The following is a 57,671-nucleotide window of genomic DNA, read 5'->3' as shown; positions in this document are numbered from 1 at the left end:
ATCGTTCAGGCCCTGGTTGCGAACGGGGAACCCGTCACTCACGCCGGTGCGGGGGATGCAGTCCAGGTGGTGCTTGAGGCAACACCGTTCTATGGCGAAGGGGGTGGTCAGGTCGGCGATCGGGGTGTGCTCACCGGCAGTGATGTGATTGTTTCGATCGAGTCGGTGAGTCGTCACCGCGACGTGTTCGTTCACACCGGCCGGATTGAGCGCGGTCAGCTGGCGATCGGTGACAGCATCACCGCCCAGGTGGATCGAAGGTCTCGTCGCTTGGCTGAGGCCCATCACACGGCAACGCATCTCCTGCAGGCGGCGTTGAAGCAGGTGGTGGATCCCGACATCGGCCAGGCTGGATCACTGGTTGATGTTCAACGCCTTCGCTTCGATTTCCACTGCCCCCGTGCCGTGACCACGGAGGAGCTGGAACGGGTCGAGAGCCTGATCAATGACTGGATCGCTGAGGCCCATCCGCTCAGGGTTGCCGAGATGGAGATCGAGAAGGCCAAGGCAGCTGGAGCCGTTGCCATGTTCGGTGAGAAATACGCCGATGTTGTGCGGGTTGTCGATGTTCCGGGCGTGTCGATGGAGCTCTGCGGCGGCACCCATGTGGTCAACACCGCTGAGATCGGATTGTTCAAGATCGTCGCCGAAAGCGGTGTTGCCGCCGGCATTCGCCGGATTGAAGCCGTTGCCGGTCCTGCAGTGCTGTCCTATCTGAATGAGCGGGACGCTGTGGTGAAGCAGCTGAGTTCCCGTTTCAAGGTGCAGCCACCGGAGATCGTCGATCGGGTGGCGGCGCTTCAGGACGAACTCAAGAACACGGCCAAGGCCCTGGCAGCAGCGCAGGGGGAGTTGGCGGTGGCGAAAGCGGCTGCTCTGGCTGAACGCGCGATCAAGGTGAGCGGATTCACGCTGTTGGTCACACGTCTCGATGGGGTCGATGGAGCTGGTCTGCAGAGTGCTGCACAAACTCTGGTTGGGCGGTTGGGTGACATGGCCGCGGTTGTGTTGGGGGGGCTGCCGGACCCATCTGATACGGGAAAAGTGATTCTGGTGGCTGCCTTCGGGAAGGATGTGATCGGCTCAGGTCTCCAGGCGGGCAAGTTCATCGGCGGCATCGCCAAGCTCTGCGGCGGCGGCGGTGGCGGTCGTCCGAATCTGGCCCAAGCTGGGGGGAGGGACGGTGCTGCTTTAAGCGAGGCCCTTCAGAGTGCCAACCAGGACTTGATCGTCGCGCTGTCCTCCTCCTGATCGGAATCGTGCCATGACGCCTCTGACGCCCGATGAACTTGTTCAGGCTCCTTTGTTCGCTCCGTTGGAGCAGGACCAGCTGCGGCAGCTTCTCGATCGTCATCGAGAGACCCAGCACGCCGTTGATCAGATTCTCGTGATGGAGCAGGACTGGGGCGAGTCCGTGTTTTTGATGCTGTCCGGCCTGGCCAAGGTCCGCACCTACACCGCTGATGGTGAAGAAGTGGTGATGTCTCTTTTGGGTGCGGGAGATGTTTTCGGTGAACTGGTGGCCGTGGATGGATCGGTTCGATCTGCTGATGTGGTCACGTTGACCTCTGTTCGGTTGGTGAAGCTGCGGATCCAACCGTTCTCGACGTTGCTGCGTCAGAGCGCTTTGTTCGCTCTGGCCCTGGCCACACTCGAAACCACCAGGCTGCGGGATCTGAATCGACGGTTTGCTCTCCAGACGGCAGACGCCACATCGCGACTTCTTGATGCGATGGCCTACCTGGCGCGAAAGAGTTCGAAGGAGAATGATCCACTCGCCCTGATTCCTCCGTTGCCACAGAAAGAAATCGCTCTGTTGGCCGGGCTGGCACGCGAAACGGCTTCCCGGACGCTCAGCAAGCTTCGCAGTCGGGGGACCGTGGAGGAAAAGCAGGGTTCTCTGCAGATCGTCGATCCTCAGCCTCTGATCAAACGTGGCCTGATCGACTGAGAACCGGGATCGTCGGACCTGATCGGGGGAGCCACGGGGAACGGAGCCATGCTGTGGAGACAACGTCGACTGCGTCGGCAGCTCATTGACGTGCTCAGGAGGGCTTGAGTTTTGCTGGAGAGGTTGTTCCTGCCTAGGCTCGTTATTGATCCGAGGTCATAAGCATGGGGTATGAATGCCTTTGATGTTGAGCTCTTTTCAGCAACCTTTGGATCTTCTGATCATTCTGATTCTTGGGCATTTTGTTGCAGATTATCCATTGCAGGGAGACAGGATGGCCATTGAAAAATGTCCTGGTAGTGATGTCACGATGGATTGGAAATGGTGGCTCACCGCGCATACGGCAACCCATGGATTTTTTGTGGCGTTATTGACTGGTGTTCCACTGCTGGGCCTTGCAGAAATGGTCTCACACTTCTGTATTGATTTTGGTAAGTGCAGAATAGGATATTCACTGCTCGTTGATCAGTTCTTGCATTGTTTTTGCAAAGTTCTATGGGTCATTGTCATCATGGCAATGGTTTGATCATGTCCTGCCTTGTTCGCCAGTACTGACATGACTGTTGCGTTGCTGGCCGCCCTCTGGGTGCTCACCTTTGTACTCGGTCGCATTCGACAGTTGCAGCTCTTGAGATTCAGCAGGCTGATCCCCAGCATGGTGTTTTTCAGGGTCTCGATCACGGCCGCTCTGATAAGTCGATTCCTTGTGGCTGCTGGCATTCAGGGTGACGTTGTTGATTGGATCCGTCTGGTTGCCAAAACCGCTGTTTATGTCGCTGTCGTTGAGATCATTCTGGATTTGATCTGGGCACTTTCCGCTCGCCTGAGTTCGCGTGGGATGGCGCCACCACGCATTCTCAAGGACTTTTCCCTTGTTGCCGCATCAGCCATTGTTGTGACGGCTGAACTGAGGAGTCAGGGTTTGTTGACCACGGTCGGTTCAGCGGCCATTCTTGGCGGCCTGGCGTTCATTGTTGGCCCAGGATCCGCCTCACAGATCAGCAACATATCGTCGGCTTTGACGGTTCAGGTGGAGCGTCAGTTCGCCGTGGGCGACTGGGTTGAAATAGACGACAAACAAGGACGCGTTGATAATGTGACCTGGAACAGCACTTATCTCTACGATGATATCAATGATCGAATGATTGTGTTTCCAAACTCATTCATTGATAGCGGGAAAGTAATCAATTTTTCAAGACCTACCGACTCCCGGTATCGGCTCACCGTTGAGATTGGTCTTTCATACGACATGCCTCCAGGAGAAGCGATTGCTCTGCTCAGGCGCGTCCTCGACCGTCAGGAAGGAGTCGTCGAGCAATCGCATAATGTAGTTGCCATTCGCTCGTTCGATGATTCGTGTATTTCATATGTGTTGAAATTTTTTGTTGAGGATTTCGGGGCTCGCCATAAGATAAAAACCGAAATTTACTCTTGTGTGTGGTATGAGCTGGAGCGCTCCGGCTATTCTGTTCCCTATCCTGTGATTGACCTTCATACTCACCATTCGGCTCGGCGCTTGCATTCGGAAAGGCAGCAGTTCATTCAGTCACAAAGTTTTGAACTGTTGCGATCCATCGATCTTTTCGAATCTCTGTCTGATAAAGAGATTCATGGCATTGTCTGTCAGGATAAGGCGCTTGCATTTGGACCTGGCGAAATCATCGTTGTCAGTGGTCAGATCGGCGGATCGATGTATGTGCTGTTGGAGGGTGTTTGCTCTGTTTTGATCGCTGATCCCTCCGGAGGGGAGCATTTTGTGGAAATCTCTAAGCTGAAGCGGGGCATGATCTTCGGTGAAATTGCTGCACTGACCAATGCGTCCCGCACGGCGTCTGTCAAAGCAATTGGTCATGTTCTGCTTCAGGAAATCAGTCAGCAGCGGATTGAGGATGTTTTCCTCAAGAATGAGACAGCGATGGAAGCTTTCGCCAAGGTGATGACCTGCCGAGAGGCAGCTCATCGCAGTTTTACACCTGATCAGCAAAAATCATTTGAACTCAGTCTGATGGATCGAATGACACAGACCTTCAACAAGTTCTTCTCCAAATAATTGAGATGGTCTGCTTTCCGCCTCCCTCCGATGTCGTCAGCATTGAGCTGCTGAGCTCTTGTCGCTCTTGAAACCTTCATTCGTTCAGCTCCAGTCAGTCCGGTTTCGCGGCTGCGGCGTGGCCCTGGTGATTGCAGGGTTGATTAGTTGCAGCCTGGGTCTCAGCCCCCATGGCCTAACCGATCCCCGCAGTCGTTTCCCCGGTCGTCGGGTTGGGGGGGGCACACGTGGTGAATGTTCCAGTCGCCTGGTGGCGCATCTCGTGCCGGACACCAGTGTCTATGGATTGCCGCCGTCGGGAGATCTCGCTGTTCTGCTGGGTCCCACGGCGACGCCGGTGCCCCTCAGCATTCACCTGAAGCCGGATTCCGGAGCTCCGCGTCCGTCCCGAATCGTCCCTTCGGCACCAGCTGGAATCCTTGTTTTCCGCGTCGCTCCGGTCACGCAGCCCACGGTGTGGGAATCCTTTTTCCAGTGTGGGTCTGAGGCTGGTGAATCAGAGGACCCGCTCGCTTTCGTCTCGACGTCGTTTCCGCCGGCTGTCAGCCTGCTTTTGCCCAGTCGGAGTCCGGAGGATTCCGCCGTCGACAGGGCGATCGGAGGTCTGCGTCGCAGCTGTGGAACGTCTGTGCCCACCGAGGCGACGCTGTCGACGTTTGGCCTGGCCGATGTGATCAGTGCTGGCTGGCCGGCCAGTCTGCCGGTGCTGTGTCCATCCTGAGTTCGTGCACCGAGATGGCCGCTTCGCGACCGCGCACCTGAATCGGCCCCCAGTGATCCAGGGGCAGGCGATCTCGAAATTCAGCATCCAGCAGATTCAAGGTGCTGTCAGACACAAGAACACGCAGTGCGCCCTCATGACGGGTCTTCTCCAGACTCTCCAGTCGGGACGCACAGTTCACAGAATCCCCGATCACGGCGTATTCGATCCGCTCTGAGCTGCCCATCGATCCCACCAGGGCCACTCCTGAACTGATGCCGGCGCGCATCCGCATCTGCGGCGCCTGCTGTCGCAGGAATTCCTCATTCAGCTGTAGGAGTCCGGTGTTGATCTCGATGGCAGCTTCGATGGCGGCTGCGGCTTCGGCTGCGGGATCAGAGCGAATGGGTACTCCGAACACAGCCAGCATTCCATCGCCCGTGAATTTGTTGACCATTCCACCCCGACGGGTGACAGCGGGAATGCAGACCGCCATGCCTCGGTTTAGCCAATCCATCAGCTCCCCAGGTTCCAGCTGTTCAGAGACCGAAGTGAAATCGGCTGTGTCGATGAACAGCACGGTGACAGGCAGCTGCTGACCCTTGAAGCGTCCGTCTCGCAGCAGGTCCTCCCGTTGATTCCACAATTGCTGAGCCACGGCCGGTGAGGTGGTCTGCCCCAGCAGCCGACGGATCTGTTGCGAATGCTGCTGGCTGATGGCTCCGCGTCGCACCCAGGCGGCACCGCTCATGCCGAGAAGTGCACTGACGGGCATCACCACACCAATCCAGACGTGCAGTTGGGACAGCAGCAGCAACAGCCCTCCGCCGAGACTGGCTGCGGCCGCTGAGGTCACCATCTCACTGCGCTGCAGTTTCTGGATGCGTTCGCCCAGCAGCACCCCACCGATGCCGCTGATCAGCACGAGCAAGAGATTGCCCCAACCGGGCATGATCCAGCCGACCGGCATTGTTTGGCTGCGTTGGTCCAGCAGGGCGGCGATGCGATTGGCATGGATTTCCAGGCCTGCAATCTGGAACAGCTCGCTTCCCTGATGGAAGCGGCTGTGGGGTACTTCGAAGAGATCGCGCAAGGATGGAGCCGTACTGCCGATCAGCACAATCCTGTCCCGGATCGACTCCTGAGGAATCTCACCATCGAGGAGTTGGCCGAGGTTGTACTGGCGGTAGCTGCCGGGCTCCCGGAACAGCAGCAGACTCTGAACGCCGAGGTCGGCTTCCGCCTCGTTGTGGTAGCCCCCGGAGTTGGCACCGACCCAGGCGCCATGGTGGGTCCCAGCTTCGATCGCCCTGCGCAGGCTGCTGTCTCCCGTGGCGACCTCCATCACCCGCATGGGAAAGGCCACCATGGATTCATCCTGGCCGGTGACGTGCACAAGATCACGGCGTAGCACACCATCGGCGTCCACCGTCATGTCGTTGTAGGACTGCCGCTTCGCCGGCGTCCCGGGGACTGGACCGATGCCGGCGGCCACGTTGGAGATCGAGATCAAAGTCGGGTTCGTCCTGAACCGATCCCGCAGACATTGCTGCTGTGGACCCACGCCGACGTCCCGGTAGAGATCAAAGCCGATGGCAATCGCTCCGTTGCCATGGAGAGTGTCAATGGCACGGCACAGCAAGGCATCGTCCACCGGCCATTGGAAGCGCCTGAGATCGCTCTCCTCGATCCCGATCAGGGTGATGTCCGTCGTCTGGCCGGACTCGGCCGGTCGTCGGTGGATCACCAGGTCGTACAGCACAAGATCAATGGTCTGTGCCAGTCCGGTGGTGCGCAGCAGCACAAGCGCAACGAAGGCTCCCAGGTAGGGGGCGATCCGCCGGGCCAGCTGGGCGGGAGAGGTCATTCCTCCAGATAGGTGGTCTGTCCCAGGCTGAGGCGGAGGTGATCCATAAGGCGGCGGGAGTCGCTGATGTCGAGATCTCCACGTTGGATGGCCGCCTCGGAACCCTGCCGCAGGCGTTCCAGAAGAAGTTCGGGATCGTGCTGCATCACCTCCAGCACATCGGCATTGGTATCTCCCCGCAGAACATGGTCCAGCACATACCCGGCTCCACCGGGATTCAGGCGCACATGGACGGCGTTGGTGCTTCCGAACAGGTTGTGCAGGTTTCCCATCACCTCCTGATAAGCCCCGCCAAGGAACATGCCGACGCGGTAAGGCTCACCATCCCTCAGCTTGTGAAGCTCAAGCAGCGATTTGGTCTGGCCGGAATCAATGAATTTCGCCAGCTTTCCGTCCGAGTCGCAGGTCAGATCGGCGAAATGTCCCAGTTCCGTTGGTTGTTCATTCAGTCGGTGGACCGGCATGACAGGAAAGAGTTGATCGATGGCCCAGGTGTCCGGCGCTGATCGAAACACGGACAGGTTGGCGTAGTAGGTGCACGAGAGGGCCCGTTGCAGACCACGCAGGTCTTCATGGATGGGTTGATCCTTCGGCAGCCGCTGACTGATCTCCCTGGCACAGGTCCAGGTGAGTTGCTCCGCCTTGGCGCGCTGATTCAGTCGGATGTACCCCAGCCGAAAAGCGGCCATGGCGTCATCCCGGAATTTGATGGCATCGTTCCAGGCCTCCTGCAGCAGGGCAGTGTCGTGTTCACTCAGGCTGCGGATCTGGCCAAGCGTGTCACGGAGGTTGCGGACTGGGAGAGGTTCTTCCGGCTCCAGTGGCGGCTCCTCCTCCGGTGTGTGACTGCAGCCCAGAACATTGAAGACCAGGACCGAAAAGTGGCTGGCGATGGCCCGGCCGCTTTCACTCACCAAGGTCGGTACGGGGATTCCATGGGGTTGGCAGCACTCCCGAACCGTGGCGACCACATCGTTGGCGTAGTTCTGCAGGGAATAATTGGTCGAGGCTGAAGAGGCGGTCCGACTGCCGTCGTAGTCGATCCCAAGCCCGCCGCCGACATCCAGAAATCCCATCGGAGCGCCGAGACGGGTCAGCTCGACATAGATCTGACCGGCTTCCTGAAGGGCATCTTTGAGAACGGCGATGTCATTGATCTGGCTGCCGATGTGAAAGTGCAGCAAGCGAAGGTCCTTGAGAAGCCCAGCCTTCTCAAGGGCTTGCACGGTCTGGAGCATTTCGGCGAGGTCGAGGCCGAACTTGGCCCGTGCTCCGACGGAGCTTCCCCAGCGGCCGGTACTGCGGCTTGACAGTTTCGCGCGGATGCCGATGAACGGCGAGGCTCCCAGGTCGTGACTGGCGGCAATGATCCGCTCGACTTCGTCCGTCTGTTCGATCACCACCACCGGCTGGTGCCCGAGTCGACGAGCCAGGATTGCCGTCTCGATGTAACGGCGATCCTTGTAGCCATTGCAGATCAGCAGGGCGTCGGGGTTGCGGGTCAGTGAGAGCGCGATCAGCAGTTCAGCTTTGCTGCCGGCTTCCAACCCGAAATTCCAGCGGTCGCCAGCCTCCACCAGATGTTCAACAACATGCCGCTGCTGGTTGCACTTGATCGGGAACACACCCTGATAGCGCCCGCTGTAGTCGTAGTGAGCGATGGCGCGCTCAAAGGCGGCATGGAGCCGTTCAAGCCGATCCTCAAGGATGTCGTCGAAACGGATCAGCAACGGTGTCTGCAGATCGCGCGCTTCAAGTCCCCTGAGCAGCTCCATCAGGTCGAGGCTGCCGCCCCGATCCCCACGGGGCTGGACCACCACGTTGCCCTTGGCGTTGATCGAGAAATAGGGATCTCCCCAGCGATCCAAGCCATAGAGCTCAGCGCTGCGCGCCACAGACCAGGACTGCTTCGTTCCGGTCAGCACCATGGCGAGCCGCTGGAAAACCTTCGAAAGATAGAGGCATTAGCCCACCCTGCGCTTGCCAAGTGGCAGGGTCGCCGTTGACGATGGCTCGGCATCACTTGCTTTTTTCATGGGCGCCGAACGTTCTTTCGTCGCGATCAAGCCGGACGGCGTGCAGCGTGGTCTCGTTGGCGAGATCGTTGGTCGCTTCGAGCGCAAAGGCTTCAAATTGGTTGGCCTGAAGCAGATCACCCCCAGCCGTGAGCTTGCAGAGCAGCACTACGGAGTGCATAAGGAGCGCCCGTTCTTCGCCGGTTTGGTGGAGTTCATCACCTCCGGCCCTGTGGTGGCCATGGTCTGGGAAGGCGATGGCGTCATCGCCAGCGCACGCAAGCTGATCGGTGCCACAAAGCCGCTGGAGGCGGAGCCGGGCACGATTCGTGGAGACCTCGCGGTGAACATCGGACGGAATGTGATTCACGGGTCCGATGCACCGGAGACGGCGGCCTTTGAAATTGGTCTCTGGTTCTCCGCTGAGGAGCTGAACGACTGGACACCATCCGATCAAACCTGGCGCGTCGAATCCTGAGGACTAGCTGATGAACTGACGGCACTTCCAGGTCTGCATACCCTCGGGTCACTGGCCTGAGGTTTGTGTTTTGAAAGCCGAATCGCTGCTTCTCCTGCAGGCCCTCGAAGGTGCAGTCGACAAGGCATTCGCCGATGTCGAGCCCTGCACCTTCGCGTCGGGGGATTGTTTGATTCAGGAAGGCCAGGTTTCAGATGATCTGATCCTGCTCACGTCGGGTGTGGTCAAAGCTTGTTGGCAGGGCTTCCAGGGGAACCAGGCCCCACGTCTGGGACCGGGAAGCGTTCTTGGAGATATTTCCTATCTGCTGGGGGGGACAGCTCGGGCCAGTGTGTTTGCCCTCGAGCCTGTCGAGGCCCTTCGGTTGTCCCGGTCTGGTCTGGAGACCGTGATGGAACGGGATCCTGCCCAGGGACAGCGCTTGTTCAAGGCTCTGGCAGCGATCAATGCCCAGCGGTTGCTGACCCAGACCCACCAGCAGGTGCGTGACGGAGTCACTGGCCGCGGCGCGTCGTCCGTCATGCCTGAGCCTTTGCTGCTGGCTGTGCAGAGGTTCAAGCAATGCGCAGCAGCAGTGGAGGTTGATCTGCGACGCAGCGAACCAGATGCCGTGTTGCGGCGTGATCTGGCCGCAGCCTTTGACAACCTGGTGCGTCTGACCGGGAGTCTCTTTCCCCCGCTCTCCGGGGACAAGCCAGCTGCCGAGACTCCGGCCCTCCAGGCTTTGCGTCTGGAGCTGTTGCCTTATTTGCTGCTGACCCGTTCCGCGGAGCGGATGTATCGCAAGCCGAGGGGTTATGCGGGGGATTTCCTCACGATTGCCTGGATGTATGCGGATGAGCCAGGAGGTGCTGGTGAGTTGGGCAGCCTCCTTGATCGTTGCTTTCTGGATCAACCCGCTGCGAAGGCGGTACGCAATCGCCGTGGGCTGTTGCGAGGGGAACTGCAGCGGGCCCTGACGCTCACAGATCAACGCCCGGTAAGGGTGACCAGCTTGGCCTGTGGTCCCGCTGCAGAGGTTTTTGACATCCTTCTTCAGGATTCAGAGCTGGCCGCGCAGGTGAGCTTCACCCTTGTGGATGTCGACGAGCAGGCTCTCCAGTACGTGCGAGAACGTCTGATCGGGGAGGGGCTTGAGTCGCAGGTGCGGCTGGAGCGACGCAATCTCTTGCATCTCTGCATTGGCCGACAGACGTTGGAGCTGGAACCTCAGCATCTGATCTATTCGATCGGCCTGATTGATTACTTCGACGATCGCATTGTGACGCGATTGCAGGCTTGGATTCACGCCAGCTTGGCTCCTGGCGGGCGTTCGATTCTCGGCAACTTTCATACAAGTAACCCCACCCGCGGCTTGATGGATCACCTGCTGGATTGGCGCTTGATTCATCGGGATGAAGCCGACATGCTGCGCCTGGCACAGGCGGCCGGATTCGCTCAGGATGCAACCCAGTGCTGTTTCGAACCTGCAGGAGTCAACCTGTTTTCGGTGTCGCAGCGTTAAGGGTGCTCAAGACAGAACAAGTGCCGTTGCCATATCGCCTTGGGTGTCGTCCAGATGAGACAGGCGTTTCGAGCCAGTTCCCAGGAAGACGATCGACGGCGATTAGGGCCCGAGCATCTCACTAGAAGCTGTAGCGGACCTTGGTGTACAAGCCGTTGCCAAGAACCCATTCATTCCAGATGCCGGCATCATCGTCACTGCTGAACGTGTCGACCCAGCCGAGCTCCACCTCAAAGCGTCCGCGGCGATAGCGACCCATCAGGCCTCCGGATCCGATGGTGTTGTGAAAGCGGTCTCCCTCGCTCTGGACGCCTCCCATGCCGATGAATGGAATGAGCTCAACGCTCTGATCCGCCTGACGCCACGCGGTCCAGACCAGGTCAGCGGTGCCCAGCCAACCGTTGCCTCCGCTGATCACAGTCCCTGGCAGGCCCTTCAAGCCAACATCACTGCCCAGGACAAAGGTCATGCTCCCTGGCAGGGGGTTGAGAGCGACCTGTCCAGCGGCGCGAAGGTTGAGGTTTGTGCTTGGAGACAAACTCCAGGACACGTCCCCGAGGCCTCCCACGGCGCGAGCCTTCCCCGGTTCAATGCCCATGGCGGCCATGTTGTTGAGGTGCTGATTGGGGCTGAGACCAGCGAGGCCTTGCATGGCGTAGATGTTGGTCGTCCAGAAGGCGTTCCCTGCGATCCCGCTGAGAGTCGTTCCAACTCTGAGATATCCGCTTCGACTCCAGCTGTCCCAGTCGCCATCTCCCAAATCGAAGAGATTGGCGCCGCCGGCGATCAGAGGAATGCTGGGTTTTCCACCGGATTCGAAGCTGTCATTGCGGTTGGCGCTGATCCCGGCGAATGCCGTCCAGCTGAAGCTCTTGCTCTGTTGCAGGAGCGTTTCAACCTGCAGCAGTCCCTGCAAGGTGCGGAAACTGAAGTTGTAGAACGGCTTGTCGAATTCAACGAAACGTCGGTAGCTGCTGCCGAAAGATCCTGTAAGCGACCAGGTGTCGCTCAATGGCCAGGTGTATGTGGCCGACACCAAGCCCGTGCCGAGCTCGAGTTCTCCATCGGCGTTCAATTCGAGGAACAGCAGGGCTGAATCCCCCCGGCGTATCAGATCGTTCTGCAGGAGAGTCGCCATGGCGCGCCATTCGCCACTGCCGGCATTACCGGTGTTACTGACACTCAGATCCCCCTGGAGCGGGGTGGGTGGAGCGGGCTCCACCGCAAGATTGATGACGGCCTGTGTGGGGTCACTGCCCAGGCGGCCCATGTTGCCTTGAATCGATCCCACGCCACGACGACGCATATCGACCAGGGCTTCTTCCAGCGTCGGCAGATGCAAAACAGAGCCGACGAGGGGGGCGAGCTGCTTCTCGACCTGCTCCTTGAGAGCGTCGTCATCACTGCTGATGCGCAGTTCTGCGATCACGCCAAGCACCACCTCCAGGACCCCAGGGGCTGGGGTTGGTTGCGCATACACACGGCTGTTGATGTAGCCGTCAGCCACGAGTCGTGCCGTGAGTGCTGCGGCACAGGCGTTCAATCGTTTCGAGGCATCAGCTGAGCTGCAGGCTTTGAAGATGTAACTGAGTTCAGCTGAGTTGTAGGGAACTCGACCCTGAAGACCAGGACCCCAGGCCGAGGGCTGTTCCCTTGGATCTGCTTGCTCAACAGGAGGTTCAGCAGATGGTGCTGACTCCGGCTGCAGCACGTGGGGGGGGAGGCGCCTGTTCCTGACGCTCGCGTTCCTGAACAGGGCGGTTCGGGATGCGAACAGGACCCGGCTGAAGCGGAGGCTCAATCAGCTGGGCCAGAAAAAGCACGGAATGAAGGCGTCACGGACGTTGTGAGTGATTAAAAGCGAGGCCTGCTCCAACAAGGGTTTGTTGATAACAGCCAAAACGTTGCGATGCTGAAAAGAACATCGTCGAATGAGTCTCATGAGTCTATTTAGGCGTTGATTTGTGCCGCCTACGATTGACTTGAAAGTGTTGTGCGATTGATTTTGTGAGCAACGCATCCCGCCCTATCTCGCTTGCGCTGATTGGGATTGGAGTGTTGTTTGGGTTGGCCATCTCAGAGCCAAGGCCGATTTCTGCTGAGGTTCGCGCGTCGAAGGGGCGTAAAGGTCTTTCCACCAAAGTGAATGGTCGTCAGGGTGGACGTTGTCGATCTGGTGTCTGCACAATCAGTGGCGGAACCGATGTTGGTCGCAATAAATTTCACCGGTTCAGCGATTTCGATACGCGTGGAAAAATCAAGCGGATTGAGTTTGATCCAGGTCGGCAAAGCAACCTGATCATCGGTGTGACGTCACCCAGCGGGACGTTCCTGAACAAGGTGGTGTCGTTATCTCGAAAGTCCAATGTGTTCTGGTTATCTCCTGGAGGCATTCATCTCGGGCGTGGTGCCGGTTTCGTTCATGTCCCTCGTCTGACCCTGAGCACGGCACGCTCCTTGCGTTTCCCCGGCGGTGTTTTTGACGTCATCAACAGTTCTGCATCCGATTTGTCAGGTCTCCTGGGGGACCCTCTGCGTGGAGCGGCGGGATTGGAAGGCCGGCAACCGATGGACGATGGTTTGCAGGCTCCAGCTCCTGGGATCTATCTCGATGGGGTCGAGATCAGCATTGACCAGGACCTGCTTTTGGATGCACCAGGGGGATCGGTGGAGCTGGTGGACAGCCGTTTATCCGTGAGTTCTCTTGATGCAACCGGGGGGAGCCTCACCTTGATGGGTGAGGCCATTGCTGTTGATGGAGAGTCTCAACTCCTTGCAACCGGAGAGACGGGTGGAGGCTTGATTCAGGTGGGGGGAAGCTGGCAGAACAGTGACCCTTCAGTGCGTCAATCCGTCACAACGCGTCTGATGCCCGGGGCGCTGCTGGATGCCTCGGCAGCCCTTGATGGTGATGGTGGTGAAATTGTGGTTTGGAGCAATATTCAAGCGTCTGAATCAGTCACAGAAGTCGCTGGTTCGTTGTTGGCTTCGGGCGGCCAGCAAGGTGGTGATGGCGGGCGCATTGAAACTTCAGGAGCAACATTATCTCTTTCGCCTGATCTCAGGATTGAAGCGTCTGCTTCTGACGGTGAACCAGGGCTCTGGCTTCAGGATCCATACAATTACACCATCAATTCGCCGGAAGTCGGCATCATTGAGACGACGCTTGATAGTGGCACAAATGTCACCATCAGCACAGCAAATAATGAAACTTCCTTGGGATCGTCAGGTAATAATTCTGATGCTGGAAATATCACATTGGAGATGCCCATCAGTAAATCGTCAGGTGGGGCTGCAACGTTAACGTTTGAAGCAGATAACGATGTGGTTCTCAATCAAGGTATTTCCTCGACCAACGGAGCTCTTAACGTTGTCGCCAAGGCTGCGGCATCGATTGTTCTTGAAGATGGCAAATCAATTGAAACCAATGGTGGCGATATCGTGTTTTGGTCAAACACAGATAACAAGCAGTCTGGGTCTGGGAGGCATTACATACGCTTGAATGAAGGTTCATCATTGATTTCATCTGGTGGGAATATCGTTCTCGCTGGTGGTTTGGATACTGATTCAGATGGCTTCCCCGATGGTTATGCCTACATCGGAACTGAGTTTGTTCCGCCAGGATCTATTTTTTCAGGTAACCCTCAACAGCCCGGTGTCAGCATCGGAAGCGTACGGAATCAGACCGGCAATCTGATTACCATCCGATCCGGCGGAGGTGATGTTGTCATGCGCGGCCGCTCAGGCGTGGCCAACAGCGGGGCGGGTGGTTTTGGGTCGCAACGCGAAATCCTGATCGATTCCGGTGCGGGCACGATTCATCTTGAAGGTGATCAGGTGTCCAGTTCAGGAGGATATGGCCTGAGATTTGGAGGTGTCTCCTATAACCCTAAAATGTCGATCAGTAGCGCCAGCACATCCAGTCCCGCAATCAATATTGTCGGCACATCTTTGAATGATTCAGGGATCAGATTAGGTGACAGCAGTGAAACGTACTTTACGGGCAACGTTTTGATTCAGAGCTCCGCTACATCCGGTGGAGGTATCAGTATCGAGGGTTCGTCATCGCAGTCATCGTCCGGAACGCGTGGTCTTGTGCTTCATGGACTAAACGGTTCTTCCGGCTATCAATTTTTGTCCGCATCTGGACCGATTCAGCTCTGGAGCAAACGAGATTCCACAAGTTCAGAAATTGAGATTGCTTCCGGGTCGTCGCTCTACCTCGGGCAACGAAAGGACGCGAGTTCCGTACAGGGCGTCACCCCGATCGAGGGATCAAGCTCCGTGGCAACCACCTTTGCGGCCGATACGGCTGTCTACTTCTCAGGCTCAATTCACGGCACTGGCACGATGCAGGTGTATCCCTACACGTCTGGTCAGTCGATCGGTATCGATACGTCGTCGGACTTCCGGGTTGAAGACGTGGGTCAACTGCCCAGCACGTTTTCTCTGATCACCATTGGAGATTCCACGAATACAAACGGAATCGAATCCAGCGCTGCTTTTTCAGTGGAGAGTCCGATTGCCTTCAACTCCGGCAGCTCCAATCTTGCCTTCACCCAAACGGTGACGACGAGTAATGACAACGTCACATTGACCGTCGCAGGTGATTCTTCGGTCGCAGCACTGAATCTCGGGACGGGTGAGCTGATCAAGTCTGGATCGGGAACTCTCAACCTGACATCAGCGAACACCTACTCCGGTGACACCACAGTCAACGAGGGGACATTGCAATTGTCAGATGTCAACGCCATCGGCAGCAGCAGCACCATTCATATCAATGGAGGGGCATTGCGTTTCTCCGGAACCATCAGTGATGTTTCTCCAGGGTTTGTGATCGGTTCCTCCGGCGCCACTCTCGAAGTGGACAGTGGTGAACGTGCGACCATTTCCGGAGTGATCAGTGGTACGGGTCCGGTCACCAAGGCTGGTACCGGAACCCTCACCATGTCGGGTCCGAACACCTACTCGGGATCCACGACCGTGCGGGCGGGCACCCTGACTGTGGAGAGCAGCATCCCTGCCACAGCCACATGCCTGTCCGGCGCTTCATCCAACCGTTGTTCCGGGTCCTCGGGCGGTAATGCCGGTTCCTCGTCCACAACCACACCTGAGCCGTCGGTGACCTTGCCGACTCCGACCCCAGAGCCGACGGAAGCGCCACAGCCCGAGGAAGAACCAGAGCCCTCGGCAACGTCAGGGACCCGCGAGGTCACGGAAACGCCTGAGCCCACGGAGACACCTGAGCCCACACAGACGCCTCAACCAACGGAAACTCCTGAGCCCACACAGACGCCTCAACCAACGGAAACTCCTGAGCCCACGCAGACGCCCCAACCCACAGAGACGCCCCAACCCACCGAAACGCCTGGTGTCCGCGAGCTCACCTCAGATAGCACCGCCCCTGACGAGACACCTGGCGCATCCTCCGATCAGCAGCCCTCTCCGATGACAGAACTCCTGGAGGACGATGAAGGAGAGCAGGTTGTCGAGGCTGTTGCTGTCGTTGAAAGCTCAGCCACGCTCAATGCCGGTCCATCAGTCGCTACCAAGGCATCGCCGACTGCAGTGCCTTCCTCTGCAGCGTCGTCCTCATCAGATGTGTCCGGTCTTGCTGTGGAGGAGGCTGCAACAGCTTCAACTCCCTCCTCTCTTTCAGGTGATGGCGTGGACGTTGAGTTGAGTTTGGAGTCTGGTTTCCAGGTTGTTGGAGCTGCCGATCCAACCGTTACGGATCCTGGAATCTTGACCGGGTCGACATCATCGGCAACGACGACCCAACCCCAATCCATCTCGACCGACGACTCCAACATGTCGTCCTCGGATGCCGATTCCACGGCTGAATCGGAGGCTTCATCCGACGTTGAAAACAGGTCTGAGGCGTCACCGAATTCAGTTGAATCCTCATCAAGAGCGTCGTCTCCAATCGTCAAAGTGACGCCTGTTGAGGCGAAGCAAGCAGGTCAACGCGTTGTGATCGCTGATGAAGTTGCCACGCAACAGCTCACGGAAACCCTCAATCTTCCTGACCTCTCTGGTGTGAAAACGCCCAACACCAACGAGATCGCTAACTATCTGCAGCAAACCATGCAAAAGATTCGTTCCGGTGGGTTGCCATGAGTCGCAGCAATCGTTCTCTCCGGACCAGCGCGCTGGTTTGTTGCCTGGGCTGCACATCCTGGTTGTCGCTGACGTCTCTCGCTCTGCCGTTTAAGGGCATGGCTCAGCTCATGCAGCACGAGATCGTCTCGTCGCAGCTGCCTCGCTTTCAACGCGATGCCTACAACCCGGCAGTGCTTCATGTTCGCGTCACGGAAGCTGCCCCACGGGAAACGTCCACGGACTCGGACGCTTTTCTGGATCTCACCCTGATCCTGGCGTCGGGTGAGGTGGAGGGCATCCGCATCGATCTGTCGCTCAAGGCCTTCAGGGATCAACTCCGCAAGCTCTACACCCAGCTGTCGCGTCTTGAGCCACTGAATGAGACCGATCCCGCATCACCATCAAGACAACTCCACGCTGTTTTGATTTCGGAATTAATGCCTGTTCTCCTGAAAGAGAACGTCACCACATTGCTGATTTCGGCTGATCGTGGATTGCAGGCTGTGCCTTTTGCAGCTCTCAGCGATGGAGAGCAATTCTTCGGTGATCGCTTTGCCTTCTCCATCACGCCGTCGTTGGCACTGACCGCCTTTGCAACAGCCGATGAGCCGGCCAGGAGACTGTTGGCCTTTGGTGCCTCTCAATTTGATGGGCTGGCTGCTCTCCCTCTGGTTCCCCAGGAGCTGGAGCGGATCGGCAGTGGCGATGGAAAGGACCAATTCCTCAACAAAGACTTCACGCCATCCGCTCTTCTCGAGAAAGCAGGGTCAGCGGATTACAACCAGTTGCATGTGGCCACCCATGCGGAGTTCAAGCCCGGTGGTCCGAAAGCCTCTCAATTGCATTCCGGCACGGGGCCGATCTCGATGGAGCAGCTCACCGCTCTTCGAAAGAGCCGTCGAGGCGTTCCCCTCGACCTTGTGGTGTTCAGTGCCTGCCGCACGGCTCTCGGGGACGCCGATGCCGAACTGGGCTTCAGTGGCTTGGCTCTTCAGGCCGGGGCACGCAGTGCCGTCGGTACGCTCTGGTATGTCGACGATGTGGTGACATCCGCCTATTTCGTTCAGATGTACCGCTACCTCGGTCAGGGAGTTCCCAAAGCGGAAGCGATGCAACTGACCCGGCAGGCTTTCATCCGAGGCCTGATTCGTCTGGTGGATGATCAGGTGGTCGGAGCTGACGGCACACCTCTTCTGACCGACCTCACGCCATCCCAACGACGACGCGTGGTCGATGGGGTTAAGAATCCTTTTTTCTGGGCAGGCATTGAGCTGATGGGTGCTCCCTGGTGAAGCGATCCCAGCGGAATGCCTCCAGAAGGTTGTTGTTCTGATCCTCGTCCACGAGCGCCCGCGACATCAGCTGGGCTGTGATCGCTGCCAGCAACACGCCATTTCTGTGGTGTCCTGTTGCCAACCACAACCCAGCCACAGGTCCTGGTCCGAGCAGCGGGCCCTCATCGGGGGTGCAGGGGCGGAAGCCCCACCAGCGTTCCATCGATGGCCAGTTGGCTGCCACCGGCAGAAGCGACTGCAATCCGGCCTCGAGCTGCTTCTGTCCGTCGGGCGTGAGCCCCTCCTGAAATCCTGCCTCCCGTTCACTGGTGGCACCCACCACCACAAGACCATCCTCTCGGGGAACCAGATAGGTTCCGGGCCCGAAGATCACGCGTTTGAGTGCAGCGCGGGGAGCCTGCAGCGACAACATCTGCCCCTTGACGGGAAAGACCGGTAACTCCGGCAGCAGCCGTCGACTCCAGGCACCGCAGCAGAGCACCGCTTGTGACCCCGGCCACTCCTGCTCATCTCCGATCGCACTGCGCAGGCGGATGCCTGCCAGTGCCCCGGAACCATCCAGGCGCAGGTCCAGCACTTCCGTCCCCTCCATGAACCTCACGCCAAGGGAGGTGCAGGCACGTTCCAGCCCTCGCATCAGCTGCCGGCGGTTGTCGATCTGACCGTCCTGTTCAAACAGCAGCCCGGCCTGCCAATCCGGACCGATGCCCGGCAGTTCCCGTTCCAGTTGCAGACGGTCGAGCAATGCTCCGGAGCCTGCGGTGGGGTATCGGTCACGTTCCTCTGCGGAGCGAAAGGGAACGACGATGCCGCTGGCCCTCAGGCCGCAGGCCAGACCGCCATCCAGTTCGATCTGTGCGACCCAACGCGGGATGCGTTCAAGGCTGGCTTCCCCGAGTTCAAGCAACGGCCCTGTCAGGCCTTCGGCATGGGGTGCCAGCATTCCGGCAGCCACGAAACCGGCGGCTTCACTGCGGCGCCGACTGATCACCAGAACCTGGCGACCCTGTCGCGCCAGTTGATGCGCGATGGACAGTCCCATCAACCCTCCACCGAGGACAAGAACCGCTTCGTCGCTGCGCTTCGTCATGTCGCCCGTCTGATCAGGTTCCGGCCGTGTCTGTGATCATGCTGATCACGAATGGCTTGATTCCATAGGATCCCGGCATCAGCTTCAGGCTTGAGTCATGGCGGCAGCAACCCAACCGGCCTGGGAGGCCGTGATCGGTCTCGAGACCCATGTGCAGCTCGGAACGGACAGCAAGATCTTCACAGCGGCCTCAACGGCATTCGGCGATGACCCCAACACCCATATCGATCCTGTTGTCTGTGGGTTGCCGGGGACATTGCCCGTGCTGAATCAACGGGTGCTGGAATACGCCGTCAAGGCGGCGATGGCGCTCAACCTCAACATCGCTGAGCACAGCAAGTTCGATCGCAAGCAGTACTTCTATCCAGACCTGCCGAAGAATTATCAGATCTCCCAGTACGACGAGCCCATCGCCGAGGAGGGCTGGATTGAGGTCGAAGTGGCTGAGAAGGGAAAGGACACCTACCTCAAGACGATTGGAATCGAGCGGCTGCACATGGAGGAGGACGCCGGCAAGCTCGTGCATGCCGGCAGCGACCGCCTGGCCGGTTCAACCCATTCCCTGGTGGATTACAACCGGGCCGGTGTGGCCCTCGCTGAGATCGTGAGCAAGCCGGATCTGCGCACGGGCCGGGAGGCTGCCGAATACGCCTCCGAGATCCGCCGGATCATGCGTTATCTCGGGGTCAGCGACGGAAACATGCAAGAGGGTTCCCTGCGCTGTGATGTGAACATCTCGGTGCGTCGGGGGCCGGATGCGCCCTTCGGCACCAAGGTCGAGATCAAGAACATGAACTCGTTCTCGGCCATTCAAAAGGCCTGTGAGTACGAGATCAAGCGTCAGATCAAGGCCTACGAGACCGGCGAGCCGATCGTTCAGGAGACCCGCCTCTGGGATGAGGGCAAGCAGCTCACCAAGAGCATGCGCAGCAAGGAGGGGGCCAGTGATTACCGCTACTTCCCGGATCCCGACCTCGGCCCGATCGAGGTGAGTGCGGATCAGCGGGAGTCGTGGCGCGCTGAATTGCCGGAGCTGCCGGCGGCCAAGCGGCATCGCTACGCCGATGTACTGGGCCTCTCCCAGTACGACGCCAGGGTGCTCACCGATGAGCGGCCGATGGCGGATTACTTCGAGGCCGTGGTGAGCGCCGGTGCCGACGCCAAGCTGGCGGCGAACTGGATCACGGGCGATATCGCCGCCCACGTAAACAGCAACCGGCTCAGCTATGCCGAACTGCCGTTCCGACCGGAGCAGCTGGCGGAGATGGTTCAGTTGATCGAAGCCGGCAAGATCAGCGGCAAAATCGCCAAGGAGATTCTCCCCGAGCTGCTGGAGAAGGGCGGTTCACCCAAGGCGATCGTCGACGAGCGTGGCCTCGGCATGATCAGCGATCCTGCGGCGATCGAAGCGATCGTGGATGAGCTGCTGGCAGCCCATCCCGCCGAAGTGGAGGCGTTCCGTGGTGGCAAGACCAAGCTGCAGGGTTTCTTTGTCGGGCAGCTGATGAAGAAGACCGGAGGCAAGGCGGATCCCAAGCTGGCCAACAAAATCCTGAGTTCAAAGCTCAAGGCTTGATGGCCGACGCAGCAGCCATTCCGGAGACCTGGAGGGATTGGTTGCTCCACAACCGTGATCGCGGTTGTAACCGTGATGGCCTGATCGAGCGTGCGATGCAGCAGGGGTTCGATCGTCAGGAGATCGAGGCGGTGCTCGCCTCGTCTCAGCCTTCGTCCTTTCCTCGTGATGCATCAACGATTGACGCACCCTCGTGGCTGCAGTGGTTTCAGGCGCCCCTGACGCGTCCTGAGCATCAACCGCGCGCCTGGCGTTTGGACACGCCATTAGCCCAGCTGTACGACATTCCTGATCTGCTGTCTCCGGCGGAGTGCCTGGACGTCATCGAGGCGATCAACGACTCCTTGCAGCCTTCCACCGTGACCCGCGGCAGTCGCGATTACCGCACGAGTCGCACCTGTCATCTTCGCCAGAACAGCCCTGATCTGGCTGCCCGCCTGGATCAACGCTTCGCCGATCTGGTGGGGGTGGATCCCCGGCTCTCTGAACCGATTCAGGGTCAGCGGTACGACCCCGGCGAATACTTCAAGGAGCACACCGACTGGTTCAGCCCGGGCACGAAGGAATTCACCGAGCACACCCAACAGGGAGGCCAGAGAACCTGGACGGTGATGATCTACCTCAACGCCGTCGAGCGCGGTGGCGAAACCTGCTTCAAGCGTCTGGACCGCTGTTTCACCCCGATCGCCGGCATGGGGTTGGCCTGGAACAACCTCCAGGCGGATGGAACGCCGAATCCCTTCACGCTGCACGAGGCGATGCCGGTGGAGCAGGGTCACAAATGGGTGATCACCAAGTGGTTCCGTTCCCAGCTTGGTCGCAACGGTTAGGCGTCTTGGCCTGGACGGCTCGGATGAATCATCCGGCGGGGATCAACGATGCGATCGAAGTCGTCTTCACTCACCAGCTCGAGCTCAAGCGCCGCTTGCTTCAAGGTCAGATCATGGGCATGGGCATGGTGAGCGATGGCCGATGCGTTTTCGTAGCCGATCACGGGACTTAGGGCGGTGACCAACATCAGTGACCGTTCCACATAGCGATTGATCTGTTCGACGTTGGCGTCCATGCCATCGACGAGGAACTGTCGGAAATTGTTGCCACCGTCCGTGAGCAGTTTGATCGATTTCAGGATGTTGAAGATGATCAGGGGTTTGCTGGCATTCATCTGCAGATGTCCACCGGCATTGCCCATCTGAACCGCATGGTCGTTGGCGATCACCTGCATCGCCACCATAGCGATGGCCTCGCACTGCGTTGGGTTCACCTTCCCGGGCATGATCGATGATCCGGGTTCATTGGCTGGCAGTTGTAGTTCGTTGAGTCCAGCACGGGGACCGCAGGACAGCAGGCGGATGTCGTTGGCGATCTTGAGAACTGAACCAGCCAGATTGGCCAAGCCGGCGCTGAGCCAGGCCAGGTCGTCATGGGCTCCCTGCAGAGCGAATTTGTTGGTGGCTGAGCAGAAGGGTTGTCCCGTCATCTCGGCGATCTCTGTCGCAACGGCTTCGGCGAAACCCTGGTCGGTATTGATGCCGGTCCCCACAGCCGTGCCACCGATGCAGAGACGCATCACTCCGGTCAGAGATGACTCCAGGCGGTTGATGTTGTCCGTCAGCATGTCGATGTAACCCGAGATTTCCTGGCCCAGGGTCAGCGGGGTGGCATCCTGCAGATGGGTGCGCCCGATCTTGATCAGGTCGGCCCATTGATCGGCTTTGCGTTGCAGAGACTCCCTGAGTTTCAGGAAGCTCGGCAGCAATGATTCACGGACGCCCAACGCAGCTGCGATGTGCATCGCCGTTGGGAAGCTGTCGTTGGTCGATTGACCCATGTTGACGTGATCATTCGGATGCACCGGTTGCTTGCTACCGAGTGCTGTCCCGGAGAGCTGACAACAGCGGTTCGAGATCACCTCGTTCACATTCATGTTGAACTGCGTGCCGCTGCCGGTCATCCACACGAAGAGTGGGAAATCCTGCTGATGTCTCCCGTCCAGCAATTCATCGCAGGCCCTGACGATCAGTTCAGCCTGGCGGTGCTCGAGGCGCCCGGAGCGTTCGTTGGTGATGGCGGCAGCTTTCTTGACCAGGGCGTAAGCCCGGATCATCTCCTTCGGCATCCGGTCCTCTCCAATGCTGAAGAAGCGCAGCGACCGCTGGGTCTGAGCCCCCCACAGCCGTTCACCGGGAACCTGAACCGGTCCCAGACTGTCGCGCTCTTCCCGGAACGTCTCTTTCATCCTGCCGTCAGCAGAGCATGGACTGTTTCATTCAACGCTGTGTCCGGTCCACGGTTGTCGATGATCCGATCCGCAAGGGGACGCTTCCGGCTCAGGGGCCATTGAGCCCTGAGCCGCAGCTGAGCCTCCTGCTCTGAAAGCCCATCCCGCTGCATCAGCCGCTCCAGTTGCTGCTGTTCCTCGCAATCCACCAGCCATACCTCACTGCAAAGGTCGGTCTGACCGGTTTCGAACAGAAGCGGAATCATCAGCACCACACAGGGTGCATCCGACAGACCCTGAAGCTCCTGCTCAAAGCGTTGACGAACCACAGGGTGCACCAGTTGTTCCAGCCAGCGTCTGGCGTTGCTCTCTGAAAACACGATCCGTCCCAGCGCGCCCCGGTTGAGGCCGAGCGGTTCATCGACCGCCCGCACGGCATCTCCCCAGCGCTTCAGCACCTGACGTGTGGCGTCGCTGCCAACGGCCAGGGCTTCCCTGGCGTAGCGGTCCGCATCGAGCACAGGCCAGCCGTGCGCTTCCAGCAGGCGGCCCACACGGCTCTTGCCGCTGGCGATGCCGCCGGTGAGCCCGATGCGGCGTTGCATGGTCCGGAGAGAGGATGACGCCAGTCTCATGCCCCGCCGTGGTTGCAGAGGTCGACTCTTCCTGGAAACGCTGTACGGGTGGCGTCACGGCACCGAGGGGATTTCAGGCCGGCGGAATCTCCGCGGGTCTCAAGGCGTCCGGCAGGCCTGATCTCGCTGTTGTCGTGGCTCCGGAAGCAGCGGTCTGTGCCGGCTGCTTCACAACATCCTGTGTGCGTGCCGCCTGCGTGGATCTCTGCAGCGAACGACTGCAAAAAAGCTCAGGCCAGGCCAGGGCCGTGCTGATCAATTCAGGCCAGGCCAATGCCTGCACCGGTGATCGGGGGCTGATGGACAGCCTCAGAATCACCCAGGTGCTGGCTGAGCAACTCGGTTGTTCCGAGGAGCTCGTTCTGATCTGTTCAACCGGGGTGATCGGTGTGCCGATTCCGATGCCCACCCTGCTTGCTGGGATGCAGCCACTGCTGGCCGATCTCACGGAAGACGGAGGCGATCGCGCGGCGGCTGCCATTCTCACAACCGATCTGGTGGACAAGCAGATCGCCCTGGCAGCGCAGCTCGGCGATCGGACCGTTCGAATCGGCGGGATGGCCAAGGGTTCGGGAATGATTCACCCGGACATGGCCACGATGCTCGCCTTCCTCACATGCGATGCCGCCGTGGAGCCGGCGCTTTGGCAGTCGATGGTGCGCCGTGCCGTCAATCGTTCCTTCAACGCCATCACCGTGGATGGCGACACCAGCACCAACGACACCGTGCTCGCCTTCTCCTCGGGTGACCCTCTGGCGGAGCCTGATCACGCCCAGCTGGAGATTGGGCTGACGCAGGCGATGCAGGAGCTGGCCTGCGCGATTGCCCGGGACGGAGAAGGGGCGACCTGTCTGATCGAGGTGCGCGTGGAAGGAGCAGCAGATGAACCATCGGCGTTGCGGATCGCCCGCACGATCTGCAGTTCCTCGCTGGTGAAGACCGCCGTGCATGGTCGCGATCCCAACTGGGGCAGGATCGTGGCCGCGGCCGGGCGCTCCGGGGTCCGTTTCAACCCGGAGGCTGTGGCGCTGTGGATCGGTGAGCATCAGTTGATGGCAGCCGGTCAGCCCTTGCCCTTCGACCGCCAGGCAGCCAGTGAGGTGCTGCGCGGCAGGGACGTGCTGATCCGGTTGCGGCTGATGGAGGGCTCGGCCGCTGCCAGTGCCTGGGGATGTGATCTCTCCGATCAGTACGTGCGCATCAACGCCGACTACACGACCTGATTCTGTTGTTTGCTGCCAGGATCAAAGGCCGCTGAGTTCTTGCTGTGGAATCCACCGGTCACAACGAACCCAAACCGGTGAAACGCCCCCGCTTCTGGGTGGGTCCGTTTGTTACCGGGTGCTGTTTTGCCCTCGGGTACTGCATCACGCACCGGCTGGTCTCCCTTCAGAGCAATCCGGAGACACCGACACCCGAATCCTTTGAGCCGGCACTCTTTCCCGGCGAATCGATGGAGGCTTTGCGCGGGCGAATCGGGTGGGAGCCGAACAGCTTTCAGGTGGATCTCAAAGCCCTTGAAGACCGCCTGGCGGCCGAACGAGACGAGGAGCCAGATGCCGAACAGCTCGCGCTGGAAGCCCAACAGGCGGAACAAGCGCCATCGGCTGAGCAGGGGCTTCAGGCAACTGGCCCAGCTCCAGCCCCTGCTGTGGAGCCCAACTGGACCGAACCAACCCTCCTCGCTCCTGATCCTGAGCCGACGGTGGTGGCTCCCGAGCCCCCAACGACGCCTCCGATGCCCCCGGCTCCCGTTGTTCAGCCAGCGGTTGTGACCGAGCCCCTGCCGCCGCCGGCGCCAGTGATCGAGGAGCCAACGCCGCTGCCACCGCCACCGCCTCTGCCGGCACCGGCGCTCGAGCCTGTTCCAGCGCAACCGTGATTCACGCCCAGATCTGCCACAGTCTCAGTTGAACGTGTCGGATCGATGGGCTCTCCGGAAGCGATGTTTCGCGCCACGGTGAATCGGCTGAGTGCCCGGCTGGGCCATGGCCTTGCTGATGTGGCCGCTGAGTTGGCTGTCCTGGCACAGGATGCTCCTGAGCGTCTCCGCCAGGAATGGGAGTTGTTTCAGGAGGAAGTCCGGGCCGAGGCCGAACGGTTGGATCACAGCGGCACCGATGGAGCAGACGCGTCCCGGTCTGAGGACCAGTCCTCTCCCGTCACCACCGCGGACGCCTCGCCTCAGCTGATCATCGACCGGTTGCGGGCGAAGGTCGCCGAGATCAGCCAGCAGCTTGAGGTTCGCTCCTGATGCTCTTGGCGCAACGGCTGGCTGCTTTGCCCCGGATGATGCGTGCTCTGACGATCTGGAGGACCGTTCTCACCCTGCTGTTTCTGTTGTGGTGGGATGGCCAACGTTGGACCTATCGAGGTGAAGCGTCCCCTGAACAGCGGTCTGTTCGCCAGTCGCTGAGAGCCCGCTGGCTGACTCGGGAATTGATCAGGCTGGGCTCGGCCTTCATCAAGCTTGGCCAGCTGTTGTCTGCGCGCCCCGACATTCTTCCTGCGGGCTGGGTGGAGGAACTCACGGCTCTTCAGGACAGCGTCCCCGCCTTCGGATTTGATCGCGTTCAGACGATGCTGGAGGAGGAGCTTGGGCAGCGATGTGCCGAAGTGATCGATCTCGATCCTGAGCCTCTGGGCGCCGCATCCCTGGCTCAGGTGCATCGCGCCAGCCTGCGGAGCGGTCGCCAGGTGGTGTTGAAAGTGCAGCGACCGGGTCTTGAGGCGTTGTTTCGCCTTGATCTGGAGGTGATGCAGCAGGTGGCGGCCGTGCTTCAGCGCCATCCGAGCTGGGGGCGAGGACGGGATTGGCCTGCGATGGCACGCGAGTGTCGCCGGGTTCTGCTTCGGGAACTCGATTTTCGGGTTGAGGCTCAGTACGCAGCCCGGTTCCGCCAGCAGTTCCTCGACGATGAGCGTGTCCGGGTTCCTGGCGTGGTCTGGGAACTCAGCACCCGCCGGGTGCTTTGTCTCGATTACCTGCCCGGGATCAAGGTGAATGACCGTGAGGCCCTGGTGGCGGCGGAGATCGATCCCAGTGCTGTGGCCGAGATCGGTGCCGCCAGCTATCTCCAACAGTTGGTCCGGTATGGCTTTTTTCATGCGGATCCCCACCCGGGCAACCTCGCGGTGGCCAGTGATGGCGCTCTGATCTATTACGACTTCGGGATGATGGGCCTGCTCTCCGATGGCCTGCGTCGCCGCCTTGGATCCATGGTGCGCGCCGCTGCTGCCAGGGATGCGGCGGGTTTGGTGGAGGAAATGCAGGCCGCTGGCGTGATCACGGGTGGCATCGATGTCGGCCCCGTGCGCCGGCTTGTGCGCATGATGCTGCAGGAGGCGTTGACGCCACCGTTCAGCTCCAATGTGATCGACAAGCTGTCGGGTGATCTTTACGACCTGGTCTATGGCCAGCCGTTCCGGCTTCCCGTTGAGCTGATCTTCGTGATGCGAGCCCTCTCCACCTTTGAAGGAGTCGGCCGGACGCTGGATCCTGCTTTTAGTCTTGTCGCTATCGCTAAGCCATACCTGCTGCCCCTGATGACCTCCAGCGGACCCGGGTCCAACGACCTTCTGAACGAGTTAGGACGCCAGGTCGGTGCCATCAGCACCCGGGCTGCGGCGCTGCCCAGACGTCTCGACGAGAGCCTGGAACGCCTTGAGCAGGGAGATCTGCAACTTCAGGTCCGACTCGGGGAATCCGACCGTCAATTCCGACGCATGACCCTGGCACAACAGTCCATCGGCCAGTCGGTGCTGCTGGGTTGTCTTGCACTCTCAGCGGCCATTCTCGGAGCCAGCGCCAATCCGATCTGGTCCTTGGCTCCTGTTGCGGCGGCCCTGCCGGTCAGCCTTGGATGGTTCCGGATGCAGGTGAAACTGAAAAGAGAGCAACGCTTGGATCAGATTTCCACCAAATAAGTTCTTCTTTAGAAGCTTAGAAATAAAAAATTTGCAAATTTCAAATTGGTTATTATCTTTTTATTTGACGATGCACAAACGAACCTGATTTTAATTAACTTCGCTGATCAGGAATCTGAATTTTTCCATTTCGTTGTTGTGACACTTGCAGGAATAAGGTCTGTGCTCAATCGGCTGCAAACCCAAGACGACTGTAAAAGATAAATTTTGATGTTCTTCCAAAGCGACTATCACCCCTATGGCTTCTCATCTCATCTTCGGTGCGCAGCAGCAATCGAATGTTTAGGAGTTAAATGTTTTGCCTTTTGTACTCGATGGAGTTGCGGCTGGGTTCGGGGTTTGTTCTGACGTGAGTTGATGGATCGTTGGAACCATGATCCATGATTAGTAGCTTTCGATACAAGATGAAAATAAAATGTATCGCCTAATACCTTTCCTTCGCACGGTAAGCTCAATCCTTGAGCATAAATTAAAAAAGTTGAAGCTGTGCCTTATGTAATTCACTATTCATGTAGTTCATGCATTTTCTGTGGCTCTTGTTGATCTAGGCTCGATGCTCGAGTATGGCCAAGGCGTGAAATGGCTGACAGGTGCTCGAGACAATTTGTTGTATCCACTAGGCCAAGTTGACCTCTCCTATGATGAGTACGATAGCGATAACAATAAATGAGTATCAGGGAACGTAACAGTAGATGCAATTTACAATGTAATTGTAGATAACATGGACAAGATAGCCATTATGGTTACCCAAAAGGAGAAAATTCAGCCAACGAAGATCCTGATAAACCATCGTATCTTTATTTAGATTACAGCGATGTTTCTAGTACCGGGTTTTTCTTTAAAGATTTTTTTAATTCAGAACGCCAAACAACGGGCGATACACAATTCGCAGTTTCAGCGGCGTATGAAATATTTACCAACAACTCTAGTTCTACTTCGATGGTTCTTTATAATCCAAATGTTTCTGGCTTCAACTTTTATAGGAGTGATGGTACTTGGATTAATGATAATGATGGTGGTGGTAATTCAGATCCAAATAGTGGTAAGTGTTATGGACCTGGCACGTATGTTGATGGTGAATATACGTGTTCTCCAGCCAAAGAAGTCTACTTTGATTGGACCGACTTTGACTCTAGTAGCGTAACTTTGTCGTCAGATGGCAATGCTGTCATATCTACCGGAACAATTACGTCATCTGTGGAAGACCTTGCTTTGGATACTGACACTGAACCCACCGAATCTGGGTACGCTACTGATACATTTATGTGGTATGGACCGGATCTTTTGAATTCACTGTTAGCACATCATCTACAGATTCAATTTCAGCAACAACCACCAATGTAGTTACCAATAGCAGTATTACGTCGGACACTTGGTATGCGGGTGGTTCGGTATCAGTAGAACAAGAATGGTCTTCTGGCGGTGCTGCAGTCGCATGGCCATCTTCTACTACAACAGTCTCTGGGACAATTTCGTCAGGTTATGAAAGCGTCGCAAGTGAGATGAATGAAGTGAATTTCACAAATACGACAGAGGAGGAGGAAAAGTCCGAATTTACGATTTCTCGTACTGTAAGTTTTTATAATACAAGTATTGATCAAGAAGAGGATGGTTGCGGTACTTTTTATGATTACACTTACAGCTATGTAATTGATACCGACGGAGACGGTGTATATGAGACTTCAATCGAAGAAGGTTTGATAATGTATGTCGGCAGAGAATATGTTCTTTAAATCGTTGTTACAGAATCGGACATAGAAAGTGTCATTACCGGGGATTTTGATATCGGCGGCTCTGCTGGCTATATATCCTATGTTTATGAATCTAAGACAGATGGCAATAATGAAGGGCCGAATACAACTCAATCTGTTGGTTTTAGTACAGCTGCGGAACTTCTTGATTTAGCAGATACCTACGGTGGTCCCTCGCAGTTTGGCTATGAAGATGGCGCATTTGGAGATATATCCAATAGCGCAATTTCGTTCAGTGGTGAAATGGCAGTCGTCTCAGCAATTAGCACTAACTTTAACACCACTTTAAGTGTATCTGATTCATCGGATGAAACCTGCAATTAAAGTGTGGCTATGTCTGAGGATGACGGTAGCAGTAGCAGTGCGCTTGCATCAAAAATTGATTTGCCTAAATCCATGTCCCTTGTTTCTTATGATGCAGCGGACTCCTTAGGCTTAAAAAATCTAACTGGTAATGTACTTGAGTACGATATAGGTCTTGTCAATGAATATAAACAGACCAATATTGGCCATTGGCTTGACACTCATTCTCAAGTTGGGGACAAAGAATTATTCGCGGTGGTTCTACGCAGAAAAATACTGTTATTGCCAGTGAGGATGGCGAGCATTTGTTTAAAAACTTCCAAGATTCAATTCTAAGGGGTAATGATAATGGCGATAAATTCGTCTTTAAAAAGAAGAAGTCTTCTGGAAACTCACTACATGCCGAAGGAGGCAACGATATTGTTAAGTCTGATCACGGCCAGAATACTAAACTGGGTTCTGGAGATGACACATATGTCATCACTGGAGGTCTTAACCATATGATTTCCACTGGTGAGGGTTCAGACAAGGTAAAGCTAAAATCGACTGACGATACTTCGTTTGTAATTTCAGACTTTGAGCCTTTTAAAGACAGGATAAAAACGTCTAAGTCAATCTACAATACTGATTTAGAGGTAAGTGTTGTTCAGCAATCCTCTACATCGTTATTAGCAGGTGCAAGCTTAGAGATAAAGAACAAGGATGAATTGATTGGCAACATATTCTTTGACAAAACAGAAGGTTCGTCGTTTTATGATTTCATGGATGAGGATCGTTTGGCCAAAATCGCTTTTTTGAATCCTGCTCAATTTGATTTAGAGAACGGCTACTTTATCTCAGCGCCGAGGGAGGAGATCGGTACAGCTCTGTTGAGCTTCTAGAATTATTCCTTGATAAGGACATTCTGTTCAAGGAATATTACTTACCAGAGGATTGGCAGTCTGCTAGCAGCAGTGAAAAAGCAGAAAAGATGTATGAAGCTATGGATTCACTCGGATCTGAAGTTACCCAGAAGCAATGGAAAACCTGGTTTGCATCAATGGCTCCGAGTTATCAAAATGAAATCAATTTTGACACGCTTGTAGAGCATGCCGGCGATATTTCTGGTCTTGATAGCACAATACTATCGCTACTTGGTTAGTAATCAGGTAGTAAATCAAAGTAATATATATCTGATAATGTATGATTTCCAGATGGATCTAGTTGTTCTAATTTTAATGCATGTCCCCGTCCAAAGCCAATCTCGTCAATCATATCATTTTGAATAATAAAGTCCCATTTCCCTTTTTTGTCGACGTTTGTTCGTCCCATGGCTTAATTACCGATTGAAAGTTCAATGGTCGACTTTGGTGTAGCCTTGCCTTTGATGATATTGCTATCAGGGAGTTTATATATCTTTGAATTAGGAGATAATACTGGGGCCGATGGTAGAGAAGTATTTTGCTTTGATGAGTTGCAGGTTTCTCACTCCCTTCCCCATGCTTTTTGCAATGCCTTAATGTCATTGACCTGATACATTTCCGAATAAATTCCCCACATTTTTGATATGACATGACTGTTTGTCTTGGACTCCCTGACTCTAGAATGCTTGTGCTTAAGTAATGGTCGCTATCACTGTTATCATGAGGATGTTCCAAGCCCAAAGTGTGACCGATTTCGTGTAGTGTCGTATAGACCAATTGATTGGTTGTCTGAATAGCTCTATGATTGATGTAAATCTCCATATTTGCCCCTTTATTGTAAACAGTAGTACCTAAATGCTCTGATTCTGTGCACAAGTCTATGGCTGTGTCGTAGTAAAGATGTATATTTGCATTGTTTTCAATTTTGCTTGTTTTAATTGTTAGACCAGTAAGCGCATCAACTTCATTCAAAGAGTTTTGAATCGATCTTATAAGGCCTTTTGGCCAAGCTTTTGTTTTAATTGTTTGAGACCCAAAAATCCCACCTCCCACGTGCTGTTTGCCGGGTTTTCTGTTGAACCAGAAGGTTATTGTAGCGTCTTGGCCTGCAAGGCTTTTTGAGCGAGATAATACTTTTTTATTTGATCAAAAATCGTTGGCTGTTTTTGTCCTTGTTGTTGTAGTATCGTTCATGTATCTGATATTTGTTCGACATTGCCGTTGCTTTGGCTTTGACTCAGTTTAGTTAGTCTGTCTAGGTATGGGATTAAAAAATCAGAAGATTTAGTTCTTGGTAGAGGGTTTTGTTATTCAATCTTGCGTAGCTATTGATGCTTAAATTGAGAGATATAAATATACCTTGATTCACTGTGGAGTGCTGAACTTTACGATTTTTTGCTCTGGATCTGAACGTCAGCTCTTACCCCGCGGCCCCTGACCCACAGCTCCGGCATAGACGGCCTGGCTTCCCAGTTCATCTTCAATCCTCAGCAGCTGGTTGTACTTGGCCACGCGTTCTGACCGGCTGAGCGATCCGGTCTTGATCTGGCCGGCACGGGTCGCCACTGAAAGATCGGCGATGGTGGTGTCTTCGGTTTCACCGCTGCGGTGGCTGATCACGCTGGTGTAGCCGGACCGGCCCGCCAGATCGATAGCCTGCAGGGTTTCGGTGAGTGATCCGATCTGGTTCACCTTGATCAGGATCGAATTGGCGGTGCCGCTGTCGATGCCTCGCTGGAGTCGTTTGGTGTTGGTGACGAACAGGTCGTCTCCCACCAGCTGCACTTTTTTGCCCAGGCGTTCGGTCAGCAGCGTCCAGCCCTCCCAGTCGTCTTCGTCCAGTCCGTCCTCGATCGAGATGATCGGGAACTTGTCGACCAGCTGTTCCAGCTGGCTCACCATCTCGGCACTGGTGTAGCTGCCGCCATCGAAGGCGTAACGGCCGTCTTTGAAAAACTCGCTGCTGGCCACATCCAGGGCAAGGGAGATCTGCTCGCCGGGCTTGTAGCCGGCCTTGCTGATGGCTTCCACCAGGATGTCTCCGGCTTCCACGTTGCCGAGATCGGGGGCGAATCCGCCTTCATCGCCGACGGCGGTGCTCATTCCTTTGGCGCTGAGCAGGCCTTTGAGCGTGTGAAACACCTCCGTTCCCATGCGCAGTGCTTCACGGAAGCTCGGCGCGCCATGGGGGACGAGCATGAACTCCTGGAAGTCCAGACTGTTGGCGGCGTGGGCGCCGCCGTTGATCACGTTCATCAATGGAACGGGCAACAGGTTCGCCAGCGGGCCTCCCAGATAGCGATAGAGAGGGATGCCCAGCCCATTGGCGGCAGCGCGGGCCGTGGCCATGCTCACTGCCAGGATGGCGTTGGCGCCGAGGTTGGATTTGTTGTCGCTGCCATCGAGCTCCAGCATGGCGGCGTCGACGGTGGCCTGATCGAGGGCTGACAGTCCACAGAGGGCTGGAGCGATGCGCTCCTCGATGTGGGTGACGGCCTGGCTCACGCCCTTGCCCATGTACCGAGAGCCGCCATCGCGAAGTTCATGGGCCTCATGGGCGCCTGTGCTGGCGCCGCTGGGAACGATGGCGCGCCCCATGGCCCCACCCTCGAGCAGCACCTCGGCCTCCACAGTCGGATTGCCGCGTGAGTCGAGCACCTCACGGGCCACGATGGTGTCGATGACGAGGTCGAGGGAATCGATCACGTTGGACGTGGGTAAACCTGGGGATCTTATGGGTCGCCCCCCGCCTCGATGTTGTGATCGGTGGTACCTCGTCAGAATGACAAAAGGTTTTGACCCCGCTTCCCATGCGGATGCTGCACACCATGCTTCGGGTCGCAGACCTGGATCGATCCCTGGCCTTCTACACCGAGGTGCTTGGCATGACCCTGCTGCGGCGGAAGGATTACCCGAGCGGACGCTTCACGCTGGCCTTCGTCGGATACGGCCCTGAAAGTGAGCAAACCGTCTTGGAGCTGACCCACAACTGGGACACGGACTCCTACTCCCTGGGAGATGCCTATGGGCATATCGCCCTCGGTGTGGATGACATTCACTCCACCTGTGCCGGGATCACCAGTCAGGGTGGCCGCATCGTCCGGGAACCCGGGCCGATGAAACACGGCAGCACCGTGATCGCCTTTGTGGAGGATCCCGATGGCTACAAGGTGGAGTTGATTGAACTCTCCTCACGCTCTGCTGCCTGATCTGAATGACCTCAATGCGTGAACCCGCCCCGGTCAGGGGCAGCCTCACCCAGGAACCCGACCGCTTCAGCGATGACGCCTGGGAGCTGCTTCTGTCGAGTCAGGACGTCGCCCGTCGCTGGCGCCATCCCCAGCTGGATGTGGAGCATCTGATCCAGGTGCTGTTCAGCGACCCTTCCTTCCGCCGCTGGGTGTCTCCCCTTTCGGTGCAGCCGGATGCCATTCTGGATCGTCTTGAGGATGTGCTGGCACAGCAGCCCCAGGAACGTGTGGAGGCGCTGTTCGTCGGAGACGATCTCGAGGAGCTTCTCGACGCTGCCGAGCTGGCTCGCCAACGCTGGGGATCGCGGCTGATCGACGTTCCCCATCTGCTGATTGCAGTGGGACGGGATCCACGCATTGGTGCGGAACTGCTCGAAGATCTTGGACTGCCTGCGGATCGCCTCGAAGCGGAGCTGCAGCGGCCTGCATCCAGGCCTGCATCCAGACCGGCACCAAGGCCTGCTCCAAGACCGGCCCCGCCGATCCGTGAGGCGAGCCCCAACCCTGCTCCTGCCCCGGCTGCGCCGGCCGCGACCGTCACGCCTGTTCCCACTCCAACGTCTGCGCCACCTGCGAGTCCTCAGCCGCCATCAGCAGCTCCTGCCGAGTCAGAACTGATGCGGGAACCGTCACCACTGGAGTCCTATGGCCGTGATCTCACGGCGGAAGCGGAGGTGGGGGATCTCGATCCTGTGATTGGTCGCGATGCGGAAATTCGCAACCTGATCAAGGTCCTGTCCCGTCGCAGCAAGAACAACCCGGTCCTGATCGGTGCTCCTGGGGTTGGCAAGACCGCCATTGCCGAGCTGCTTGCCCAGCGCATCGTCTCCGGCGAAGTGCCTGAATCCCTCCAGAACCTGCGGCTGGTGGCCCTTGATCTCGGTGCTCTGATCGCCGGTGCCAAATTTCGCGGCCAATTCGAGGAGCGCCTGCGATCGGTGTTGGACGAGGTCAGCGGGGCCGATTCAGGCGTGGTGTTGTTCATCGACGAACTGCACACCGTTGTAGGCAGTGAGCGCAGCAGCACCGACGCCGGCAGCTTGCTCAAGCCGGCCCTCGCTCGCGGAGACCTGCGCTGCATCGGTGCGACCACTCCCGAGGACTACCGCAGGACCGTGGAAAAGGACCCGGCTCTCAATCGCCGGTTTCAGCAGGTGCTGATCCGGGAGCCGGATCTGGATCTGAGCCTGGAGATCCTGCGCGGACTCAAGGAGCGATACGAACTTCACCATGGCGTCACCATCACCGACGAGGCGATTCAGGTGGCGAATCGCCTCGCGGATAGATACATCAGCGATCGCTGTCTTCCTGACAAAGCCATTGATCTCATTGATGAGGCTGCCGCCCAGCTGAAGATTGAGGTGACCTCCAAGCCCCAGGTGGTTGAGGAGGCCGAGGCCGAACTCCGCCGCGTGGAGCTGGCTCTTCTGGCTGCGGAACAGGCTCCGGAGGAGGAGCGCATTCAGCTGCAGCGCAACCGTTTGGACGTGTCATCAAGACTTGAGGATCTGCGCCGGCGCTGGCAGGAGGAACGCGCTCAGCTGGAGGAACTCGGACTCCTGCTTCAGCAGGATGAGGATCTGCGTCATGCCATTGCCGAGGCGGAACGGGAGGGGGACCTCGAGGAGGCGGCACGGTTGCAGTACGACCAGCTGCGCACCGTTCAGCAGCGGCGCGAGGAACTCGAGGCATCGCAGGCCGAGGCCCAGGCAGCCGGTACGGCTCTGTTGCGCGAGCAGGTTGAAGCAGGTGACATTGCGGACCTTGTGGCGCGCTGGACAGGGATCCCAGTGCAGCGGCTGCTGGCTGGAGAGCGACGGAAGTTGCTCGCCCTCGAGACCCATCTCGGCGAGCGCGTCATCGGTCAGGCGGAGGCGGTGACAGCTGTGGCGGCAGCGATCCGGCGTGCCAGGGCCGGCATGAAGGACCCCCGACGGCCGGTCGGATCGTTTCTGTTTCTCGGCCCGACCGGTGTCGGGAAGACGGAACTCGCCAAGGCGCTGGCGGCGTTTCTCTTCGATGAGGAGGAGGCACTGATTCGGCTGGACATGAGCGAGTTCATGGAGCGGAATGCCGTTGCTCGTCTCATCGGCGCACCGCCTGGTTACGTGGGGTACGAGGAGGGCGGACAGCTCACGGAAGCGGTGCGACGTCGTCCCTATGCGGTGCTGCTTCTGGATGAGGTTGAAAAAGCCCACCCGGATGTGTTCAATCTGCTGCTCCAGGTGCTGGATGACGGACGTCTCACGGACTCGCAGGGACGCACAGTCGATTTCCGCCACACCGTGGTCGTGATGACCAGCAACCTCGCCAGTCGCGCCATCCTCGATCAGGCCAGGGAAGGGAACCCCGACGATGGGGCGCTGCAGCAGCAGGTTGATGGGGCTCTTGCGGACCAGTTCCGGCCAGAGTTCCTCAACCGCATTGACGAGGTGATCCGGTTCCGGCCTCTGCAGGTGGATGATCTCGTGAGGATTGTGCGCCTGCAGCTGGCCGATCTCTCCGCGTTGCTGGCCGAGCAGGGACTGTCTTTGGTGGTTGACGATTCTGTCGCGGAAGCTCTGGCCCGTCAGGGCTATGAGCCTGAGTACGGCGCCAGACCGCTGCAGCGGGTGGTGAGACGCCAGCTGGAGAACCCCCTGGCCACCCAGCTGCTTGAAGAGCGATTCAGTGGGGTGACTGGAGTGCGCGTGCGCGCCGGAGACAACAGCGAGGCTCCATTCGTGTTTGTGCCGGCTTGAGTGAGGTGCGTCCAGTAGGGTATTTGTTTGGCACCTTGCCTTCGGGCGAATTGTTCAACACCCGGTCCCATCTCCGTGACCAGCCCAACCACTGAGGACACCAAAACCGTCGAAGCCGGTTCTGCGGGGACAGAAGCTCCCCGTCAGGGAGGCTTTCTTGCTGCAACGGTGGAGGAGTTGAAGCTGGTGGTCTGGCCCAGTCGTCAGCAACTCTTCAGCGAATCCATCGCGGTCATCCTGATGGTCAGTCTTTCGGCAGCCACGATCGCTGCGGTGAGTCGCTTCTTTGGCTGGGCGTCCTCTCAGGTGTTCCGCTGATCCCCTTGTTTTCATCACCGTGTCTGACGACCTGACCACTACGGACTCCAACACGGAGCAGGTTCTCGACCTGCCAGCTACGAATGATGGCGAGGAGGGCACTCTTCAGGAGCCGAGCATCGCCAAGACGGCGATCGCCCGCTGGTATGCGATTCAGGTGGCCTCGAGCTGTGAGAAGAAAGTCAAGGCCACCCTTGAGCAGCGGGCGGTGACCCTTGGAGTCAGCAATCGGATCCTGGAGATCGAAATTCCTCAGACTCCAGCTGTGAAGCTGAAGAAGGACGGCACCCGCCAGTCCACCGAGGAGAAGGTCTTCCCTGGTTACGTGCTCGTGCGCATGGTTTTGGATGAAGACACGATGATGGCCGTGCGCAGCACCCCGAACGTGATCAACTTCGTTGGCGCTGAGGACCGTCGTGCAACCGGCAAAGCTCGCGGACACATCAAACCCCGCCCCCTCAGTCGTGCTGAGGTTGATCGCATTTTCAAGCGTGCTGCAGAGAAGAAAACCGTGGTCAAGGTGGACCTCACCGAAGGCGATCAGATCCTGGTGACCGCTGGTCCGTTCAAGGATTTCCAGGGCGAGGTGATCGAGGTTTCCGGCGAACGCAACAAGCTCAAGGCCCTGCTCTCGATCTTCGGTCGGGAGACTCCGGTCGAGCTGGAATTTTCCCAGATCAGCAAACAGAACTAACCAGCGGCGGCCGTCTCCCTGCGGAGGGCGGCCTTAGGGGTGATCTTTCATCCCGCCGCACCGGATCCAAGGGTCCGGTGATCCGCAGCTGTCCAAACTCCCCAGTCGATGGCCAAGAAAGTCACAGCAGTCATCAAGCTGGCCCTGCAAGCCGGCAAAGCCAACCCTGCACCACCGGTGGGTCCTGCCCTCGGTCAGCACGGGGTGAACATCATGATGTTCTGCAAGGAGTACAACGCCCGCACGCAGGACAAGGCCGGGTATGTGATTCCGGTGGAGATTTCGGTCTATGAGGATCGAAGCTTCACCTTCATCACCAAGACGCCACCGGCGTCTGTGTTGATCACCAAGGCCGCAGGAATCCAGAAGGGTTCCGGCCAGTCTGCGAAGGGCAGTGTCGGTTCGATCAAGCGAGCTCAGCTCGAGGAGATCGCGAAGACCAAACTCCCGGATCTCAACTGCACCAGCATCGAATCCGCCATGCGCATCATTGAAGGAACCGCTCGCAACATGGGCGTGTCCATCAGCGACTGACGTCGTCCTCATCCTCCTTATTCCAACCCTCCAGGGGGAGACATCGTCACTGATGTCGTCCGAACCCCATCTCCGTTATGCCAAAGCTTTCCAAACGCCTGGCCGGTCTGGCCAGCAAGATCGACGATCGGGCCTACGAGCCGCTCGAGGCGATCTCCCTGGTCCGTGAGAACGCCACGGCCAAATTCGACGAAACGATGGAGGCCCATGTGCGCCTCGGGATTGATCCCAAATACACCGACCAGCAGTTGAGAACCACCGTCGCGCTGCCGAATGGCACCGGACAGACCGTCCGAATCGCCGTCGTGACGCGCGGTGAGAAGGTGGCTGAAGCCAAAGCCGCGGGTGCTGAACTGGCTGGTGAAGAGGAGTTGGTGGAAACCATCGCCAAAGGTGAGATGGATTTCGACCTTCTGATCGCTACGCCGGACATGATGCCCAAGGTGGCCAAGCTCGGGCGTGTTCTGGGTCCTCGGGGCCTGATGCCGAATCCCAAGGCTGGGACAGTGACGACCGACCTCGCCTCGGCCATCAAGGAATTCAAGGCAGGAAAACTCGAGTTCCGTGCCGACCGAACCGGCATCGTGCATGTTCGCTTCGGGAAAGCCAGCTTCTCCGCCGAAGCCCTGCTTGAGAACCTGAAGACGCTGCAGGAGACCATTGACCGCAACAAGCCGAGTGGGGCGAAGGGCCGTTACTGGAAAAGCCTGTATGTGACCTCCACGATGGGCCCCTCGGTGGAGGTGGATTACTCAGCTCTGCAGGATATTCAGCAGGAGGGATAAACACCCTCACGTATAGTTTCGGTTTGGCGCAAGCCAAATCACGGGCATCCGTCCGGCCAGAGACAGCAGGTTGTCGTTGAATCCTCTGGATTCAGCCGATGCAAACCCTGCCGAGGCAAACGCGACACGTTTTAAATCCCACTGGGATTGGATCGGCACGCGGCCTCGTCTCCTTCGGGAGACTCGATCGGTCGTCTGCCCAGCTTGTTCCCCCGATCCGATCCACATCCCTATGGGCCGCACTCTGGAGAGCAAGCAACAGATCGTCGGAGAGCTCAAGGAGCTCCTCGCCGATGCGGAGCTGGCACTTGTTCTTGATTACAAGGGCCTTTCCATCAAGGAAATGTCTGATCTGCGGGAACGTCTGCGGGCAGGCAACGGCATCTGCAAGGTCACGAAAAATTCCTTGCTGCGTCGTGCCATTGATGGGGACAGCTCCTGGGCCAACCTCGATTCCCTGCTGAGCGGCACCAATGCCTTTGTTCTGATCAAAGGCGATGTCGGTGCTGGCGTCAAAGCCGTCCAGGCTTTCCAGAAGGAGACCAAAAAGTCCGAGACCAAGGGTGGCCTTTTCGAAGGCAAACTTCTCAGTCAGGACGAGATCAAAGCCATTGCTGATCTTCCTTCCAAGGAGCAGCTCATGGCCCAGATTGCTGGTGCGATCAATGCGGTGACCACAAAGGTTGCTGTCGGTATCAACGAGGTTCCCTCAGGCATCGCGCGGGCGCTCAGCCAGCACGCAGAAGGCGGCGACAGCTGAGCACTGCACTCTCTGCCGACATCACTGGTTTCACTGATCTGTTGCTTCTTCATTCACAACCATGTCTGCAAAAACTGACGAAATTCTCGAATCGCTGAAGTCTCTGTCGTTGCTTGAAGCTTCCGAGCTGGTCAAGCAGATCGAAGAGGCTTTCGGTGTCTCTGCTGCGGCGTCTGCCGGAGTGGTGATGGCCGCTCCCGGTGCAGCCGGTGCCGGCGGCGGTGGTGGCGAAGCCGCCGAGGAGAAGACTGAATTTGACGTCATCCTCGAGAGCTTCGATGCGGCTGCCAAAATCAAGGTGCTCAAGGTTGTCCGCAACGCCACAGGCCTCGGTCTCGGTGATGCCAAGGCCCTTGTTGAAGCGGCTCCCAAGCCGGTCAAGGAAGGCATCTCCAAGGACGATGCTGAAGCTCTGAAAAAGGAAATCGAGGAAGCCGGCGGCAAGGTCACCGTCAAGTGATCCAGCCGTTCAGGTTGTCAGCCTTTGTATGCTGACGGGAGAGACGGTCTCTGCGGAGGCCGTTTTTTGTCGATTTTTCACTGGTCAATAAAAAAACCCCGCCGAAGGCAGGGTTCTCTGAATGGAACGCGTTCAGGAGTCTGTCCTTGTTTCGACCCTGAAGAGGCGGTCAGCACTCCTCACACATCCAAAAACTAATCCTGGTGAAATGCCGGGACCATCTGGAGAAGCCGCTCTGTTAATTGTCACTGTGCCAGTTGCACGGCTCAGCGGCGATAAGGAATCACCTCAAGCTTGATCGGGCCGCTGTTTGCGACGCGAGGTCTTGCTGGTGCAGGGCCGCGACTGGGTCGACCCGGTGCCTGGGGAGCGCCGAGACGCGTGAATCCCCCGGAACTGCTGTTTCCGGCTTCGGCAAGCAGGCGATTGATGGGGTCTGGATGGGCGAAATACACATGGCTCAGGGTGCGGCCCTGGTACACACGACGCTCCAGGCGCCAACCGTCATCGAGGTTGATCTTGACGAAGCCATTGCGATCGCGACGAGGCACGGTTGCTGTTCCGATCGTGATCGGCATCAACTGATCTGGGTCGATGGCTACGAGTTGCAGGCGATTGCCACTCTGTTTCAAGCGCAGACGAAAGCGGACGTTCAGGTCCTGTCCGCCGCTGCGAAGGGAATAGCCGTTGCTGTCGAGATAGCGGCTGCAGATACCGCTGAAGTTGAACGTGTTCAGCGTTGGATCCATCAGTCCATCCGACCTGGGCGTCCAGCACAGCGGCCGTGTCTTGATCTGTTCGAGCACGAGAAGCTTCCAGTCGCTTTGCCCGATCGGCTGAGCAAGCACGGCGAATCGTTGCTGTTGCAAGGGTTGGCTGTTGAACACCGCCCGTGCTGCTGTGCCGCCTGGCAACACCAGAGCAAGCCCCAGGCTGATGGCCGCCATTGTCGAGGCCCTTGGGTAGGTTCGCGACATGTGATCAACGGCGCCGATCTGTGTTGTACCGAACTCATGATGGGGGAATCAATGGCTGATGAGCGTGGTCGGGTCGTGGCCGCTGCGACCGATGGTGCCTGCAGTGGGAACCCAGGGCCCGGCGGCTGGGGTGCGCTGATTCGCTTCGAGGACGGGAGTGTTGAGGAATTTGGAGGTCATGAGCCGGCGACCACCAACAACCGGATGGAATTGCAGGCGGCTCTGGCCCTGCTTCAACGCTTGAAAGCGTTGCCCCGCCATCCGGATCTGATCCTCAGAACGGACAGCAAATATCTCATTGATGGGCTTGGCTCCTGGATGGCCGGCTGGAAACGCAAAGGCTGGAAGACCGCCGCCGGCAAGCCGGTCCTCAATCAGGACCTTTGGCAGGCCCTGGATCAGGCACGTCTGGACGATGTCCCTCTTGCCTACGTCAAAGGCCACAGTGGTGATCCGGACAATGAACGGGTGGATCGCATCGCCGTTGCCTACTCACGGGGGCAGGCGTTGACCCCTCCACCGCCGTCATCACCCCCTGCAGCGTCGGATGATGCAGCACCACAGGAACTGCAACGGTTGCTCACGCGCCTGGAGCTTGCTGAGCGTCTGGCCGCCGGAGCGTTCACGCTCACGGCCGCGGAGTTGGCGCAGCTCGTGGAGCAGCCCCTTCAAAATCTTCAGGAACGCAGCAGCAGCTGGCGTTGGCGTGACTGGTCAGTGGATCCGGTGCAGGCGGGGAGGTGGCGACTGCGCCGTCGCGAGGGAGGATCAGAGCAGTCCTGAGGGATCCGCATGGCTCAGAACGCACAGGCTGGATCGCTCACCACCAGTGATTTCTATCGACGTTGGCTGGGTCCTGTCCTGAGCCGTGATGAAGGACTCGATGCGGAACAGCTGTCCCGGACCGCTCTGACGGCTCTCGGCCAGGCCAGTCTCCGACGGGGCTGGCCTGGCATTTCAACCGTGCTCAATGGTGTCGCTGCTGAATTGCAGCGAAGGGATCTGCGTCTGGAACAGGTGCTGTTCGGTTGTCGATTCAGCAACCCTGTGGGATTGGCAGCTGGTTTCGACAAGAACGGAGTGGCTGCTGGCATCTGGGATCGTTTTGGCTTCGGCTTTGCCGAGCTCGGCACGGTCACCTGGCACGGGCAGCCCGGCAATCCTCGGCCGCGTCTGTTTCGTCTCGCCGCCGAGCAGGCGGCGCTCAATCGCATGGGCTTCAACAATGATGGTGCCAAAGCCCTTCTGAAGACCCTGGAACGTCAGCGGCTTTCACCATCCGGCAAACGTCCGGCGGTTCTGGGAATCAATTTCGGCAAGTCCAAGGTCACGCCTCTCGATCAGGCAGCGGATGATTACGCTGCCTCATTGGAGGTGTTGGCACCACTGGCGGATTACGCCGTGATCAATGTGAGTTCTCCCAACACCCCAGGTCTGCGGGATCTGCAGGATTCCGCCCATCTGCGCTGGTTGGTGGAGCGGCTGCGGCGTCTGCCCGCGTGCCCTCCTCTCCTGGTCAAGATCGCTCCTGATCTGGAGGACGAAGCCATTGACGGAATCGCCCGTCTGGCGTTTGAAGAAGGTCTTGCCGGGGTGATTGCCGTCAACACGAGCCTGGACAGGCTGGGCCTCGAGCAGAGGCGTCTGCCACAGACCGGCAGACCACTGGCGGAAGAACCTGGGGGTCTCAGTGGATGTCCACTGAGACCTCGCGCTCTTGAGGTGATCCGTCGCTTGCGGGCCGGTGCAGGCCCTGCCTTGCCGTTGATCGGCGTCGGTGGGATCGATTCAGCAGAAGCGGCCTGGGAACGCATCGTTGCCGGCGCTTCGCTGATCCAGCTGTACACCGGCTGGATCTTTCAGGGACCGGATTTGGTGCCGGCGATTCTGGAGGGACTGTTGTTGCAGCTTGATCGCCACGGTCTGCGGTCGATCACGGAGGCGGTTGGCAGCGGCCTGCCTTGGCAGGACTGATTCAGATGAGTTTGAAATGGAGTTCAGCATTAAAAGTGGACTCATGACTTATCGAGTGATTGAGGACGGTCGACGATGAAAGTGAAAATCACTTTTTGATCTCGCTAATAGTGTTGACGATCGAATTCGTCTTTTGGCGAATACGGAGCACAGCAGGCTTTTAATTGCCTTTCCCGATACTCTTTGAACAGCAACATTGCTGAATTGCCATCGCTGTCTCTGGGTGAGCTTCCGCAGGTTCAAGCCCTGCAAATGTCCTGGAGACGTCTGCTGCGTGCGCAGCGTGTGATGGTCGCCGTGACCGACAGCCATCTCATCTGTTCCTGGATGAGCGGCGATCAATGGTTCTGGCGCAGTGGTTCCCTTCCACCCGACTGCTGTCGTGACGGTGTTCCACTTCAACCGGATGTCATCGGTGATTTTCTCGGTGAGCTCCTCTTGGATTGTGAGCTCCCTGGTGCACACATCGAGTTGTTGCTGCCTCTTGAGGCTTGTCGCTGGCGGTTGTTTGAGGCCGGTTCGCAGGATCCCGTTCAATCTGTGGAAACAGCTCGCGCCTTTCTGGCTGGTCTGAATGATTCACTCGAGCCGGGCAATCTTGATGTCTGCACGCAACAGCTCGGCGACGACAGGCTTGTGATCGGTGTCGTGAGGAGCGTTTTGCAGGCCTGGATTGATGTTGTTGAGGCTGCTGATGTTCCGCTTCGCCGCGTCGACTGGAGTCTCATGTCTGCGTTGAGGGCTGTGCAGCGCTCAATTCCCGATGATTGGGTTGGTGATCTGGCCTGGTTGATTCAGTCGCAGGGCCAGCCCGGTTGCCGACTGTTGCTCCTGCGTGATGGCATTCCGGAAGTCGATCAATCGGTTCGCTCGAGTGATGAGGCAATCGCACAGTTCGCGCCGACGGTGCAGGCCTGGCGCTCATTCGGTGGTCAACAGGCTCTGCCGCTTGGATGGTTTGTCAGTGTTGCCGATCAGACTCTGCTTGATTCTGCGCAGGACATGAATGACGTTTCATCGGATCGCCAATTGATGTTGAAGTCCGGCTGGACAGCCTCTCCCTTGGTGCCGGAACAGGAACCAGGCTGTCTGGATCCGTTCATTCATCTTGCATTCGCAGGACTTTGCGAAGGGCAAAGCTGATGGCGTTGCGTCCACCGGTTGATTCAGTTGATTTGCTGGAGGAACGTCGAGCGGAACTCGGCGTTCTTCCAGAGCCGGCTGTGATTGTGCCGGCGCGTGATCTGCTCTTGAAAGGGGGGCTCGCCGGACTTGCCTTGCTGATGCTCTGTCTGGGCGCCTGGCTGTGGCTGATGCGTCAGGCAGACACTCTGCAGAGCGACGTCGATCGCCTCCAACCTGTTGAGGTTCGGGTCCAGGCCGCGAATCAACGGTTGACGTCGATCACTGCAAAGACCAAAGCCCTGGAGAACGATTCGTCCCGCATTTCGGCTCAGTTGGTGTCCGTTCGATCTGGATCCGCTTTCCTGCAGCAGCTCCGTCAGGTCACCCCCGATGGCGTGCAGCTGACCAATGTGAGTGTGCTGCCTGATCAGATTTCGATCACTGGACTTGCTCGCAGCTCCCAGACGATCGGCTCCTTTGCTCGGATCAATGCTCTGGCTCTGAATCTCGAGGCCTTGCCGGGCGTGCCCGATCAGGGAGCCAGGGTTGAAGAGGCCAGCACGGACGACGATGGTTTGACGGAATTCGCCATGTCCGTTGCCGTTGACCCGTCTGTCCGGGCATCACCGGCCGAGTTGCGTTCACTTGGAGCGGAAGGTCTGGCGCGTCGTTATGAACGTCTGCGTCAGCAAGGCTTCGACGGATGACCAATTTTTCAGGGGCATCCAAACGGGGTTGGTTGACGCGGCAGCGCATCCTGATCGCTGCTCCTCTGCTGCTTGGTGCGCTCGCTTCTCTGGCTGTTCTGCTCCTGGGATTTCGTCCTGCCGCTGGACGTGTTCAGGAGCTGCGTCAACGGCTGGATGAACTTCAGAGCCTTCAGAGGTCATTGCCAGCTGTGGAGCGCAAGATTGCGGCGGCGGAGCAGGCCCAGCAGCTGGCTGCCCAGCGTCAGGCGCTCTTGGTGGATCTGATCGCCGACAGCGACAGCATTCAAACCGTGCTGGCCCTGTTGAACCGCGAGTCCATGGCGTCAGGGGTGATGCTGATGGAGTACCAACCGGTCGCTTCAACACCACCTTCAGGCTCGCCGACGGCGGATCCTTCGGACTCTCAATCCAAGGGAACGGTCAACAAAGACGATGCCGAAGCCGATTCTGAGTCGGGAGATCCTCTGGAAACCCTTGGCTATCGCAGGACGTCGATGGCCCTGCGCGTCACCGGTGCCTATGGCGCAATGCTGGACTTTCTCCGCCGTGTTGAGCGGCTGCAGGTGTTGGTTGAAAGCAGCGACCTTGAACTGGAAGCGGTTGATCAGGCGGTTGGCGATGCATCGGAAGCCGACGTGAGCGGTGTGGCAGAAACCGATCTGCGTTTGAAGTTGACGTTCTATGACCGTCAGGCTCCTGCTGGCGAGACGACTCCCCCGGATCCATCCGGACAATCCGACCCTGCAGCGGAACCTGCAGAAGGAGAGGCTCCTGTCTGAGGCTGGTGGCGGGACGTTCCTGTCGATACCATCCACCAAACCCCGCTCTTCGAGTCGCTCTGGCGTGCTGATCCGATCTCAGAAGCGACTGTCTTCACTGGCTCTTGTCGTCGGTCTGTTGACGACGGCAGAGGCGGGCTTGTTTCTGCTCTCGCCCTCTGTACAGGCGCAGCAGAGTGCGTCGGTCGAACTGCGTGTGAGGCGTTTGGACGGCAACGTCGACATCGTGATTGCTGGTGCCGGTTCCGGGGCACGCGTTGTTGAGCAACAACAGGATTCCTCCAATTGGCGGGGGCGTCTCAGCACTTCATCGGGTCGATCGCTTCGGTCGGGAGCCCAGCAACTCTCTCTGCCCGGTGCCGGGCTCAAGAGCATCCAGCTGGATGGTTCAGGATCCACTCTTGAGTTGCAGATTCAGGCCGATGTAGGCGTTTCATTGCCATCGCCCCGGATCAGTTCCAACGGTCAGGATTTGATCGTCCGCTTTTCAGGGTTGAGGTCGTCCAGCCTGGTTGGCCAGACCGGGCAACTGGATCTGCGCCAACCGGGGCGCGTCGCTCAGCCCACCTATGTGCCGCCGATGCAACCGCGAGCCATGGCTCCTCCCGTCGGCGATATGGCCGTGGGCACCATGCTCATCAACAACCGCAGTTTTGTGAACGTCAGCGGACCTCCGGTGACATTGACGTTGAACAATGCCCCAGCCAAGGATGCCTTGATGTCCCTGGCACGATTGGGAGGCTACGGATTTGTTTACGTCGGAGATCCGGATCAGGCCACAACGGCAGACACGGAGGGTTCCTTCGGTCGTCCCGTGAGCATGGCGTTCAGACACGAGCGTTTTGATCGTGCGTTGAACAGTGTGCTTATGGCATCCGGACTGCAGGGAAAACTGGATGGCCGCACCCTGCTTGTGGGGACCACTGTTGCGGCGAAAACCTTTGGTCCGCAGATGTCCAAGGTGTTTCGTCTGAATCAGGTTGGCGTGGAAGGAGCTGCGCAATATCTCGCCAGCCTCGGTGCTGCAATGACCCATGTGAAGACCATCGAGATCACAACAGGTGAATCACAGACTGCAGGATCGTCACAGATCAGCAACAACGCCTCACAGACCAGGAACAGCATCACCGAGACGGAAACCTTCGGCAGTGCCACGGGCCCATTGCTTGGTCTGAGTGGTGTCACCAATTCACGGCTCAATACCGTCACTCTTGTTGGAGACCCCTCGTTAGTCAGTGTCGCCGAATCCTACTTAAAGCAGCTTGATTTGCGTAAGCGTCAAGTAGCTGTAAAAATCCAAATTATGAGTGTCACTTTGACGAACGACAAAACAATTGATGCAAGCTTCTCGTCTAGAATAGGAAACACTTTTCTTGTGAGTCAGAGCGGCAATGCTCATATGAATTTCGGCAAGTACAAGCCTGGAAGCCCTGCCGGAACAGGTATTTACAACGGAACGAACGGTCAAATTCCTGGAAATTACCAAGATGCTCCCACCGTTGACGTAAGAGATCCGCGACCAGCTGTTGTTCCCTTAGCTGAGAGTGCTACGGTTCGTGAAGTAAAAGATGATAATGGTGAGGTAATAGATTATGAAGTGATTAAGCAGCCTTTGCTGCGCGATAATCAAGAAGTATACGTTCCTGATTCAAATCCTAATGTTCCTCCAGATCTTGTCCCCGTCTATGACAAATACGGACGCCCTAAGCTTGTGCCCCAAAAGGAGTTGAATAGTTACAGTTCAGATTCATTTTACGCATATCTAGAAGCTTTAATTGTTTCTTCGAGTGCTAAGACGTTGGCACAGCCAACGCTTTTGGTTCAAGAAGGTGAATCTGCTAAAGTTGAAACAGGTGAAAGTGTTATCACAGGAGTGACGTCAACCGACACCGCCAATGGATCAACCCAGTTTCAAAATGATCGAAAAACAGCTGGCCTAAAAGTTGATTTGAGTGTTGACAAAATTGATGATAATGGATTTGTAACACTAAATCTTTCTCCAGAAATATCTGTGCCAATACCTGCTGGAACTCAACAAGGTGTGGGTATTTTCAATGTTCAACTTCGTAAGCTTGAGTCGGGATCAATTCGGTTACGTGATGGTCAATCATTAATATTAACGGGCGTGATTACTGATTCTGACCGACAACAGATAAGGAAGTGGCCAATTTTGGGAGATATGCCATTGATTGGCCAGTTGTTCCGTCAATCAGCTTCATCAAGAGAAAAAAATGAGCTCGTTATTATCGTGACTCCCACAATCATCGACGATGAACAGGGCGGCACTTACGGCTATGGCTACCGGCCGTCAACCCCGTCATCACGTCAACTCCTGCGCAGCGGCGGTTGATCATCAGGGAATCATCGGCATCAATGCCTTGAGTGCGATCGGAGCCAAGGCCTGCGCAGCCGAGAGTGCTCCACTGAGCAGTGCCGAGCCCATGCCGTTGCCCGAGGCTGCATTCTGCTCAGGCTCGTCATAAACACGCTGGCTGGCCAGCTCGAGTTGGTCAGCTTTCACCTGGTCTCCCTGGGCAGCGAACAGAGACCCGGCGTGGGACAGGTCCTTGGCGGCAAGGTCATGTTTTCCCTGTTCACCTCGACTGAGACCACGGGCCACCCAGCTCAAAGGCTCATCGGGATTTTCAAGGATGGCTGCGCTGAACAGGCGTTCGGCGTCCGGCCAGCGCCCTTTCTGAGCTGCATCAACACCGGCGTTATGCAACGTCGCATGGCTGCGAATTCCGGTTTGGATGCCGGTGGCACCTTGCCAGTGGCTTTGTTCGAGAGCCGAGGTGTCGAGCAAGGCACCACTGAGATCCGCGTCTCGCAGATCTGTGCCATACAGCCGACTGCCGCGCAGATCGGCGCCACGCAGTGAAGCGCCACGCAGGCTGGTGAAGCTGAGATCAGCCTCGCTGAGGTCTGCACCGTCCAGGCGAGCCTGCCCAAGGTTGGCGCGTTGCAATTGTGCTCCGCTGAGGTCGGCATCGCGCAGGTCCGCATGGACCAGGTCCGCGTCCGCCAGTCGGCATCCCGGGCAGCGTCGCTCATGCAGAACGCGGATGAGATCGGCAGTAGAAGACGTCTGGCTCTGCACCGGTATGACCCAGGTCGCGAGCAGCACTGAAAGCAGCAGGCCTCTTGGCGGCATGTCTGTGGGCGACGCTGGAGATGTACTTGCGTTGTATCGGGAGCAGGGATGGCCGTCGACCTGCGCCATGGCGGGAATCGAGAGGCGCTTGCCGAACAGTTGGGCTGTCGGCCGGATCAGTTGCTCGATGCCAGTGCATCGTTGGCTCCCTGGACACCACGTCTGAGACGTCCGTCCAGGCAGAGCGTTCGGGATTACCCCGACCGCCGTCAGCAACGTCTGCGCCAGGCGATCGCTGAGTTTCACGGTCTCGATCCTCATCAGGTTCTGCCAGGCAACGGTGCGGCCGAGTTGTTCACTTGGGCGGCACGCGATGCCGCCCGCGCTGGCCTCAATGTGCTTCCGGCGCCTGGATTCGCCGATTACTCCCGAGCCTTGAGCACCTGGCAGGCAACCAAACGCCATGAGCCGTTGCCGCTGCGCTGGGCCAGCGGTTTTCCCCAGACGTTTCCGGATCCCGGCTGGGGTGATGTGCTCTGGGTGTGCAATCCCCACAACCCCACAGGTCAGCTCTGGAGTCGGCCATCCCTGGAGTTTTTGCTGGATCGCTTTGCCCTGGTGATTTGTGATGAGGCTTTTCTGCCACTCGTCCCCCAGGGAGAGCAGCATTCCCTGATTTCACGGGTGACTGACCATCCCAATCTGGTGGTCATTCGCAGTCTTACCAAGCTGTTTGGAATCGCCGGCCTGCGTTTGGGCTATGCGGTTGCTGCACCAGATCGTTTGCAGCAATGGCAGGCCTGGAGGGATCCCTGGCCTGTGAACGGTTTCGCAGAACACGTTGCTGTGCAGCTCATCGGTAACAGTGGTCGTTACAGCCGCTGGAGCCAGCGGGTTCAGCGCTGGACCGATCAGGAAGGCCACTGGATGCAGCAACAACTGGCGGATTGTCCGGGAGTTGAGCCCTTGCCATCAGCCGCCAATTTTCTGCTGATCCGCTCCGAGCGTTCACTGCTGCCTGTCAAGGCAACGTTGGAGCAACGGCATCGCATCCTGCTGCGGGATTGCCGCTCCTTCCACGGCCTGGATCAGCGATGGCTGCGGATCAGCCTGATGCAACGACGGGATAACCGCAGGATCCTTGCGGCACTGCGTCAGACGCTCAAGGCCTGAACAAGGGCTGCAAGATCCTCATTGGCCTCGCGCACGGCGAGTTCATTCATGCCACCCCGCATCGATGGCAGGGGGTCGCTGAGCGAGCTTTCGGGATTCAGGCGTCTGGCCAGCAACCGTTCGAGGCTGTTCGACAAGGCTGGGTGACCCGGTTCATGCTGATGAACAATCACGGCACCTCCGAACTCCGCAGCGCAGGCGGCATTGGCATCCTGGTGTCGGTCTGCTGCCTGGGGGAACGGCACCAGCACCGCCGGTGTGCTGCAAACCGCCAGCTCGCTGAGACTGCCGGCCCCAGCGCGACTGATGACGAGATCAGCATGCTGAAGCAGGCCAGGAATCTCATCGCTAAAAGGGCGTTCGGCCAGCAGCGGATGCTGGATGCTCCCCACCTCAGGGTCATTGCGTCCGGTGAGGTGCACAACCCGGCAACCCCGTTTCAGAAGGTCAGGAAGAACCGGGCGAACCATGCGATTCAGGCCCACTGCCCCCTGACTGCCCCCCATGACCACCAGGAGTGGACCGGTTCCTCTCGGAACCCATGGGGGCAGGGGCTGGGTGTCCAGAAAAGCCTGCCGAACGGGTGTTCCGGTCATTAGCGGCCTGCTTCCTGGAATCCGTTCGGTTGCGGCGGGCAGGCCCACGGCCACGACATTGCAGAAACGCCCAAGCAGCTTGGTCACGCGGCCTGGAACCGCGTTGGATTCATGCAGAACCACCGAACACTGACTCAGAAGGGCGCCGAGGATGGCCGGAGCGGCGATGTACCCACCTGTGGTGAACACCACCTTGATTTTCTGCTGACGGATCAGTTGGCGCACGGTGAACCCGGCGCCGATCAGGCGAAACAGTTGGGTGAGCTTGCTGATCCCACGTCCTTGCAGACCACCTGCCTGGACGGTGATGAGGTTGTAGGTCTTGGGGACAAGGCTTGTTTCCAAGCGATCGGGCACACCAAGCCAGCGGATGCTCCAGCTCTCAGGCATGGCCTCAGCCACAGCCAGAGCAGGAAAAAGGTGTCCGCCGGTCCCGCTTGCGGCAATGAGAAGCCTCGTCATGCCGCGGTCATCCCCATGGACGCCGCTTAACTTAAAGCGATTCTCGGGATCCAACCGGTGCGTTTCCCTGTGCAGGCTGCTGCCGTTCTGGCCTTGAGCACTCTGTTGCTGCCGGCCACAGCCCCTTCGCTGCGAGCTGCCGAGGCCTTCACCACCCGACTTGAAACAGCGTTGAACGGGGTGGATGCAGGTGCCATCGATGCTGTGGTGGATCTGGCCACCCTGCCTGATCTGTCTGCACGCCTGGACCGCTTCAAACAGGAGTTTCCCGATGCGCGCTGGACGGTGCGCAGCATCTCCAGTGATGGTTCGGGGCGTCAGATTCTTGAGGTGACGGTTCGCGGTGAGCGCCGTTCAGATGGGCTGACCTATCGCCTGGAGGGGAGTCAGCGACTTGCGGTTCGCCTCGAGTCAGATCGGCTGCTGGCGGAGGAGCTGCTCGCTGAACAGACATTGCTCCGCAGCGGTGAAACGAGCCTTCCGATTTCCCTGGCGATCCCCGATGCGGTGCTCACCGGCAGCCGCTACGACGTCGATGTGATCGTGGAGGAACCCCTCGGGCAGGCCGTGGTGGCAGGCGGTCTGCTGAGCCTCACAGCTGGCCAGGTGCAGCAGCAGATCAGTCCCAACCTGTCGCTTCAACCGCTTGGTGGAGGTGGATTGTTCAAGGTGGTTCAGGCGCCTCAACGACCTGGTGTTCAGAACTGGGCGGCGATGCTGGTCCATCCCGACGGCTTGGTCACCATCACGAAGCGGGTGAGGGTTGTGAGCGACCGACGTGAGCTTGGCCGCTAGGACCTTTCACGTTCGCAAATCCCCATTCGCTAATGCTCTGAAGGCGTTGGGTGCTGATCGAGCCAGCGGCGCAGACAGGAGACGTCTTCGTCACCGTGTCCACGCGTCATCAGGTCCTGTTCCATGGCACGGACCTGTGTTGCGATCGGCAGGTTCAGGTTGACGTCCGCAGCGGCTCCCAGCGCGATATCCAGATCCTTGTGATGCAGCGCGAGGCGGAATCCCAGCGGGTAGTGCCCTTCAAGCATGGCCCTGGAGCGATGACTCAGAGCCCAGGAGCCTGCAGCGCCATGGCGCAGGGCATCCACCACGGCTGGCATCGGTAGCCCAAGACGTTCTCCAAGAGCCAAGGCTTCCGCGACAGCGGCGTAGCTACCGGCCACGAGCACCTGATTCACCGCTTTCACCTGCTGCCCGCTCCCCACGGGGCCGAAATGATGGATAGTGCTGCCGATGGTGTCCAGGACAGGACGTGCGCGCTCAAGCGTGGACGGTTCTCCTCCGGCGAGAACGGTCAGCGTGCCGGCCTGTGCTCCCTCCGTCCCGCCGGTGACTGGCGCATCGATGTAGTGAACCTTCTGATCTGCCAGCTGGTCTGCGGCAGCTCGGGCGGTTGATGGCGAGATCGTTGAGCAGTCCACCACGAGACTTCCCTCGGCCAGGGTTTCGGACGCCCCGCCACGACCGAACAACACAGCATTGACGGCGTTGTCGTCGCTGACGCACAGCACCAGGATGTCGACGCCATCAGCGGTTTCCGCTGCCGTGGCACAACCCTGGCAGCCAAGCAGAGCAGGATTCCGCTCCGCGTCTCGACTGCGTGTGTGCACCTGAAGAGGGAAACCAGCGCGGTGCAGATTCACTGCCATCGGCAGGCCGAGCGCGCCGAGTCCGACCATCCCAAGACGCAAGTCAGATCTGGTCATGATTTGGGGGGAAATGGTTCAGATCTTCGCCCGTTGCAGTCGTCAGAGTGGGTTCGGTTCGATCCGTAGATTTCCTCTCATGTCTGCTCGTTTGTTCACTGCCAAGGCGTTGTCTCGTTCCGCTCTGTTCGCATCAGCTGCCGTGATCCTGGCCGTTGGTCCGATCAATGCCGGTCGGGCTCAATACATCTACGACGATGGTGGCGATCTCTCCATGCGTCGCGAAGCACGGTTGACTCCACAGCAGCAAGAGGAGCTGTTCCGTGCCAAGAAGTTATGGAAACGTCAGAGCTACAACCGCCGCGTCTCCATCCTCGAGAAGGAGAAACGCTGCATTGAGAAGGCAAGCAATCCTCAGTCGTTCAGTGATTGCGTCCAGAAGAAACGAGAATCCCGTCGGGCCCTTCGCGCCGACTACCGCGCTTACATCAATCCAGTGCGTCGTCAGGTCGGTTTGCCCCCAATCGAAGACAAGCAGACGGGGGGCAAGAAAGGTGACCGTAAAGGTCGTCGAGCTTGATCATCTCTGAAGAGCTGCCCGCTCCTGATTCAGGAGCGGACCCACGCTCAACCTGAAAGAAGGTCTCTGTTCAGGCAGCGTCGTCGAGGGCAGCCACACCGGGAAGCACCTTGCCTTCCAGGAGTTCAAGGCTGGCACCGCCTCCCGTTGAGATGTGGGACATCTTGTCGGCCAGGCCTGCCTTTTCAACGGCAGCCACCGAGTCGCCGCCACCGATGATCGTGCAGCAGCCCTTGCTGCTCAGTTCGGCCAGGGTGGTTGCGATGGCGTTGGTGCCGGCAGCGAATTTGTCGAACTCGAACACGCCCATCGGGCCATTCCAGATCACGGTCTGGCAATCGGCCAGTGCGGCTTGGAACACCTTGATGGCATCAAGACCGATGTCCAGGCCCATCCACCCGTCGGGGATCGCGTTGATATCAGCAACCTGGCTGTTGGCGTCCGGCGCAAAGTTGTCGGCAAGGAGAACATCAGTCGGCAGCAGAAGCTCAACACCCTTGGCCTTGGCTTTGGCCTCTAGTTCCTTGGCCAATTCCAGCTTGTCCTCCTCCACCAGGCTTTTGCCCACCGACAGACCACGGGCTTTGTAGAAGGTGAAAATCATGCCGCCGCCGATCAGCACCTTGTCGCACTTGTCGATCAGGGCTTCCAGCACACCGATCTTCGAACTGACCTTTGATCCACCAACGATCGCGGCAAGGGGACGCTTTGGTTCGTCCACAGCACCCTGGAGGTATTGCAGCTCTTTTTCCATGAGGAAGCCGGCAACGGCAGGCTTGAGGAATTTGGTGACTCCCTCGGTCGATGCATGGGCGCGGTGAGCGGCGCCGAAGGCATCGTTCACGTAGACATCCGCCAAGCTCGCCAACTTTTCGGCGAAGGCGGTCTCGTTCTTCTCCTCTTCGGCAAAGAATCGAACGTTCTCCAGAAGCACCACATCGCCATCGCCCATGGCAGCAACCTTGGACTCAGCATCAGCGCCAATGCAGCTGTCGGTCTTGGTGACGGATAAGCCGATCAGCTCACTGAGGCGAGCAGCCACAGGGGTCAGACGCATCGACTCCTTCACCTCCCCTTTGGGACGACCGAAATGAGCCGAAAGGATCACCTTGGCTCCCTTGCTGATCAGGTCCTGAATGGTCGGCAGGGCTGCACGAATCCGGGTGTCGTCGGTGATGGCACCACTGTCATCCAGGGGCACGTTGAAATCCACCCGCACGAGGACGCGTTTGCCTTTCAGATCGCCGGCGTTGAGGCTGGCCAGGGAACGCTTCGCCATGGGGTTGTGTCGTGCGGTATGAAAACGGGAGGAGATTAACCCGTGCTCCTGGCAGGAGGATCCGCCATGTTTGAGACCGTTTTGTTCCCGGTCGACCAACGGAACAACGCTCTCGAGATGGCCAATGCGGTGATCACCTTCTCTGAGAACCAGGCCTCCCGTCTGTTTCTTCTCTCTGTTGGAGGATTCAGTGATGGTCAGGAAGAACGGATCCCGGAGAGCCATCGCTCCCTGCTTCAAGAGACCCAGGCGCGCGTCGAAGCCGTGGGAGTCCCCTGCGAGGTCGTGGACCGTCAGGTGAGTTCAGCAGTCGAGATCTGTTCTCTGGCCACTGAGTTGAATGTGGATGTGATCGTGGTGGGTCTGAAAAGCGTGAATCCCGATCAGGACACGGACAGCACCGCTTTGAATGTGATCCAGCACGCGCCCTGTCCGGTTCTGGTTGTGCCGTGACCACTCCCTCGATCCAGTGGTATCCAGGTCATATCGCCAAGGCCGAGCAGCAGCTCAGTCGCAACCTGGACAAGGTGGACTTGGTGATTGAGGTGCGTGATGCCCGGATTCCCATGGCGACGGGTCACCCCCATCTCGACCGTTGGCTGAAGGGCAAACAGCACCTGTTGGTGATCAATCGACGGGACATGGTCACCAAGCAGGCTCGAGAGATCTGGGAGCACTGGTTCAGAGCTCAGGGACAACGCACGGTTTGGTGTGATGCAAAAGCGGGCACCGGGGTGAAGCAGGTGCAGCAGGCGGCCATCCGTACAGGGGATCAGTTGAACGAGCGACGCCGTCAACGCGGTATGCGTCCTCGCCCGGTCCGGGCCCTCACGCTCGGTTTCCCCAATGTCGGGAAGTCGGCCCTGATCAACCGATTGGTGAAACAGAAGGTGGTCGCCAGCGCTCGTCGCGCCGGGGTGACCCGGACCCTGCGCTGGGTGCGTCTCGGACAGGACCTTGATTTGCTGGATGCGCCTGGTGTTCTGCCCCCTCGGCTTGATGACCAGCAGGCAGCGTTGCACTTAGCTCTCTGCGATGACATCGGCCAAGCCGCCTATGACGGGGAATTGGTGGCGCAGGCTTTTCTCAAGTTGTTGCTGGCGCTGCAGGGACGGGAGGAGGCCGGTGTGGTGCTCAGCATTCTTGATCAGCGTTACGGCATTCCCTTGTCCGGGGAGACGCAGGATCCCGCTCTCTGGTTGGACGCCACATCAGCGCGTCATACCTCTGCCAACACCGCTCGCATGGCCCAGCGACTGCTGGATGATTTCCGCCGATCAGCCCTCGGCCGGATTGCCCTGGAGCTGCCTGGATGACTGAAAGGCGTCGACGACCGCCCCTGCCCCAGGAGATCTTCACCAAGGGATTCGGGGAGGGAGAGGGGGAGCTGCTGACCCTGACCTATCCCAAGCCATTGCCCATGCGGTTGGACCGCTGGTTGGTGAGCCAGCGCAATGAGCAGAGCCGGGCTCGGATCCAGAAGTTCATCGACGCTGGTTACGTTCGCGTGAATGGAACGACCGGGAAGGCCAAAACCCCCCTACGGCAGGGAGATCAGGTTCAGTTGTGGATGCCGCCGCCGGAACCACTGCCCTATCTGAAGCCGGAGCCTATGGACCTGGATGTGCTGTTCGAGGACGGCCATCTGATCGTGATCAACAAACCAGCGGGTTTGACGGTCCATCCCGCTCCAGGAAACAAGGACGGCACCCTGGTGAATGGCTTGCTCCATCACTGCCCGGATTTGCCTGGCATTAGCGGCAAACTGCGGCCGGGAATCGTTCACAGACTCGATAAGGACACCACCGGTTGCATCGTGATCGCCAAATCTCAGGAGGCTCTGGTGCGGTTGCAGGTTCAGATCCAGAAGCGGATCGCCTCAAGGGACTACCTCGCCGTGGTCCATGGCGTTCCCGCAGGAGACAGCGGCACCATTGTTGGGGCCATCGGCCGCCATCCGGCCGATCGCAAGAAATATGCGGTGGTGAGTGGCGACGCCGGTCGATATGCCTGCACCCACTGGACCCTGCTCGAGCGCTTTGGTGACTACTCCTTGATGCGTTTCAAGCTCGACACGGGTCGCACCCATCAGATCCGGGTGCATTGCGCCCACATGAATCATCCCGTCGTGGGCGATCCCACCTACAGCCGCTGCCGCCGCTTGCCGATCGACATGCCCGGCCAGGCCTTGCATGCGGTTCAGCTGGGGCTGAATCATCCGATCAGCGGGGAGCGGATGTCGTTCGAAGCCCCCCTCCCTGCCGTGATGGAAAAGTTGATCGGGGTCTTGCGGCGACGTGCGGATCAGAGCTGATTCAGGTAAGCCAATGCTCCGGTCAAGCCGGCGTTGTAGTCGATGGCGACTTCATTGCTGATGTAATCACTGCGTGAGTCGGTATAGGACCAGTCGTCGGCCTCCGTTGGCCCCCCTACCAAGGCCCCCTTCAGGATGTAGGTGTTCGGCTGATCGTTGTTGAAGTTGTCCCAGCCAACACCTGAGGCAGCTCGATGATGGGGCTGCTGCGGATAGTTCGCCCCAAATCCCACCATGTAGCTCGACTCCCTTGGGTTGTCTCCAAGGATGTAGTCGATAGTTTCGGTTGCGAGTGCGCTGTAGCGGCCGTCGGGATCGATCAGTGTGTCGGCGACCTCTGCCGCGAACATCGCCGTGTTGGCTGCATAGCGCAGGGATCCCCAGGGGCTGATGTGACGCAGGTTTCCTTCCGTCAGACGGACCCCGTTGCTGCCGTTGACCCAGCTGTCGAGCCATTGACGCACATCGGTGAGTGTGCCTGCTGCCGGTGCATCCTGCGCCAGCAGAACGGCTGTGGCGTAAGACGCATCGTCCCAGTTGTGCGTCCAGCCGTTGTTGAGGCCGCCGATCTCCTGCCGATAGAGATCCACAGCCCTGGACCGATAGGCATCACCATTACCACCGTGGGCATCGACCGCTCTGGCCAGCCAGGCTGCGCCGTAAGCGAGTTCATCGTTGTAACCGCTCCATGAGTTGTAGAAGCCTTGAACGCTTGGAATGGAGTCGGAGTATCGACCTCGATAACGATCAGCGAATGTGAACAGCGACTCTGATGCCTCCAGCAAGGTGTCGGCATAACCGGGATCCCCTGTTTCCCGAAACAGGACGGATGCTGAGGCCAGTGCGGCGGCACTGGCCGCGGCGACATCCGTCCCGGGTTTGTCGGCTGTCACCGCCAGGGCTGGTCGCGCGATGGTTTGCTGTTCCGGTGCACTCCAGAGGGCATGGTCTGCCTGTCCATCCCCGACCTGTGCAATGAAATACGAGGTCTCTCCAGTGTCATCGATTCCCTGCGCCTTGAGGAGGTAGTCCGTCCC

At 58.2% G+C, this 57,671-nt stretch carries 52 protein-coding genes (2 of these 52 only partly in view); 38 read left to right on the top strand and 14 right to left on the bottom strand.

The annotated features are described in order from the left end of the window. The 5 genes from alaS to KR100_RS14105 all read left to right on the top strand — a co-directional run. Positions 1–1,251 carry the 3' end of an alanine--tRNA ligase gene (alaS, locus tag KR100_RS14125; protein WP_038547378.1) on the top strand. It extends 1,419 nt beyond the left edge of the window, so only the last 1,251 of its 2,670 coding nucleotides appear in the window; its start codon lies off the left edge, out of view; the stop codon is at positions 1,249–1,251. A 13-nt stretch (positions 1,252–1,264) separates the two neighbouring features. Continuing rightward, positions 1,265–1,951 (top strand): Crp/Fnr family transcriptional regulator, encoded by a 687-nt coding sequence (locus KR100_RS14120; RefSeq protein ID WP_038547375.1) that lies wholly within the window; start codon positions 1,265–1,267, stop codon positions 1,949–1,951. Positions 1,952–2,159: 208 nt separating this feature from the next. Continuing rightward, positions 2,160–2,477 (top strand): DUF3307 domain-containing protein, encoded by a 318-nt coding sequence (locus KR100_RS14115; protein WP_239420356.1) that lies wholly within the window; start codon positions 2,160–2,162, stop codon positions 2,475–2,477. Positions 2,478–2,507: 30 nt separating this feature from the next. Then, entirely contained in the window at positions 2,508–4,001 is a 1,494-nt protein-coding gene (locus tag KR100_RS14110; protein WP_038547372.1) for a mechanosensitive ion channel family protein, read from the top strand. 67 nt (positions 4,002–4,068) lie between these two features. After that, the gene (locus KR100_RS14105) at positions 4,069–4,722 is read left to right on the top strand and encodes a hypothetical protein (RefSeq protein WP_038547369.1); all 654 of its coding nucleotides are present in this window, start codon (positions 4,069–4,071) and stop codon (positions 4,720–4,722) included. Here the strand turns inward: KR100_RS14105 and KR100_RS14100 are convergent. Beyond that, positions 4,676–6,568 (bottom strand): CHASE2 domain-containing protein, encoded by a 1,893-nt coding sequence (locus KR100_RS14100; protein ID WP_051847580.1) that lies wholly within the window; start codon positions 6,566–6,568, stop codon positions 4,676–4,678. The two genes, KR100_RS14105 and KR100_RS14100, sit on opposite strands and share 47 nt — an antisense overlap. After that, positions 6,565–8,496 (bottom strand): biosynthetic arginine decarboxylase, encoded by a 1,932-nt coding sequence (speA, locus tag KR100_RS14095; protein WP_038547365.1) that lies wholly within the window; start codon positions 8,494–8,496, stop codon positions 6,565–6,567. Before speA ends, KR100_RS14100 begins: the two co-directional genes overlap by 4 nt. Before the next feature lie 106 nt (positions 8,497–8,602). Between speA and ndk the strand changes: the two genes are divergently transcribed. Both ndk and KR100_RS15445 read left to right on the top strand, forming a co-directional pair. Then, on the top strand, positions 8,603–9,061 hold the full coding sequence (gene ndk / locus KR100_RS14090; protein ID WP_038547361.1) for a nucleoside-diphosphate kinase: 459 nt from the start codon (positions 8,603–8,605) through the stop codon (positions 9,059–9,061). 70 nt (positions 9,062–9,131) lie between these two features. Then, a complete protein-coding gene (locus KR100_RS15445; protein WP_081858935.1) occupies positions 9,132–10,565 on the top strand; it encodes a cyclic nucleotide-binding domain-containing protein in 1,434 nt (477 codons plus the stop codon). Between the two features lie 121 nt (positions 10,566–10,686). Here KR100_RS15445 and KR100_RS14080 read toward each other — a convergent pair whose 3' ends face one another. After that, entirely contained in the window at positions 10,687–12,366 is a 1,680-nt protein-coding gene (locus KR100_RS14080; protein WP_156098138.1) for a ShlB/FhaC/HecB family hemolysin secretion/activation protein, read from the bottom strand. Between the two features lie 266 nt (positions 12,367–12,632). Between KR100_RS14080 and KR100_RS14075 the strand changes: the two genes are divergently transcribed. Next, a complete protein-coding gene (locus KR100_RS14075; RefSeq protein WP_156098137.1) occupies positions 12,633–16,685 on the top strand; it encodes an autotransporter-associated beta strand repeat-containing protein in 4,053 nt (1,350 codons plus the stop codon). Further along, positions 16,682–17,959 (top strand): CHAT domain-containing protein, encoded by a 1,278-nt coding sequence (locus KR100_RS14070; RefSeq protein ID WP_038547351.1) that lies wholly within the window; start codon positions 16,682–16,684, stop codon positions 17,957–17,959. Before KR100_RS14075 ends, KR100_RS14070 begins: the two co-directional genes overlap by 4 nt. Here the strand turns inward: KR100_RS14070 and KR100_RS14065 are convergent. Beyond that, positions 17,907–19,052 carry an FAD-dependent oxidoreductase gene (locus tag KR100_RS14065; RefSeq protein WP_038547348.1) on the bottom strand — a complete coding sequence of 382 codons (1,146 nt, stop codon included), beginning with the start codon at positions 19,050–19,052 and terminating at the stop codon, positions 17,907–17,909. The two genes, KR100_RS14070 and KR100_RS14065, sit on opposite strands and share 53 nt — an antisense overlap. Positions 19,053–19,149: 97 nt before the next feature. Between KR100_RS14065 and gatB the strand changes: the two genes are divergently transcribed. Beyond that, positions 19,150–20,628 (top strand): Asp-tRNA(Asn)/Glu-tRNA(Gln) amidotransferase subunit GatB, encoded by a 1,479-nt coding sequence (gene gatB / locus KR100_RS14060; RefSeq protein WP_038547345.1) that lies wholly within the window; start codon positions 19,150–19,152, stop codon positions 20,626–20,628. Beyond that, a complete protein-coding gene (locus KR100_RS14055) occupies positions 20,628–21,458 on the top strand; it encodes a 2OG-Fe(II) oxygenase (RefSeq protein WP_038547342.1) in 831 nt (276 codons plus the stop codon). The genes gatB and KR100_RS14055 overlap by 1 nt, the downstream gene beginning before the upstream one ends. Here KR100_RS14055 and fumC read toward each other — a convergent pair. Together fumC and coaE are read right to left on the bottom strand one after the other, a co-directional pair. Next, positions 21,455–22,867, bottom strand: a complete 1,413-nt coding sequence (fumC, locus tag KR100_RS14050) for a class II fumarate hydratase (protein WP_038547339.1) — start codon at positions 22,865–22,867, stop codon at positions 21,455–21,457. The two genes, KR100_RS14055 and fumC, sit on opposite strands and share 4 nt — an antisense overlap. After that, on the bottom strand, positions 22,864–23,454 hold the full coding sequence (gene coaE / locus KR100_RS14045; protein ID WP_038547336.1) for a dephospho-CoA kinase: 591 nt from the start codon (positions 23,452–23,454) through the stop codon (positions 22,864–22,866). The genes fumC and coaE overlap by 4 nt, the downstream gene beginning before the upstream one ends. Before the next feature lie 14 nt (positions 23,455–23,468). Between coaE and argJ the strand changes: the two genes are divergently transcribed. From argJ to KR100_RS14005, 7 genes are all read left to right on the top strand, one after another. Further along, entirely contained in the window at positions 23,469–24,707 is a 1,239-nt protein-coding gene (gene argJ, locus KR100_RS14040; protein WP_038547333.1) for a bifunctional glutamate N-acetyltransferase/amino-acid acetyltransferase ArgJ, read from the top strand. Between the two features lie 44 nt (positions 24,708–24,751). Further along, entirely contained in the window at positions 24,752–25,366 is a 615-nt protein-coding gene (locus KR100_RS14035) for a hypothetical protein (protein WP_051847577.1), read from the top strand. A gap of 45 nt (positions 25,367–25,411) precedes the next feature. Continuing rightward, positions 25,412–25,738 carry a hypothetical protein gene (locus KR100_RS14030; RefSeq protein WP_038547330.1) on the top strand — a complete coding sequence of 109 codons (327 nt, stop codon included), beginning with the start codon at positions 25,412–25,414 and terminating at the stop codon, positions 25,736–25,738. Next, positions 25,738–27,411, top strand: coding sequence for an AarF/ABC1/UbiB kinase family protein (locus tag KR100_RS14025; protein ID WP_038547327.1), 1,674 nt, complete (start codon positions 25,738–25,740; stop codon positions 27,409–27,411). The genes KR100_RS14030 and KR100_RS14025 overlap by 1 nt, the downstream gene beginning before the upstream one ends. A gap of 1,265 nt (positions 27,412–28,676) precedes the next feature. Then, the gene (locus tag KR100_RS16250; protein ID WP_156098136.1) at positions 28,677–29,144 is read left to right on the top strand and encodes a hypothetical protein; all 468 of its coding nucleotides are present in this window, start codon (positions 28,677–28,679) and stop codon (positions 29,142–29,144) included. 351 nt (positions 29,145–29,495) lie between these two features. Continuing rightward, a complete protein-coding gene (locus KR100_RS16425; protein ID WP_038547319.1) occupies positions 29,496–29,801 on the top strand; it encodes a hypothetical protein in 306 nt (101 codons plus the stop codon). Then, entirely contained in the window at positions 29,771–30,346 is a 576-nt protein-coding gene (locus tag KR100_RS14005) for a hypothetical protein (RefSeq protein WP_156098135.1), read from the top strand. Before KR100_RS16425 ends, KR100_RS14005 begins: the two co-directional genes overlap by 31 nt. Before the next feature lie 369 nt (positions 30,347–30,715). Here the strand turns inward: KR100_RS14005 and KR100_RS17090 are convergent, their stop codons facing one another. Together KR100_RS17090 and eno are read right to left on the bottom strand one after the other, a co-directional pair. Further along, positions 30,716–31,420 (bottom strand): M12 family metallo-peptidase, encoded by a 705-nt coding sequence (locus KR100_RS17090; protein ID WP_369793807.1) that lies wholly within the window; start codon positions 31,418–31,420, stop codon positions 30,716–30,718. 360 nt (positions 31,421–31,780) lie between these two features. Then, positions 31,781–33,073 (bottom strand): phosphopyruvate hydratase, encoded by a 1,293-nt coding sequence (gene eno / locus KR100_RS14000; protein WP_038547311.1) that lies wholly within the window; start codon positions 33,071–33,073, stop codon positions 31,781–31,783. A 104-nt stretch (positions 33,074–33,177) separates the two neighbouring features. Between eno and gloA the strand changes: the two genes are divergently transcribed. The 8 genes from gloA to rplL all read left to right on the top strand — a co-directional run bounded on the left by gloA (position 33,178) and on the right by rplL (position 39,910). Beyond that, positions 33,178–33,576 (top strand): lactoylglutathione lyase, encoded by a 399-nt coding sequence (gene gloA, locus KR100_RS13995; RefSeq protein WP_038547308.1) that lies wholly within the window; start codon positions 33,178–33,180, stop codon positions 33,574–33,576. A 14-nt stretch (positions 33,577–33,590) separates the two neighbouring features. Beyond that, on the top strand, positions 33,591–36,359 hold the full coding sequence (locus tag KR100_RS13990; protein ID WP_369793806.1) for an ATP-dependent Clp protease ATP-binding subunit: 2,769 nt from the start codon (positions 33,591–33,593) through the stop codon (positions 36,357–36,359). 75 nt (positions 36,360–36,434) lie between these two features. Further along, on the top strand, positions 36,435–36,677 hold the full coding sequence (gene secE, locus KR100_RS13985) for a preprotein translocase subunit SecE (protein ID WP_038547301.1): 243 nt from the start codon (positions 36,435–36,437) through the stop codon (positions 36,675–36,677). Between the two features lie 19 nt (positions 36,678–36,696). Further along, positions 36,697–37,371 (top strand): transcription termination/antitermination protein NusG, encoded by a 675-nt coding sequence (gene nusG, locus KR100_RS13980; RefSeq protein WP_038547297.1) that lies wholly within the window; start codon positions 36,697–36,699, stop codon positions 37,369–37,371. A 108-nt stretch (positions 37,372–37,479) separates the two neighbouring features. Further along, a complete protein-coding gene (gene rplK, locus KR100_RS13975; protein ID WP_038547295.1) occupies positions 37,480–37,905 on the top strand; it encodes a 50S ribosomal protein L11 in 426 nt (141 codons plus the stop codon). A 77-nt stretch (positions 37,906–37,982) separates the two neighbouring features. After that, on the top strand, positions 37,983–38,690 hold the full coding sequence (gene rplA, locus KR100_RS13970; RefSeq protein WP_038547292.1) for a 50S ribosomal protein L1: 708 nt from the start codon (positions 37,983–37,985) through the stop codon (positions 38,688–38,690). 232 nt (positions 38,691–38,922) lie between these two features. Further along, positions 38,923–39,450, top strand: coding sequence for a 50S ribosomal protein L10 (rplJ, locus tag KR100_RS13965; RefSeq protein ID WP_038547288.1), 528 nt, complete (start codon positions 38,923–38,925; stop codon positions 39,448–39,450). A gap of 61 nt (positions 39,451–39,511) precedes the next feature. Further along, positions 39,512–39,910, top strand: coding sequence for a 50S ribosomal protein L7/L12 (gene rplL, locus KR100_RS13960; RefSeq protein ID WP_038547285.1), 399 nt, complete (start codon positions 39,512–39,514; stop codon positions 39,908–39,910). A 266-nt stretch (positions 39,911–40,176) separates the two neighbouring features. On the opposite strand, the gene KR100_RS13955 is transcribed toward rplL, so the two are convergent. Beyond that, positions 40,177–40,887, bottom strand: a complete 711-nt coding sequence (locus tag KR100_RS13955; RefSeq protein ID WP_038547282.1) for a DUF3747 domain-containing protein — start codon at positions 40,885–40,887, stop codon at positions 40,177–40,179. Between the two features lie 51 nt (positions 40,888–40,938). Between KR100_RS13955 and KR100_RS13950 the strand changes: the two genes are divergently transcribed. The 6 genes from KR100_RS13950 (at position 40,939) to KR100_RS13920 (ending at position 47,825) form a co-directional block, all read left to right on the top strand. After that, positions 40,939–41,670 (top strand): ribonuclease H, encoded by a 732-nt coding sequence (locus KR100_RS13950; RefSeq protein ID WP_038548971.1) that lies wholly within the window; start codon positions 40,939–40,941, stop codon positions 41,668–41,670. 9 nt (positions 41,671–41,679) lie between these two features. Then, positions 41,680–42,861, top strand: coding sequence for a quinone-dependent dihydroorotate dehydrogenase (locus KR100_RS13945; RefSeq protein WP_038547279.1), 1,182 nt, complete (start codon positions 41,680–41,682; stop codon positions 42,859–42,861). Between the two features lie 183 nt (positions 42,862–43,044). Next, positions 43,045–44,004 (top strand): hypothetical protein, encoded by a 960-nt coding sequence (locus KR100_RS13940; RefSeq protein ID WP_038547275.1) that lies wholly within the window; start codon positions 43,045–43,047, stop codon positions 44,002–44,004. After that, positions 44,004–44,693 (top strand): PilN domain-containing protein, encoded by a 690-nt coding sequence (locus KR100_RS13935; RefSeq protein WP_038547272.1) that lies wholly within the window; start codon positions 44,004–44,006, stop codon positions 44,691–44,693. The genes KR100_RS13940 and KR100_RS13935 overlap by 1 nt, the downstream gene beginning before the upstream one ends. Next, positions 44,690–45,475, top strand: coding sequence for a hypothetical protein (locus KR100_RS14575; protein ID WP_051847575.1), 786 nt, complete (start codon positions 44,690–44,692; stop codon positions 45,473–45,475). Before KR100_RS13935 ends, KR100_RS14575 begins: the two co-directional genes overlap by 4 nt. Before the next feature lie 64 nt (positions 45,476–45,539). Then, positions 45,540–47,825 carry a type II secretion system protein GspD gene (locus KR100_RS13920; RefSeq protein WP_239420355.1) on the top strand — a complete coding sequence of 762 codons (2,286 nt, stop codon included), beginning with the start codon at positions 45,540–45,542 and terminating at the stop codon, positions 47,823–47,825. A 3-nt stretch (positions 47,826–47,828) separates the two neighbouring features. Here KR100_RS13920 and KR100_RS13915 read toward each other — a convergent pair whose 3' ends face one another. After that, positions 47,829–48,629 carry a pentapeptide repeat-containing protein gene (locus tag KR100_RS13915; RefSeq protein WP_038547263.1) on the bottom strand — a complete coding sequence of 267 codons (801 nt, stop codon included), beginning with the start codon at positions 48,627–48,629 and terminating at the stop codon, positions 47,829–47,831. A gap of 48 nt (positions 48,630–48,677) precedes the next feature. Between KR100_RS13915 and KR100_RS13910 the strand changes: the two genes are divergently transcribed. After that, positions 48,678–49,742: a histidinol-phosphate transaminase gene (locus KR100_RS13910; RefSeq protein ID WP_038547260.1), complete on the top strand. Its 1,065-nt coding sequence runs from the start codon at positions 48,678–48,680 to the stop codon at positions 49,740–49,742. On the opposite strand, the gene KR100_RS13905 is transcribed toward KR100_RS13910, so the two are convergent. Beyond that, a complete protein-coding gene (locus KR100_RS13905) occupies positions 49,724–50,800 on the bottom strand; it encodes a glycosyltransferase (protein ID WP_038547256.1) in 1,077 nt (358 codons plus the stop codon). The two genes, KR100_RS13910 and KR100_RS13905, sit on opposite strands and share 19 nt — an antisense overlap. Positions 50,801–50,857: 57 nt before the next feature. Between KR100_RS13905 and KR100_RS13900 the strand changes: the two genes are divergently transcribed. Beyond that, positions 50,858–51,595: a hypothetical protein gene (locus KR100_RS13900; protein ID WP_239420354.1), complete on the top strand. Its 738-nt coding sequence runs from the start codon at positions 50,858–50,860 to the stop codon at positions 51,593–51,595. Between the two features lie 29 nt (positions 51,596–51,624). Here KR100_RS13900 and KR100_RS13895 read toward each other — a convergent pair whose 3' ends face one another. Continuing rightward, positions 51,625–52,521: an NAD(P)-dependent oxidoreductase gene (locus KR100_RS13895; protein WP_038547254.1), complete on the bottom strand. Its 897-nt coding sequence runs from the start codon at positions 52,519–52,521 to the stop codon at positions 51,625–51,627. A gap of 79 nt (positions 52,522–52,600) precedes the next feature. On the opposite strand from KR100_RS13895, the gene KR100_RS13890 reads away from it, so the two are divergent. Then, complete coding sequence (locus tag KR100_RS13890; protein ID WP_156098133.1) at positions 52,601–53,041, top strand: hypothetical protein; 441 nt, start codon at positions 52,601–52,603, stop codon at positions 53,039–53,041. A gap of 70 nt (positions 53,042–53,111) precedes the next feature. Here KR100_RS13890 and pgk read toward each other — a convergent pair whose 3' ends face one another. After that, positions 53,112–54,320: a phosphoglycerate kinase gene (pgk, locus tag KR100_RS13885; protein ID WP_038547249.1), complete on the bottom strand. Its 1,209-nt coding sequence runs from the start codon at positions 54,318–54,320 to the stop codon at positions 53,112–53,114. A gap of 66 nt (positions 54,321–54,386) precedes the next feature. Between pgk and KR100_RS13880 the strand changes: the two genes are divergently transcribed. From KR100_RS13880 to KR100_RS13870, 3 genes are read left to right on the top strand one after another with little or no spacing between them, the layout of a single operon-like run. After that, positions 54,387–54,773: a universal stress protein gene (locus KR100_RS13880; protein ID WP_038548964.1), complete on the top strand. Its 387-nt coding sequence runs from the start codon at positions 54,387–54,389 to the stop codon at positions 54,771–54,773. Continuing rightward, a complete protein-coding gene (ylqF, locus tag KR100_RS13875) occupies positions 54,770–55,636 on the top strand; it encodes a ribosome biogenesis GTPase YlqF (protein WP_038547246.1) in 867 nt (288 codons plus the stop codon). The genes KR100_RS13880 and ylqF overlap by 4 nt, the downstream gene beginning before the upstream one ends. Then, positions 55,633–56,634, top strand: coding sequence for an RluA family pseudouridine synthase (locus tag KR100_RS13870; RefSeq protein ID WP_038547242.1), 1,002 nt, complete (start codon positions 55,633–55,635; stop codon positions 56,632–56,634). The genes ylqF and KR100_RS13870 overlap by 4 nt, the downstream gene beginning before the upstream one ends. Here KR100_RS13870 and KR100_RS13865 read toward each other — a convergent pair. Further along, positions 56,625–57,671, bottom strand: partial view of a glycoside hydrolase family 9 protein gene (locus KR100_RS13865; RefSeq protein WP_081858933.1) — the 3' end only. 1,668 nt of this gene lie beyond the right edge of the window; 1,047 of the gene's 2,715 nt are visible here — the last part of the coding sequence; the start codon falls outside the window, past its right edge — the gene reads right to left on this strand; its stop codon occupies positions 56,625–56,627. The genes KR100_RS13870 and KR100_RS13865 overlap by 10 nt on opposite strands.

This window comes from Synechococcus sp. KORDI-100 (assembly GCF_000737535.1).
Taxonomy (GTDB): Bacteria; Cyanobacteriota; Cyanobacteriia; order PCC-6307; family Cyanobiaceae; genus Parasynechococcus.
Note: the sequence above shows the minus strand (reverse complement) of the source record. Positions and strands in the feature narration are given on the sequence as shown.

Bases quoted from the DNA above. Each gene is read 5' to 3' on its own strand.
- KR100_RS14120 (WP_038547375.1), top strand. From the start codon at position 1,265: ATGACGCCTCTGACGCCCGATGAACTTGTTCAGGCTCCTTTGTTCGCT.
- KR100_RS14110 (WP_038547372.1), top strand. From the start codon at position 2,508: ATGACTGTTGCGTTGCTGGCCGCCCTCTGGGTGCTCACCTTTGTACTC.
- KR100_RS14100 (WP_051847580.1), bottom strand. From the start codon at position 6,568: ATGACCTCTCCCGCCCAGCTGGCCCGGCGGATCGCCCCCTACCTGGGA.
- speA (WP_038547365.1), bottom strand. From the start codon at position 8,496: ATGGTGCTGACCGGAACGAAGCAGTCCTGGTCTGTGGCGCGCAGCGCT.
- ndk (WP_038547361.1), top strand. From the start codon at position 8,603: ATGGGCGCCGAACGTTCTTTCGTCGCGATCAAGCCGGACGGCGTGCAG.
- KR100_RS14070 (WP_038547351.1), top strand. From the start codon at position 16,682: ATGAGTCGCAGCAATCGTTCTCTCCGGACCAGCGCGCTGGTTTGTTGC.
- KR100_RS14065 (WP_038547348.1), bottom strand. From the start codon at position 19,052: ATGACGAAGCGCAGCGACGAAGCGGTTCTTGTCCTCGGTGGAGGGTTG.
- gatB (WP_038547345.1), top strand. From the start codon at position 19,150: ATGGCGGCAGCAACCCAACCGGCCTGGGAGGCCGTGATCGGTCTCGAG.
- KR100_RS14055 (WP_038547342.1), top strand. From the start codon at position 20,628: ATGGCCGACGCAGCAGCCATTCCGGAGACCTGGAGGGATTGGTTGCTC.
- fumC (WP_038547339.1), bottom strand. From the start codon at position 22,867: ATGAAAGAGACGTTCCGGGAAGAGCGCGACAGTCTGGGACCGGTTCAG.
- coaE (WP_038547336.1), bottom strand. From the start codon at position 23,454: ATGCAACGCCGCATCGGGCTCACCGGCGGCATCGCCAGCGGCAAGAGC.
- argJ (WP_038547333.1), top strand. From the start codon at position 23,469: ATGACGCCAGTCTCATGCCCCGCCGTGGTTGCAGAGGTCGACTCTTCC.
- KR100_RS14030 (WP_038547330.1), top strand. From the start codon at position 25,412: ATGGGCTCTCCGGAAGCGATGTTTCGCGCCACGGTGAATCGGCTGAGT.
- KR100_RS14025 (WP_038547327.1), top strand. From the start codon at position 25,738: ATGCTCTTGGCGCAACGGCTGGCTGCTTTGCCCCGGATGATGCGTGCT.
- KR100_RS16425 (WP_038547319.1), top strand. From the start codon at position 29,496: ATGTCTGAGGATGACGGTAGCAGTAGCAGTGCGCTTGCATCAAAAATT.
- gloA (WP_038547308.1), top strand. From the start codon at position 33,178: ATGCGGATGCTGCACACCATGCTTCGGGTCGCAGACCTGGATCGATCC.
- KR100_RS13990 (WP_369793806.1), top strand. From the start codon at position 33,591: ATGCGTGAACCCGCCCCGGTCAGGGGCAGCCTCACCCAGGAACCCGAC.
- rplK (WP_038547295.1), top strand. From the start codon at position 37,480: ATGGCCAAGAAAGTCACAGCAGTCATCAAGCTGGCCCTGCAAGCCGGC.
- rplA (WP_038547292.1), top strand. From the start codon at position 37,983: ATGCCAAAGCTTTCCAAACGCCTGGCCGGTCTGGCCAGCAAGATCGAC.
- rplJ (WP_038547288.1), top strand. From the start codon at position 38,923: ATGGGCCGCACTCTGGAGAGCAAGCAACAGATCGTCGGAGAGCTCAAG.
- rplL (WP_038547285.1), top strand. From the start codon at position 39,512: ATGTCTGCAAAAACTGACGAAATTCTCGAATCGCTGAAGTCTCTGTCG.
- KR100_RS13955 (WP_038547282.1), bottom strand. From the start codon at position 40,887: ATGTCGCGAACCTACCCAAGGGCCTCGACAATGGCGGCCATCAGCCTG.
- KR100_RS13950 (WP_038548971.1), top strand. From the start codon at position 40,939: ATGGCTGATGAGCGTGGTCGGGTCGTGGCCGCTGCGACCGATGGTGCC.
- KR100_RS13945 (WP_038547279.1), top strand. From the start codon at position 41,680: ATGGCTCAGAACGCACAGGCTGGATCGCTCACCACCAGTGATTTCTAT.
- KR100_RS13935 (WP_038547272.1), top strand. From the start codon at position 44,004: ATGGCGTTGCGTCCACCGGTTGATTCAGTTGATTTGCTGGAGGAACGT.
- KR100_RS14575 (WP_051847575.1), top strand. From the start codon at position 44,690: ATGACCAATTTTTCAGGGGCATCCAAACGGGGTTGGTTGACGCGGCAG.
- KR100_RS13915 (WP_038547263.1), bottom strand. From the start codon at position 48,629: ATGCCGCCAAGAGGCCTGCTGCTTTCAGTGCTGCTCGCGACCTGGGTC.
- KR100_RS13910 (WP_038547260.1), top strand. From the start codon at position 48,678: ATGGCCGTCGACCTGCGCCATGGCGGGAATCGAGAGGCGCTTGCCGAA.
- KR100_RS13905 (WP_038547256.1), bottom strand. From the start codon at position 50,800: ATGACGAGGCTTCTCATTGCCGCAAGCGGGACCGGCGGACACCTTTTT.
- KR100_RS13895 (WP_038547254.1), bottom strand. From the start codon at position 52,521: ATGACCAGATCTGACTTGCGTCTTGGGATGGTCGGACTCGGCGCGCTC.
- KR100_RS13890 (WP_156098133.1), top strand. From the start codon at position 52,601: ATGTCTGCTCGTTTGTTCACTGCCAAGGCGTTGTCTCGTTCCGCTCTG.
- pgk (WP_038547249.1), bottom strand. From the start codon at position 54,320: ATGGCGAAGCGTTCCCTGGCCAGCCTCAACGCCGGCGATCTGAAAGGC.
- KR100_RS13880 (WP_038548964.1), top strand. From the start codon at position 54,387: ATGTTTGAGACCGTTTTGTTCCCGGTCGACCAACGGAACAACGCTCTC.
- KR100_RS13870 (WP_038547242.1), top strand. From the start codon at position 55,633: ATGACTGAAAGGCGTCGACGACCGCCCCTGCCCCAGGAGATCTTCACC.